The sequence below is a fragment of the Aestuariimicrobium sp. Y1814 genome (assembly GCF_050113895.1).
Lineage (GTDB): Bacteria > Actinomycetota > Actinomycetes > Propionibacteriales > Propionibacteriaceae > Aestuariimicrobium.
The window spans coordinates 55090-97363 of sequence record NZ_JBNJRW010000012.1; the positions used below are offsets into that span (position 1 = coordinate 55090).

Consider the following 42274-nt stretch of genomic DNA (forward strand, 5'->3'; position numbering starts at 1 on the left):
CGGTGGTCACGGCCTACGTCCAGTCGAAACTGCCCCGCTGACCAGGTCGGCACGATGACCCAGCTCCAACGATGAGCAGCCCCGACGATGAGCAGGTTCGGACGATGAGTCGGCGCGCACGAAGCTTCGCCGCACGCCGTCGGCCCCACCGGGAGCGGGGGTTGAGCCAGTCGGTGCAGTGGGCGCTGCTCACACCCCTGGTGGTGCTGCTGATCGTCGGGGTCGTGCAGGCAGCCGCTGTGCTGCAGGCCCGCCAGGTCGCCAACTCGGCGGCGCTGGCCGGCGCCGAGGCCGAGGCCTGGTACCAGGCCCCGGTGGGCTCCGGTGGTGAGGTGGCCCGGCGCTCGGCCACCGGGTCGGGCCTGCGCAATGTCACCGTCACCTCCCGGCGTTCCGGTGGGATGGCCACCGTCACGGTCAGCGGGTCGGCCGACCTGTTCCTCGACTTCGGCCAGGGCCGGGTCACCAGCACCGCCGTGATGCCGCTGGAGGAACCATGACCGCGACGCTGACCAACTCCGGGACCGTGACCAAGTCCCGGACCGTGAGCAACTCCCGGACCGTGACCAACTCCCGGACCGGGGCGGGGTCGGGACCATCTCGGGGCAGCCGCGGCATGAGCCCGGCCGTGGAGGCCGTGGTGATCGTGCCGCTGGTCCTGCTGCTGGTCGGGGTGATGACGGCGGGGTTCCGGCTGTGGCAGGGCCGGGCCGAGGTCACCGACGTGGCCGGGGCGGCGGCGCGCGCCGCCAGCCAGGCCCGGTCGACCGCCGAGGCCAACCGACGCATCCAGGCGGTGGTCGGCTCCAATCCCCTGCCCTGTGACAACCCACGGGTCAGTGCGGACCTTTCCGGGTTCGGCCGGCCTGCCGGCGCCGACGCCCAGGTGGCCGTGACGATCACCTGCCGGGTGGCCTTCGCCGACCTGCTGGTGCCGGGATTACCGGGCGGGCGGCAGGTTTCGGCGACGGGCACCGCCCCGCTCGACCCCTATCGGAAGAGGCAACGATGACTCGCGTGCTCAAGGGCATGCTCGCACTGGTCGCCCTGCTGGCGTTGTGGATCGGCGCGCCGGTGGTGCTGGTGCGCGTCGGACGACTGGACTTCTCGGGGGTGCTGAACCCGCTGTCGCCCGATGACGGCACGTTGCTGATCAGCCTGGTCACCCTCGTCGGCTGGCTGTGCTGGGCACTGGCCACGCTCGAGTCGCTCACCGACCTGGTCGCGGGCCTGTCCCGGGGACGGTGGCGGTGGAGGCCCGCCGTGGGCGCCTGGATCCGCCCCCTGACCTCGGTACTGGTGGCCGCGGTGCTGGCGATGACCCTGGCGAAGGCCGACGGCGGTTCCCCGCCCGTGGGAACCACGGTCGCGGCCAGCAGCGGCGCCCAGTCCGCCGCGAAACCTGACCCGGACGAGGCACAACCGGGGACTGAGAAGAGTCCCCTGACCACCGCGGTCCATGTCGTCCAGCCCGGTGAGGACCTGTGGGCCGTCGCCGCGAGCGTGCTGGGCGACGGGTCGAAGTGGCGCGTGCTGGCCGACCTGAACCCGGGACTGGGCGATGCCATCCTGACCCCGGGCATGGAACTGGTCGTCCCCACCTCGCCGCCGGCCCAGGAGGATGCCGCCGCCGAGGTCGGGACCGGGGACCGCTATGTCACGGTGGCCGCCGGGGACTCGTTGTGGTCACTGGCCGGCCAATGGCTCGGTGACCCGCACCGGTGGCCCGAGATCATGCGGGCCAACCAGCACCTGATCGGCGACCCCGACGAGATCGAGATCGGCTGGGTGCTGAGGATCCCGCCGCTGGTCGCCGAGGTCACCACGACACCACCGACGACGCTGCGCACCCTCGCCGACGAGCGGCCCGGACGAACCGCTGCGACCGACGCCGCCGACGACCCGGAGCGGCCCGGCGTCGACACCCGGGCCTCGGCCCCCGACGCCGCGCCCACCCCGACGGAGGAGAACCCCACCGACGCACCGGTCGCGACCAGCGACCCTCTGCACACCGATGATCCCGTGCGGCTGGTGGCCGGTGGCATCACCGCCGCCCTGGCCGCCGGCATCGGGGTCGGGCTCGCCAATCGTCGACGCCACCAGCTGGCCGGCCGCGCCCCCGGCCTGCGGGTCGCCCACCCCGGCGCCACCTCGACCCGGTTCGCCACCGCCCTGGGCCGGCTGGCCGCCCGCGCCGAACCGCTGTCACCCAGCCCGACCAGTGTGCTGGTCGGTGAGGACGAGGACGGTCGCAGCGTGCTGGTCGACCTCGGTGCCCACCAGGTCACGGCCGTGGTCGCCGAACCCAGCACGGCCGTCGACCTGATGGGTGGGATGGCCACCTCCCTGATGTGCGCCGACTGGTCGTCCGAGGTGCTCGTCACCGTGGTCAGCGAGCCCCTGGCCTGGGCGGTCGCCTTCGACCACCCCGGTCTGGAGGTCAGCGGCAACCCCGAGCAGGCGCTGGCCCGCTGGTCCGAGACCGCCGCGCAACGCCACGCCCGGGCCACCGACGATGACGACAGCCCCAGCGAGGTCTACCTGTTCTGTGAGGAACTGCCGCCCGCAGGGCTGCGACGACTCGTTGCGGCCCGCCACCCCAAGATGCACGCGGTGGTGGCGCAGGCGACCGCCCGCGCCGGGGAGACCATCACGGTGACCGAACGGAGCGGCACGATCAGTTCCACCGGCCAACGTTTCGTCCCCCAACTGCTCGACGAACCCGCCCGCCGGGCGTTGGTCGAACTCCACGACGCCACCACCGCCGCCGACACCCCGGCACCGTGGTGGTACCACCCACCCGAGGGGGTGGACCCACCAACACCGCTGATCAGTCGTGATCGCCCCACCCTGCCCCCCGCAGCCCCGCTGCCCGACGACGAAGGAGTCACAGTGCACCAGACACCCAAGCTGTTGCTGCTGGGCCCGATCCAGCTCGTCGGCGCGCAGGGACCGCAGCCCGCCCGAGCGTCGAAGCAGCTGATCGAGTACTGCGCCTGGATCCTGGAGAACCCGGGGCGCCGCTCCACCCAGATGAGCACTGAGTTGATGGTCGCCGAATCCACCAGGCGCTCGAACATGAGTCGGCTGCGCCGCTGGCTGGGGGCCTCGGCCGACGGCGAGGCCTTCCTGCCGGAGGCCTACACCGGCAGGATCACCCTGCACCCGGAGGTCTCCAGCGACTGGGAGGCGCTGCAGCTGAAGCTGGCCGGCGGGGTGAACCGTGCCCCGAGCCAGGTGCTGGTCGATGCCCTGACGATGGTGCGGGGAGCCCCCCTGGCCGATGCCGCCCCCGGCCAGTGGCACTGGGCCGAAGAGATGCGCAGCGACATGATCTCGACCATCCGTGACATGGCCGTGGTGCTGGGCCACCGGGCCCTGCAGGTCGGCGACCTCGACACCGCCCGCTGGGCAGCCCACCGGGCGCTGCAGGCAGCGCCGGAGGACGAACTGCTGATGGGCATCAAGATCCGCTGCGAACACCTCAGCGGCAACCGACCCGAGGTGGAACGGATGGTGCTGCAGGTCACCCGGCAGGCACGCCTGGTGGGTTCTGACCTGCATGAGGAGACGGTCGCACTGCTGCAGGAGGTCATGGAGGGACGCCCCCGCAGCCAGCGCGCCTGAGACCCAGCTGGGCGCTGGTCCTGACCCGCCCGTAATTGTGAGCCACGTCACTGAGAATTGCGTCGATCAGCGAAATTACAGCGTTTTCGCAGCTATCGTCCCGGCCAAGGTGTCGACGCGCCCTGGTCGGCGCCCGCGGAACGGGCCCAGCGACGCTGTCCTCCAGGCCCCTCCCCCCTCCATGAACAGGGCCGAGTGACAGGGGACGACCATGGCCCAGCACACCGACGAGACCAGCCTCGAGACCGGAACCCCGGACAATCCGTCCAAGATCACCATCTCCAAGGGGTGGGTCCAGGGCGTGGCCCTGGTCCTGGTCTTCGGCTTCCTGGTGATGGGCATCCTCGCCTATCGCACCTACGGGGACTCCATGCCCCAACCCGAGCAGGTGGTCAGCGAGTCCGGTGAGGTCGTCTACACCTCTGCCCAGATCACCAATGGCCAACAGATCTTCCTGCGCCGCGGGCTTCAGCAGTACGGCTCGGTGATGGGCCACGGCGGCTACCTGGGCCCCGACTACACCGCCGAGTACCTTCGCCTGTCGACCCTGCACGTCACCGAGCAACTGCGCAACAGCGGGGTGAGCGACCCCGAGGCCGCCACCGTCGTGATGATGCGCACCAACCGCTACGACGAGGCCTCCGGCACCCTCACCCTGACCAAGGAGCAGGTGGCCGCCTTCGAGCACGTCCGCTCCTACTACGCGACCTTCTTCGGCGAACCGACCACCAAGCACGGGCTGATCCCCGAGGTGATCACCGACCCGGCCCAGATCCACGACCTGACCGCCTTCTTCGCCTGGACGGCATGGGCCTCGGCGGCCGAACGGCCCGGGCACAGCTACTCCTACACCAACAACTGGCCGCCCGAGCCGCGCGTTGACAACCACCCCACCGCCGACATCCTGGTCTGGTCGGGCATGTCACTGGTGGCGCTGCTGGCAGGCCTGGGTGCCCTGTTCGCCCTCTACGGCCGGTGGAGCCGCAAGATCGGCTGGCACGGCAACGAGGCCCCCTCGCTGAAGTTCCTGCAACCCGGCGAGGTGAAGATCACTCCCTCCCAGAAGGTGACCTCCTGGTTCTTCCTGGTGGTGGCGCTGCTGTTCCTGATCCAGGCCACCCTGGGTGCGGCGATCGAGCACTACCGCGCCGACCTGAGCAGCTTCTTCGGCCTCGACCTGGCCAGGCTCCTGCCGTTCAACCTGGCCCGTACCTGGCACGTGCAGTTGTCGCTGCTGTGGACCGCGGCCTCCTTCCTGGCCGCGGGCATCTTCCTGGCCCCGATCATCTCCGGTCGCGAACCCAGGCGTCAGTCGTGGCTGGCCACCGGCCTGCTGGTCGCGCTGGCCCTGGTCGTCGCGGGCACCCTGACCGGCACCGCGCTGAGCACCTTCGGGGTCGAGTGGGCCGCCGGTTCCCCCTTCTTCGACCAGCAATGGGAATACCTCGACCTGCCCCGGGTCTGGCAAACCCTGCTGGTGATCGGGCTGTTCCTGTGGATCGCGATCGTCTTTCGCGCCATCCGCTCGCGGTTGAAGACCGAGAGCAAGTTCAACATGCCCTGGTTGTTCTTCTACTCCGGGCTGGCCATCCCCGGCTTCTACGCCGTGGGCCTGCTGGCCGGCACCCAGACCCACCTGACCGTGGCCGAGTTCTGGCGGTTCTGGGTGGTCCACCTGTGGGTGGAGGACTTCCTGGAACTGTTCACCACCGTGATGGTCGCCTACATCTTCGTGATGCTGGGCGTGGTGCGGCGCAAGATCGCCATCCAGATCATCTTCCTCGACGTCATCCTCTACTCGGTCGGTGGCGTGCTGGGCACCATGCACCACCTGTACTTCTCCGGCACCCCGGTCGAGCACATGGCACTGGGCGCCTTCTTCTCCGCCCTGGAGGTCATTCCGCTGACCTTCCTGACCGTCGAGGCCTGGACCTTCCTGCAACTGGGCTCCCGGCAGGAGTCCCGCAGCACCGCACCCTTCCCGCACCGCTGGGCGGTCATGTTCCTGGTGTCGGTGGGTTTCTGGAACTTCGTGGGGGCCGGAGTCTTCGGGTTCCTGATCAACCTGCCGATCGTCTCCTACTACCAGATCGGTACCGCGCTGACCGCCAACCATGCCCACGGCGCCATGATGGGCGTCTACGGCATGCTCGCGGTGGGCCTGGCCCTGTTCGCGCTGCGCTACATCATTCCCCCGGATCGATGGCCCGACCGGTTGGCGAAGTGGTCGTTCTGGTCGCTCAACATCGGCCTGGCCTGGATGGTCTTCGCCACCCTGTTGCCGCTGGGCGTGCTGCAACTGTGGTCCTCGGTCAACGAGGGCTACTTTGAGGCACGCACCCTGGGCTACATCGCCCAACCCGGCAACGCCATCCTGGAATGGTTGCGGATGCCCGGTGACGTGATCTTCCTGGTCGGCGGCATCCTGCCCTTCCTGTGGATCACCTGGCTGGGGGTGCGCCACGGCATCAAGGCCACCACCCATGAGCTGGAACCCGAGACCCTGTTCGTCGAGGAGCACCCGCAGGCCCGCCACGACCGCACCGGTGTCTCCGCTGACCTGGGGGACTGAACCGTGTTCGACCAGTTCGAGCCCACCACCTGGTTCGCCCTCGGCTATGCCGTGACCCTGCTGCTGGTGGCCCACGGCATCGACAAGATGTCGCGGCGGGCGGCACTCACCGTCGAGCAGAACCAGCGTGGCGGCTTCGTCTACCACGCCGACCACGATGCCTGGGTCTGCCCCGAGGACCAGTGGCTGTGGCCACAGTCCTTCGATCCCGAGAACCGGGTGATGCGCTACCGGAGCACCCCCTCGGTGTGCAATGCCTGCCCGGTGCGCGACTCCTGCACCACCTCCGACAGCGGACGAGAAGTCCAGCGCCAGGTCGACCCGTGGCCGGCGTCAGAATCTGCCCGGTTCCACCGCGGCATCGCCTGCACCGTGGCGGTGCTGGCCTGCGCTTGGCCGGTCGCAGCCGCCCTGTCGGGGCCCTCGTCGGTGGAGGTGGCGGTGCTGTTGGGCACCACCGTCCTGGTGCTGCTGGGCTCGCTGCCGCTGTGGTCGCACCTGCGCCGCAGCCCGGTCGACCCCGCCGGGGTGCTGTTCCGCCCGGCCGATGACAACGAGGCCGACCGACTGGCGCTCGCGCTGAAGGCCCGTGCCCGCCGCACCCGCTACCGCTCCGACCGTCTGGCCGGGCCCCAGGTTGCCCCGCCGCCGGTCGAGGAACCGGTGGTGCTACCCGTGAGGAGTTCACGATGGAAGCCCTGATCATCACCGTCGTCGCCGTCCTGGTCCTGGGGGCGCTGGTCGTCTCCTGCATCAGGATCATCCGGGAGTACGAACGCGGGGTGATCTTCCGTTTCGGACGGCTGCGCGGCCCGCTCGGGCCCGGCCTGGTGCTGCGGATTCCCGGGGTTGACTCCCTGTTGCGGGTCGAACTGCGCACCATCACCTTGACCATTCCCCCGCAGGAGGTGATCACCAGGGACAACGTGACCGCCCGGGTGAACGCGGTCGTCCTGTTCAAGGTGGTCGACCCGGTGCTCTCGGTGATGGCGGTGGAGAACCACGCCGTCGCGACCTCCCAGATCGCCCAGACCACGCTGCGCTCGGTGGTCGGCCGGGCCGACCTGGACACCCTGCTGGCCCACCGCTCCGACCTCAACGAAGACCTGCGCACCTCGATCGCGTTGCAGACCAAGCCCTGGGGCGTCGAGGTCGAGGTGGTCGAGATCAAGGACGTGGAGATTCCAGAAATGATGCAGCGGGCCATGGCCCGCGAGGCCGAGGCGGAGCGGGAACGCCGCGCCAAGGTGATCAGCGCCCACGGCGAACTGCAGGCCGCCGAGGAACTGCGCGATGCCGCGGCCATCCTGGCCCAGGCACCGGGCTCGTTGCAGCTGCGCTACCTGCAGACCCTGCTCGAGTTGGGTGCCGACCAGAACTCGACGGTGGTGTTCCCGCTGCCGATGGACATCGTCAAGCCATTCCTCAACTCGGTCGAGCAGTTCCTTCCCTCGAAAGGCCTGAATCATGACTCCTCACGACAACACTGAGACCGTGGCCGTCCAGCCCTCGCTGCCGAAGCCCGGGCGGCCGGTGGTGCTGGAGCCGCTGGCACCCGGGGTGTGGACACTGATCCTCGGTGCTGCCCTGGCTGTGCTGGCACCCCTGTTCGGGTTCCTGATCGGCACCACCTACGGGCCAGGAGACGGCTCCCGGGCGATCAACCCGATCGAGCTCGGGCTGATCGCCGGGGTGATCGTCGGTGGCATCGGCGTGGCCATCGCCCTGGTCGGCGCCTGGCGCCTGATCCAGCGCAGCCGTGCCGCCCACGGCGAGGCGGCCCGGCAGGAGGCCGCCAACGCCGAGTAGTCACCGCAGTTGCCCGCCACGGCATAGGCTGAACCCCGGCACGTCGTCGGCAGGCAAGGAAAACACATGGGTTGGGTAGAGGCGATCATCCTCGGAATCCTGCAGGGGCTCACCGAGTTCCTGCCGATCTCCTCCAGTGCGCACCTGCTGATCGCGGGGCAGCTGTTCTTCGAGGGGGACGCCGGGTCGGCCTTCACCGCCGTCACCCAGCTCGGCACCGAGACCGCCGTGGTGCTGTACTTCGCCAAGGACATCTGGCGCATCATCAAGCACTGGTGCCTGTCGCTGGTCGGCAAGGTCGACAAGTCCGACCCCGATGCGCGGATGGGGTGGCTGATCATCCTCGGCTCCATCCCGATCGGCGTGCTCGGGCTGCTGCTGCAGGACTACATCGACCACACCTTCCGCAACCTGTGGGTGACCGTGGCCATGCTGGCCGGGGTGGGCCTGGTCATCGGCCTGGCCGACCGGCTCGCGAAGAACGAGAAGACACTCGACCAGCTCACCCTGAAGGACGGCCTGCTCTACGGCCTGGCGCAGGCCGCCGCCCTGATCCCCGGGGTATCGCGCAGCGGCGGCACCATCGCCGCCGGCCTGGCCATGGGCTACAAGCGTGAGGCCGCCGCCCGCTACGCGTTCCTGCTGGCCATCCCCGCGGTGTTCATGTCGGGGCTGTTCAAGCTCAAGGACGTGCCCGGTGACCCGCGACTGGCCTGGGGTCCGCTGATCGTGGCGACCATCATCGCCTTCGCGATCGGGCTCGCGGTCATCCACTGGCTGCTGAAGTACGTCAGCACCCACAGCTTCAAGCCGTTCGTCATCTACCGGTTGATCCTCGCCGCGGTGCTCGCCGTCCTGCTGCTCACCGGCACCCTGGACGCCGTCCCGGCAGCCGCCGGATAGCCCGGTCCCGCCCAGTCCCCGGTCACTGCGCACTGCTGCCCCCACGGGAGCAGTGCGCAGTGCTGTGATCGGACGAGCCGGTGTGCCTCCGCACTGCTGCCCCCACGGGAGCAGTGCGAAGCCCTGCGTCGCAGCTCGCCGGGCTCCTCTTGACTTACCGTCGGGATTCGCCGACCATACTGGCATGACCGACCATTCGGGATCGCCGGACTATGACCTGCCGGAGGCGCTCGACCTGACCGAGCCCCAGCAGTACCGGGCCCTGTTCGAGCCGACCCGTACCGACATCGTCACCCTGCTGCTCGAACGTGCCGCGACCACCTCCGACCTGGCTGAGGCCCTCGGCAAGCCGAAGGGGACGATCGGCCACCACCTGAAGGTGCTCGCCGACGCCGGCCTCGTCCGGGTGGTGCGCACCGAAAAGGTGCGTGCGCTCGAGGCGAAGTACTACGGCCGGACCGCCCGCACGTTCTACTACCAGCGCCTCGGCGAGGCGGTCGGCAATGAACACCGCATCCTCACCCGCGCGGCCGCCGAGGTGGCCGCGGTGCCCGACCACGGCACCGACCAGGTCTTCGGCGCGGGCCTGCGCTACGCCCGCATCCCCGCCGAACGGGCTGCCGAATGGCACCGGCGCCTGGCCGACCTGCTGGTCGAGTTCGCCGCCGAGCCCCGTGGCGGCGAGACCACCTACGGCGCGGTCTTCGCCCTCTACCCCACCGATCGTCCGGCCATGGGCACCACCTCGCACGAACCGGGCGACGCATGACACAGACCACGCCCCAGGCCCCGCCGCGGCTGGGCGGCAACTACGCACGCTTGTTCTCGGCCTCGGCGCTGGCGAACCTGGGCGACGGCCTGATGGCGGTCGCCGTGGTGTGGCTGGCCTCGGCGCTGACCCGCGACCCCACCGCCATCGCCCTGGTCGGGCTGGCCTCGCGGCTGCCGTGGCTGTTGTTCTCCCTGCCGGCCGGGGTGCTCAGCGACCGCTACGACCGACGGCTGCTGGTCGGGGCGATGGACGTGGTGCGCTGCGTGGTCGTCGCCGCCTTCGGGCTGCTGTTGTGGTTCCACCAACACGACCTGCCCACCCCCGAGGCGTTGGCAGCCGGCGCCGCTCCTCCGCCGAACGCGAACCTGCTGCTCGGGGCACTCGTGGGCGGTGCGCTGCTGCTCGGTTGCGCCGAGGTCGTGCGCGACAACACCGCCCAGTCGTTGCTGCCGTCAGTGGTTGACCGCTCACTGCTGGAGAAGGCCAACGGACGCCTGTGGGCCGCCGAAACGACCATGAACCAGTTCGTCGGCCCCCCGCTGGCCGGGGTGCTGGTCGCGGTGTCGGTGGCCTGGCCGTTCATCGGCAACGCGGGCCTGCTGGCTGCCTGTGCGGTGCTGGTGTTCTCGCTGCGGGGGAACTTTCGGCCCGGGGGTGCGGCGTCGGGCCGGATCAACTTCCGCGCCGAGATCAGCGAAGGGTTCCGGTGGCTGTGGGGCCACCACCTGCTGCGGGCGTTGGCGGTGGCCCTGGGCGTGATGAACCTGGCCGGCTCGCTCGCCGGTGTGGTCTTCGTGCTGTTCGCCCAGGAGGTGCTCGGCCTGTTCGACGGCTGGAAGTTCGGCGTGCTGCTCAGTGGTGCGGCGGCCGGTGCCGTGATCGGGTCGGTCCTCGCCGACCGGGTCATCGCACGGCTCGGGGAGGCCCGGGCCCTGCTGGTGTCGATCACCGTGATGGCGGTGACCCTGTTGTTCACCGCCGTGGTGTCGTCGGCCGCCCTGGTGTGGTTGGCGCAGCTGCTGTCCGGCGCCATGGTGGTCGTCTGGAACGTCATCACCGTCTCGCTGCGCCAACGGATCATCCCCGACCACCTGCTGGGCAGGGTGAACTCGGTCTACCGCTTCTTCGGGTGGGGCACGATCTCGATCGGCACCCTGGTCGGAGGCCTGCTGGTGAGCTGGTCACAACCGTGGCTGGGCCGTGAGTGGGCGCTGCGGGCCCCGTTCGTGGTGGGCGGCGCCCTGTACCTGGCGGTGCTGGTCTTCGCCGCCCGCCGGTTCACCCAGGACCGGATCGACCACGCCCGCAGCGCCGCGGAGGCGCCCGTCAGCGGCTGAGCACGTACTCACTGGACGAGAACCAGGGCGTCACTGGATGGATACCGTCTTAGGTGGCGGGTTTTCCTGCTCCCGGGGAGGAAAACCCGCCACTTAAGGCCCGCGCGGCACGGCAGCGATCCCAGCCGCCCACGACCGGCTCGGCACTGCTGCCCCCACGGCAGCAGCACAGGGGAACCCACCAGTCAGGCGGTGGCCCGCTGCCAGGGCCCGGTGACCACGCGCCCGGCACCCACCCCAGCAGCCACCCGAGCGCCGGCTGCCTGCGTGCCAACCTGCTCGGCGACCGCCCAGTCGTCCATGACGCGGACGGGGCCCGGGGCGGTCTTCAGCCCCAGGCGCCACCCGCGCAGGCAGGCGGCCACCCAGGTGGCGGTGCTGCAGTCAGCGGTCAACGTGTGGCTGATCGTCTGGTCGACCCACTTCTGGGCGCGGGCGACCACCTGCAGCACGGCGTCCACCGAAGCCACCTGCCCACCAGCGGGCTGCAGCCCCGGGCTGGTCCCGGCGGGCACCAGCCCCGGGGCGTCCGGGCTGATGCTGAGCAGGGCCGCGTTGCGCAGGCCGCCCGCCACCTTGAGCCGCAGCCGGTCCCAGTCGAGCCGGGCGGCCACCAGGCCGCGGCGCCCCTCGAGCATGTCGAGGGTGTCGATCGGCACGAGTCCCCGGCTCCACCCGGACGAGTGGACCGAGGCGAATGAGCCCCGCTCCCGGGCCAGGTCCGCCGAGGCGTCGATCGCATGCCACGAGATGAACTCGAGCAGCCGGTCGGCCAGCACCCGGGCAGCGGACGAGCCGTAGCCCAGCCCCAGGGCCTCGACCAGGTCACCGAAGCCGGCCACCCCCAGCGCCAACCGCCGGTCGGGATCGGTGACCGGGGCCAGGTCGACGCCCTCGTCCAACCGGCGGACCGCCCGTCGGACCGCCCCGGCCAGTCGGACCCACTCGACACCCACGCCGGGAGCGGCCAGGAACTGGGCCACGTTGAGCACACCGCGCCGCCCGGGTTCGGACCCCGGCACTCCCCCGCCGAGGTCACGGCCGGCGACGGCGTCCTTCCAGACCAGCGCCGTGACCCGCCCGGCGCGCAGCAGGCCCACCAGGTCGGCAAGGTGGTCCCTGGCACCGACGCGCCGGTGGGCCACTCGTCCAGCGCCGGCCAGGGCGACGTACTCCCCGTAGCGTTCAGCGAACGCGGCGCCGTCCAGCTCGGCCAGGTCAGCGGCTCGTCCGGTGTCGAACAGGCACCAGGTGCGGTCGTCGGCCACCCGTTGCATGAACTCGTCGCTGAGTCCGATGGTGCCCGGCGCACCGGGCGCCCGGTCGGTGGCGGGGTGGTGGAGTTGCCAGTCCTCGATGATCATGAATGCTGTCGTCCCTCGTGAAGCAGTCCGGATGCTTCCGCACCACCGGGGACGATCGGGTCTGGCGCCCAACGCCTGCCCACAGGCCGGCGTGACGCACGGATCCCGGGCCCTCCCACGGAGCCGCGGACCCCCACCGACGGTGGGGCGCTGGCAGGTCTTCGGACTCGTGGGCATTCGTGCTTCCTACTGCCCGTCGCTTCCCGGACCGTGTGGTCCAGTGCTTGATGACGGGGTTCGTTCCCACTTACCGCTGCGGGGCAGTCCCGGATTCCCACCGGGTTCCCTGTTGTCTCCCCCACCCGCTTCTCGTGCGATCGGCAGGTGTGGGAACCAGCTGCAGTCCCCACTGTAGCGGGCCACGGACGCGCCGGGGTGGGCGGCCGGCCGCGACGAAGTTTCCCACACTTGGTCGCTTCTCGAATGGCCCGCGTACCGTGGAAGCACAGAGCAGTTTGTCTTGCGAGCGCAGGAGCGGTGAGAGTTGACCAGCACACACCCGGCCCCCGGCACCCTCGAACCCATGACCGAGGCCCGCGGTCACGACACCGGCCCCGACGCCCGTGGTACCGACTGGACCCAGACCGAGGCCGCGGCGGCCCTGTCCCACTTCGAGGTGGACGCCGAGGCCGGGTTGTCCGACGACAAGGCCGCTGCACAACTGGCCAGCCATGGCCCCAACGAACTGGTCAGCGCCCCACCCGAACCGGGTTGGAAGAAGCTGCTGCGCCAGTTCCAGGACCCGCTGATCTACCTGCTGCTGGCCGCCATCGTGATCTCGCTGGCCGCCTGGGTCGCCGAGGGCGCCCACGGGGTGCCCGTCGACGCGATCGTGATCCTGGTCATCGTCATCGCCAACGCGGTGCTCGGTTACGTGCAGGAGTCCAGGGCCGCCGATGCGGTGGCCGCGCTGCAGAAGATGGCCCAGGTCACCAGCACCGTGGTGCGCGGCGGGCAGACCGTGCGCGTCCCGGCCGCAGAACTGGTGCCCGGCGACGTCATGCTGCTGGCCGAGGGTGACTCGGTCGGCGCCGACGCACGCCTGCTCAGCACGGCCTCCCTACAGGTCGCCGAGGCCTCACTGACCGGCGAGTCGACCGCGGTCACCAAGTCACCGGCGGTGATCGAGGGTGAGGTGCCGCTCGGCGACCGCACCAACATGGTCTTCAAGGGCACCGCGATCACCCAAGGCACGGGACGAGCGGTGGTGACGGCCACCGGCATGGACACCGAGATGGGCCACATCGCCACGATGCTCGCCCAGACCGAGCAGGAACCCACCCCGCTCAGCAAGGAAGTCGACTACATCGGCAAGACGCTGGGCATCGCGGTGATCATCATCGCCCTGGTCGTCATGGTCGCGATCTGGCTGACCAGCGGCATCTCGTCACTGCAGGACGCGGTCGACGTGCTGCTGGTCGGCGTGTCGCTGGCGGTGGCGGCGGTGCCGGAAGGGCTGCCGGCGATCCTGTCGGTGGTGCTGTCGATCGGCGTGCAGGCGATGAGCAAGCGCAACGCCATCGTGAAGAACCTGTCCTCGGTCGAGACCCTCGGCTCGGCCTCGGTGATCGCCTCCGACAAGACCGGCACCCTCACCCGCAACGAGATGACCATGGTCAAGGTGCGTTCCCGCTCCGGCGAGACCCAGGTCACCGGCGTCGGGTACGCCCCCGACGGCAAGGTGTTGGTGGACGACACCCCCCTGCTCGAGACCGATCCCGAACTCGACCTGCGTGAGGAGGACATTGTCGTCCTCTCGGGCGGGACGCTGGCCTCCGACGCCGAGATCCAACAGGACGAGGACGGCAACTGGCAGGTCATCGGCGACCCGACCGAGGCGGCCTTCGTGGTCGCCGAGCGGAAGGCCGGCCTGACCGAACGGCGCCAGGAACGCTTCCAGCGGATGGGTGAGGTGCCGTTCACCAGCGAACGCAAGATGATGTCGGTGGTCGTGGACGACTACGACTACCCCCTGCCCGGCCGCGAGGGCACCCCCGTGCTGATCGCCAAGGGCGCACCGGACGTGCTGCTGGCCAAGTGCACCCACTTCCGGGAGGGCCTCGAGGTCCGCCCGCTGACCCAGGAGAACATCGACGGGGTCAACGCCGACGTGGCGTCCATGTCGCAGCAGGCGCTGCGCACGCTGGCGGTGGCCTACCGCGAGCTCGACGCCGAGGAGTACGCCCGCTACACCCTGCCCGACGGAAGCTTCGACTCCGAGGCCGGCCTGGAACTGGAACGCGACCTGATCTTCGTGGGCACCGTCGGCATCATCGACCCGCCCCGTTCGGAGGCCGCCGAGGCGATCGCCGAGGCGCGCCGCGCCGGGATCCGCGTGGTGATGATCACCGGTGACCACCCCGACACCGCGCTGCGGATCGCCCAGGACCTCGGCCTGGCCGGCCCCGACGACCGGACCCTGTCCGGCCCGGAACTGGACAAGCTCAGCCCCGAGCAACTGCGCGCCGAGGTCGAGGAGGTCTCGGTCTTCGCGCGGGTCGCCCCCGAACACAAGCTGCAGATCATCCAGGCCTTCCAGGACAACGGCCAGATCATCTCGATGACCGGTGACGGCGTCAACGACGCCCCGGCGTTGAAGAAGGCCGACATCGGCGTGGCCATGGGCATCACCGGCACCGAGGTCTCCAAGGAGGCCGCGTCGATGATCCTCACCGATGACAACTTCGCCACCATCGTCGCGGCGGTCCGGCAGGGGCGGGTGATCTTCGACAACATCCGCAAGTTCCTGCGCTACCTGCTCTCGTCCAACATGGGTGAGGTCTGCACCATGTTCTTCGGGGTGATCTTCGCCGGTGTGCTCGGGCTGACGGGTCACGGCGAGGCGATGGTGGTGCCGCTGTTGGCCACCCAGATCCTGTGGATCAACCTGGTCACCGACTCGGCCCCGGCGCTGGCGATGGGTGTTGACCCCGATACCGATGACGTGATGGCCAAGAAGCCCCGCAAACCCACCGAGCGGGTGGTCAACGGGCAGATGTGGTCGGGGATCATCCAGATCGGCCTGGTGATGGCGATCGTCACCCTTGCCGCGCTCGACATCTTCCTGCCCGGCGGCCTGGTCGAGGGCAGCGGGACGGTCGAACTGGCCCGCACCGCAGCCTTCACTACCCTGGTGTTCGCCCAGTTGTTCAACGCGTTCAACTCCCGTTCGGAGCACACCTCGGCGTTCCACAAGATGTTCACCAACAAGTGGCTGTGGGCGGCTGTCGCGTTCGGCCTGGTCACCCAGGTGCTGGTGGTGCACGTGCCGTTCCTGCAGTCGGCCTTCGACACCACGGCGCTGTCGCTGGGCCAGTGGCTGACCTGTTTCGCGCTGGCGTCCGGGGTGCTCTGGTACGACGAACTGCGCAAGATCATCATCCGCGCCGGCATGAAGCGCCGCGGCGAACTGGTCTGAGTGCGCGGGCCGGTCGTCCGTTTGGCGGACGAGCTGTCCACCGGCTGGTCGTCCACCGGGGGGCTCGTGCCGCGGTGGTGACCCGCCCGGCTGGGAGGATGGTGGTGTGACCCCTTGCATCGCCCGACTCCCCTTGCGCCGCTGGTTGGCGGTCGTGGTGCCGGCCCCGGTGGCCGCGGTCCTGGTTGCGCTGGGTGTGCGCGCCGAATTGGACACCCGTTTCGTGGAGCCGGGCACCGCCGACCTGGTTGCTGCCCTGGTGGGCGTGCTGCTGCTGGGGGTCGCTGCGTTGATGGTGCGCAGCTGGGTGGTGCGCGCCGAGGTGGACGACCAGGAACTGCGCATCGTCCGCCCGCTGCGCCCGACGCTGCACTTCGGGTTGGCCGACCATCGCTTCGAGATGACCTTCCGCCACGACGATGACGAGAACGACATCTCCTCCTCCGACCTGCACGTGGTCGGCCTGGACGGCAGCCGGCAGGAGTTCATGCTCCACTTCGGCAAGAGTACTGACGGTGACTTCTTCACCGAACTGGTGGCCCGCAAGCGCGCGGTGGACCTGGCGACCTCGCCGCTGGTGTGAGCCCGCCGACCGGGAGCGGGGCGGCTCGCAGGTCGTGTCAGGGGTCGGTGCAAGAATGACCAGCATGACCGACAAGGTGGTCGAGCTGACCGACAAGGAACGCCAGGTTCGTGGCCTGGATGCCCTCGGGCGGGCACTCGCCCCACTGGTCGAGCAGCGGATGAGCGCCTTGCATGGCGCTGACTGGGTGCGCCTCCACGAGGCTGACGAGACCGAGCGCCGTGGCGTGGCCCACCGTTTCGACCCGACCGACCCGCGGGCGCTGCTGCGCCTGCTGCGCCACCAGCGGTTCCACGGGGTGGACGCCGGGGTGAGGGCCCACCTCGACGAACTCATCGAGGCCGGCAACCGGGCCGCCCACACCACCAGCATCAGCCGCGCCGAGGCGGACCGCGCCCTCGAGACGATGCTGCTGGTCGCCGAGGCCCTCGACCTGGTCGAGGTCCGCGACGAGTTGACCGAGCTGCTGGCCGCCGCCACGCCCGGCAACCGTGGCCCCGAGACACCCGCGCCACCGCCGCCACCGCAGGCGCCGGTGGACGAGCAGAGTTCGGTCACCTCGAACCAGGCCGGCGCCGCCGACGGCCTCGCGACGTTGCTGGTCACCACCGGCGACCTGCTCGTCGAGGTCACCCACCTGACCACGATCAACTACGCGCTGGTGCACAACTCGGTCTCCCCCATCCGTTCGGTGACGCTCACCAACACCTCAGGGCGGACGATGGAGTCGGTGCGCCTGGAGTTGGCACTGGACTCACCCCTGCCCGAGCACCCGGTGGGGGCCCCGCTGGTCATCACCGTCAACAGCCTCGGCCCGCGCGAGGTCATCGATGTCGCCTCGAGCCGGCTCGAGTGGCGACTGTCCAGCGCCCCGTTCCTGGCCTTCACCGAGGCCGTGGGCACCACGCTGCACCTGAGGGTCACAACCGAAGGTGCCGACAGTGCCCCGCTCGGTAGCGACAGCGCCGGGGTGCGGCTGCTGGCCTTCGACGAGTGGTTCGCACGGGGCATCCCCGAGCTGGTGGCGGCGTTCGTCCGACCCAACGACCCCGCCATCGCCACCCTGGTCGACAAGGCCTGCGACCTGCTCGACCAGCGCACCGGGTCACCGTCGCTGCAGGGCTACCAGGCCGGGCCCGAGCGGGTGCACCAGATCGCCGAGGCGATCTATGACGCCCTGGCCGGTGTCGGGGTGCGCTACCTGGAGCCGCCGCCGTCATTCGAGACCACCGGGCAGCGGATCCGGTCGCATTCGGTGGTGCTCGGTGAACGGATGGGCACCTGCCTGGACCTGACCTGCCTCTACGCGGCGGCGCTGGAATATGCCGGGCTGCACCCGGTGGTCGTGGTGGTCGAGGGCCATGCGTTCACCGGGTTCCTGACCGACGACAACCAGTTGCCGTTGGTGGCCGTGGACCGCGCCTCGACGATCTCGACCCTGGTCGGCACCCCGCTGTTCGACGCGGTCGAGACCACCGCTGCGACCGCCGGGAACACCGTCAGCTACGACGAGGCCCGTGGGCTGGTGCATCAGTGGTGGTACCCCGCCCCCGACAAGGTGCGATACCTGGTCGATGTGCACCGGGCCCACCGGCTGGTGCGCCCGTTGCCGAACGTGCGCACTGAGGGCGAGGTGACCATCGTCGAGGTGCTGCAGGGTCCGATGACCGCCCCCGAACGGCGGGGGTCGTCGTCCACGCCGTCGACCGAGCCGGGTGGCGCTGCTGAACCCCAGGCCCCGCCGCGGGTGCAGGCCTGGCAGCGTGAACTGCTCGACATGAGCTACAACAACCCGCTGCTGCGGCTGCGCAAGGCCTCCAGCCTGCAGTTGCACGTCCCGGCGGGGTCGCTGGGGGCCTTCGAGGACGAGATCGCCTCCGGGCAGCGGTTCCACCTGATGCCTGAGGACTCCCTCGCCGACCTGCACCAGGCCCAGGGTGCGGCCCATGCCGGTGAGGTCGACCCCGAGGTGCTGCGGCGGGTGCTGCTCGAGGAACAGGTCGTCCATGTCGCTGCGACGACGACCGCCCACCAGAAGCAACTGACCAGCCTGCTGCGCCGGGCCCGGCTCAGCCAGGAAGAGACCGGCGCCAACAACCTCTACCTGACCCTGGGCACCCTGCTGTGGGACGAGCGCGGCAAGGCGGGGCGGGCGCCGCTGCTGCTGGTGCCGGTCAAGCTCACCGCCGGGCGCGGCAACCGCACGTTCAAACTCGACCACGACACCACCCGCGACATGCAGCCGAACTACTGCCTGGTCGAGAAACTGCGACTGATGCGGGGCGTCGACCTGCCGATGCTGGTCACCCCGTTCACCGACGACAGCGGGGTCGACGTCGACGCGGTGCTGGCGCGGTTGCGGATGGAACTGCTGGCCCAGGGGCTCAGCGAGTTCCAGGTCGAAGAGAGCGCCCACCTGAGCCTGGTGCAGTTCTCCACCCTGGAAATGTGGCGTGACCTGCGGCAAAGCTGGCCGGTGTTCATGGAGCGGCCCGTGGTCAAGCACCTGGTCGACACCCCGGGGCTGCCGTTTCTCGACGGCATCGACCCGCCGGCGTACGACCCTGCCGCCGAGGCCACCACCTACCTGCCGATCCCCGCTGACGGTTCCCAGATCGAGGCGGTGCGCTGGGCTGCGGCCGGCAAGTCGTTCATCCTGGAGGGACCGCCGGGCACCGGCAAGTCGCAAACCATCACCAACCTGGTCGCCCACCTGCTCTCGGCGGGCCAGCGGGTGCTGTTCGTCGCCGAGAAGCAGGCCGCGCTCGACGTGGTGAAGCGGCGTCTGGACGAGGTGGGGCTGGGCACGTTCAGCCTTGACCTGCACGGCCGCACCCAGACGGTGGGCGCGGTGCGTGAGCAGCTCAGCAGCGCCTTCGAGGCGGTCGCCCAGCCCTCCCCCACCTGGGAGCCGCTGCGGGCGACCCACCGCAACCGGGTCGAGTCGCTGTCGCACTACCCCGCGCAGTTGCACGAGTTGGGGCCGGTGGACCTGTCGGCCTGGTCGGCGCGGCAGATCCTGCTGGAGCTGACCGAGAGCAGTGACGTGGTGCCGCTGCCGACCCCACGCCAGGTGGTCAGCGGGCAGGTGCCGCTGGCCGAGCTCTACGAGGTCGCGCAGACCCTGGGCGATGCGCTCAGCGCGCTGGGCAGGTCTCCGGCCGCGGTGCCGTGGCGGCTGGCCGGCCCGGTGGACCCGGCCACCCTCGACCGGCCGCGGGTGACGGCGGCCCTGGAGGCCATGTGGCGCGCCGAGGCCGCCGTGACGGACCCGGTGCTGCGTGAGCTGGTGCGGCGTGCGTTCAGCCCGGCCCAGTTCGCTGCGGCCGCCCGCTGGGTCGAGACCGTCCACCGCGGCGGGGCGCATTCACCGCAGGAGGCGCGCCGGCTGGCCGGTGACCAGTGGCTCGCGCGGGCGCAAGCCGACCGTGCGGCAGTTGAGCGGTTCCGCGAGGATCACGCGGCGGCGCTGGGACCGTTCCAGCCCTCGGTGCTCACCCTCGACCTGGGCGGGCTGCAGCACCGCTCGATGCTGGCCGAGGCCAAGTGGTTCGGCAAGAAGAAGGCCCGCCTGGCGATCATCGCCGACCTGGCCGCCCACCTTCGTCCGGGTGCCTCGTTGGAGCACCGTGACCTGGCGCCCGCGCTGCAGCGGCTGGTCGGCCTGCAGGGCAGCGTCGCCCAGGTGCGCGCGCAGGTCTCGCAGTTGCCCGGATTGGCGCTGCACCCCGGCTGGAACCCGTTGGACGACCGGGACACCGCCGACCACCACGCCCAGGTGGGGGCGTGGGTCGCGGCCCGCGACCTGGACCGGGAGCTGGCCGAGGACCCCGAGCTGGACCGGGTCGCCCCACAGTTGTTGCAGTCACCTCCACAGCAACCGGGGACGGCACTCGATGAGTTGGGCTCGGCGTGGGCGCAACTCACCCAGGCCCTGGGCAGCACCCCTGACGACCTACGTTTCTGGGCCTCCGGACGCAGCCGCGAACAGGCGCTGGCCGCCGACGGACCCGCGTGGAAGGCCGATGCCGACCAGGGTTCCTTCATCCAGCTCGGACGCTGGCTGCGGGTGCGCCACAGCTTGGGCCGGATCACTGACTGGGGCCTGGTGGCCATTGACCCGCCGGTCCGCAGCGGTGAACTGCGTGGGCCCGACGTGGCGACCACCGTCCGCATCGGAGTCGCGGCGGCAGCACTCGGGGAACGTCTGGAGTCCACCGGCCTGATCGGTTTCGACCCGCAGGAACGAGCGCGGATGACCGCGGCGTTCCTGGGCTCCGGCAGTGAAACCCGTAGTCGGATGGTGCACGAACTGCCGGCCAGGATCATCGGTGGGCGCAGCTTCGACCCGCTGCAGCGGGTGGGCATGGTCGCCGACCTGCGCCAGCAGTTGGGGCGGCGCCGTGGTGGGATGTCGATCCGCCAGATGATGACGAACTTCGGGGAGGTGATCACCCAGGTCACGCCGTGCTTCCTGATGAGCCCCAGTTCGGTGGCGCGGTTCCTGCCGCCGGACTCGGTCGACTTCGACGTGGTGGTCTTCGACGAGGCCTCCCAGATCAGGGTGCCCGATGCGATCGGGGCGATGGGCCGGGGTCGCAGCGTGATCATCGTGGGTGATTCCCAACAGATGCCACCGTCATCGATGTTTGCGGCCAGCCGCGGCTCCGAGGACGACGAGTTCAGCGAGGACGATGACCTGCCGGTGCCGGCCGACATGGACTCGATCCTCACCGAGGGCGTCGAGTCGCGGCTGCCGAGCCTGCTGCTGAGTTGGCACTACCGGTCCCGCGACGAGTCACTGATCGCCTTCTCCAACCGCACCTACTACCAGAACAGGCTGTCCAGCTTCCCCACCCCACCCGAGGCCGGGTCGGGCTCGGCGGTCTCCCTGCGCAACGTCGGTGGCAGCTGGGAGGGCGGGCGCGCGGGCGCGAACCGCGTCAACCGGGCCGAGGCCGATGCCATCGTCGCCGAGGTGGGCGAACTGCTCGCCGCCGATGCGGGCCGCACGATCGGTGTGGTCACCTTCAACACCCAGCAGCGTGACCTGGTCACTGACCTGCTCGAGGGCCTGGCCGAGTCGGACCCGCTGGTCGCGGCAGCCCTGCAACGTGAGGACGAACCGCTGTTCGTGAAGAACCTCGAGAACGTGCAGGGTGACGAACGTGACGTGATCCTGTTCAGCCTGGCGTTCGCGAAGAACCACCGCGGACGGGTGCCACTGAACTGGGGCCCATTGACGAGGTCGGGCGGTGAGAAGCGACTCAATGTCGCCATCACCCGCGCCAAGCAGCAGGTCATCGTGTTCAGTTCCTTCGAGCCGCACGAGCTGGACCTGAGCGGGTCGACCTCACTCGGCCTGGCCCACCTGAAGGACTACCTGCAGGCCGCCAAGTCGGGCGACGAGACCGCCGCGGTGCAGTCCCGGGCACCGATGCGTGACCGTCACCTGGAGCAGATCGCCGCTCGGCTGCGGGCGGCCGGGCTGCAAGTGCGGGAACGGGTGGGCCTGTCGGACTTCGCGGTCGACCTGGCGGTGCGGCTGGAGGATCGTCCGTGGTTGGCGGTGCTGTTGGACGGCCCGGCGTGGGCCGCGCGGTTGTCCGTCGGTGACCGGGACGGCCTGCCCCGCACGGTGCTGACCGGGTCGATGGGCTGGGCCGAGGTGTTCCGCTTGTGGCTGCCCGCCTGGGTGCGTGACCCGGACCAGGAGGTGGCCCAGATCGTCGAACGGGCGAGCCTGCTCACCCATGAGGCGGTTCCGGACTCGGCTGCGGCTGGGGGTGGGGGCTCGGCGTCGGTGTTCCAACGCCCGGACGCGGGGGCTGCCGGTGGAGTGGGCCCGGTGCTGCCGGACGAGGGGTCTGCTGACGACCGAGGTGCTGAGGGCGGGGCTGCTGTCCTGAGGTCTGTCGCCGACGGGTCCGGGGACGATGCGGCCGCGGGGTTGGCGGCGACCGCCGCGGTGACCGGGGCCGGGATGGTCGGCTCCGGGGAGCCGGGCGGGGTCGCCCCTGGCCAAGCCGGGGGTCCGGCTCCGGCCGGGGCGCCGGCCCGGGCTGCGAACGAATACCGCCCAGCCCACGAGGAGGTGGTCGGCCCGAGCAGCGTGCTGGACCTGCGCTCGCAGCGGGCACGCGACGAGGTGGTCGTCCAACTGGCCGATGTCACCGCAACCGAGGGACCGATCCTGCTCGACCGGTTGCTGAAGGTCGTCAGCCTCCGGTTCGGGTTGGCCCGGTTGGTGGCGACCCGGCGGCAGTCGTTGGCCGGGCTCGTCCCGCATGCCCGCCTCACTGAAGAACCCAACGGTGACGTGGTCGTCTGGCCACCGGAGATCGACCCCAGCACGTACTCGGGGTACCGGGTGCCGGTGTCAGGCTCGCGTGATGTCGACCAGGTGCCCTACCCGGAACTGGCGTCCGCGCTGATGGGCGTCGTCCAGGGCGCCCACGCCGTCCAGGCCGAGGACGCGCTGCGCGAAACACTGCGGGAGTTCGGCGGCACCCGGCTCACCCCGAAGGTCCGTGAGCGCCTCGACGAGGTGCTGCAGTGCCTGCTGCAGCAGGGGCGGCTGGAGGATCGTGACGGGTTGCTCCGCGTGGCCGAGACCCCGGGGTCTCCCTGAGCCGCGCCTGAGCGGGTGGGCTCTAGCGGCGGCGCCCCACGGCCATGTTGGCCAGCCCGGCGATCACGACCAGGGTCGCCGCGACGGTGGGCAGCCACATCGCCACTGCGGAGCCATGGGCCTGCCCGATCGCGCCGGTCACGGCGGAGGCGAGGGACTGCCCCACGATCACCCCGGATCCCAGCATGGTCATGGCGGTGGCCGAGCGTCCCTTGGGGCTGAGTCGTACGCCGATGCCGAACAGGGTGACCAGGGTGGGTCCGACGCCGCAGCCGGCAACCAGCAGGGCGACCACGATCCACGTCAGGTTCAGCCCGGCCAGGGCGTAGCCGATCACGCCGAGCAGCATGACCGCCGCGAAGCTGATCCAGCGGGCAGCCAGGGTGAAGTTGGCCGGCAGCCAGATCACCCCGATCGCGAAGATCGCCGAGCCCAGCCCCATCGCGCCGTAGACGATGCCGGCCGACTCGGACGAGCCGAGGTCACCCATCGCCGAGGTGAGTGAGGTGAGCGTAGCCCCGAAGAACAAGCCCACCCCGAAAGTGCCGAGCACCGCCAGCAACAACCCGGGGGCCAGCAGCTCACGGGCCGGGGCCACTTCGGCGCGCGCTTCGTCGTGGCGGGTACCGGCCGGTGCACTGGGGTGCAGCGCGAAGGCCCCAACGAACACCACCGACAGGACCGCCGCCAGCACCAGCGGAGCGGCGGGGTGGATCAGGGCAGCCACCAGGCCGACCAGCACCGGGCCAATCACGAAGTTGATCTCGTCGGCCATCGACTCATAGGCCATCGCCCCGTTGAGGGCACGCTCCCGGAATTCGCGCGGGGCTCGGGAGAGGATGAGGTTGCCGAGCCGGGTGCGCGACATCGGGCCGACCTGCGGGGAGAAGGCGCCGATCGCCAGTGCCGTGGCCAGGATCGCCACGTCCGGCAGGGGGCTGTAGGCCACCCAGGCCAGCAGTGCCAGCAGGGCTCCGCTGGCGATTGCCGAGGTGATCAGGACGGGACGCTGCCCGAACCGGTCGGCCGCAGCCCCGATCAGCGGCCCGAACAGCGCGGTGCCGATGCCGACGGCGGCGGACGCGGCCCCACCGAGGGCGAGCGAGTCACGCGCGGCCACCACGAGGGTCAGGTTGCCGACGACCATCATCGCGTAGGGCAGCCGGGCCATGAACGCGATGGGGAAGAACGCCCAGCCGATGGCAGAGACCACGCCTGCGCGCGGTGGACGTTCACTGGTCTGGGTCACCGCGACAGACTAGACCACCCATCCCCGCGGATGCGCCAGTTCCTGCCTGGAATCGCCTGCGGCAGGGATGGAACGGGGCAGGAAGTTGCGCATCCGCATGATTTCAGAGGTGTCTCGGAGGACGAATGCCGCCCGGCCGGGCTGCGCCCCGGGTGCCCCCGTCGTCCGGAGTTGTCCACAGATTTCCGGAGCGGCCTTCGGAATGGCCCACCGGCGGGCGAGGATGAACGCATGCGACACCATCCCCTCACGCGCGCCGCTGCCGGCCTGGCAGTGGTGGTGGCGTTGTCCGGCTGCCAGGGCGGCGACGTGGCGAACACCCCTGCGCCATCGATCTCCCCGATCCTGCCGACCGCTGTCACCACAACCCCCACCCCGGACGAGCCGTCTGCGACACCTTCCGTGATGCCGACATCCTCGTCCCCGCTGATAACCAGCCGACCCACCACGTCGGCCGACCTGGAGACCCTCGCCGCCGAAGCCGAACAGCTCTACATCGAGTACAAGACCCTCCGCCTGAAATACGAAGCCGAAGGTGGCATCGATGGCCCCCTCCCCGAAGACCTCAAGAAGTACGTGGCGGGATTCGAGTCGCAGAGCGCCGAGGCCGTCCTGAAGGACGCCCACCAAGCTGGGAGCCATCTCGAACTCACCGAGAACCTGCGCTTCGTCCGTCTGGGAACCTTCATGGACAATCTGGAACCCGAGTCGCTCATCGGCCTCAGGATGTGCGATGACGGCAGCAAGGTCGTCCACGTCTCAGCCGACGGCACGCGACGGCCCGCGGCGATCCTGCGCCACTGGAGCGAGTTCGCTCGTGGCCCTGAAGGCACGCTCCAAGTGATCTACAGCGAGGTCGAGCGGGTGTCATCATGCGACGCCTGATCCTTGTTCTGGCCCTTGTCGGCCTGATGCTCGCCAACAGCGTTGTGCAGGTCGCCCACGCTAAGGGGTCATGTGGTGGCGCCACCCATGACAGCTCGGTCTCGGCGGGGTGCTCCATCGGAGGCAACACCAAGCACATCGACACCGGACAGACACCCACCAGCAAGCCGGTCACCGCGAAGCCCTGCCTGACACCCGGCGGCCAACCGATCCCCTGTTCGTTGCCGTTCACCACGTCCAACCCGGTCACACCGGCACCGACGGTGGACGTCCAGGCTGTTGCCCGGTCCGCGGCCCTGTCCCTGGAGCTGCCATTGCCCACGCCGATCATCGGACCCGACCCCGCTCGCAACCAGTGGAACATGATCCCGGTCGGCTTCCCGCTCTGGGTCTGGACCGAGCACCCCCGTCAGCTCGGCGCGAGCACCACCGAGCAGGGCATCACCATCACCATGACCGCCACGGCAGGGCCCACGTCCGTCAACTTCGGCGACGGCACCACCATCACCTGCCACACGATGACCCGCCGGCCACAGATCCTCAACCCGGCAGCCCAGCACTCGCCCGACTGCGGCCACGTCTACCAGGACAAGTCCCACTACACCATCACGGCCACCACCCCCTGGACCGTGCAGTGGCACGCCCTCGGCCAGACCGGGACCCTCACCCTGACCACCACAGCCAGCACCACGCTCCGGGTCGGCGAACTCACCGCCGTCCTCGTCCCCAACCCCTGATCCGCGACCCCAACCCCCGATCCCCACCGCCAACCCCGCGGATGCGCAAGTTCCTGCCAGGAATACTCGCTGGCAGTGAAGGAACGGGGACGAAACCTGCGCAAACTCGGGGTTGGGGCCACCGAGGGGCGGGGGCGTCCCAGTGGGGCAGCCGGGACCAACCCCCACCACCGGCAGGAAGACCAACCCCCACCGGGCAGGGGGACCAGCCGCTCGGTCGGAGCCGAGCAAAGACAGACTCACCGACCGGCGGGGACCAGTTCCACGACCCGGTCGCAGCGCTCGATCAGGGCCCGGTCGTGGGTGAGCACCAGCACGGCCTTGTCGGCGGTCGCCGCGAACACGTCGTTCACCAGCCGCTCGGCGGTCTCGTGGTCGAGGTGCTCGGTTGGCTCATCGAGGATCAGCAGGTCCCGCTCACCCACGACCACCCGGGCGAAGGCCAGTCGGCGCCGCTCTCCCCCGGACAGCCCGGCACCTCCCTCACCGACCACCCGCGCGGGGTCGAGGTCGAGCCCGGCCCGCGCCAAGGCCTGGCGCACCTCGTCGTCCGAGGCATCCTTGTGGCCGATCTTGACGTTCTCGGCGACCGAGGTGGCGAAGATGTGGGCGTCCTGGGCCAGGTAGCCGACGCGTCCGCCGCGCAGCACCTCACCGGCCAGCGGGGGGATCAGCCCCATCACCGTCGCCGCGACCGTCGTCTTGCCGACCCCCGAGGCCCCGACGAGCGCCACCCGCTCCCCCGGACGAACCGCCAGGTCCAGCCCCGACAGCAGTGCCTCGCCACCGGGCCAGCCCACTGACACACCGGAGAGCACCAGCCCCTCCCCCGCCTCACCAGCGGGTTCGGCGTCACCCGAGCCGACGTCTGCAGCGTCCAGGGTCTCGGCGATCCTCTGCAGCGCCGAGCGTGACCGGGTCCAGGTCTGTGCGGCCTGGGCGAAGGTGTTGAAGACCTCGTGCAGCGCCAGCGGGGTCAACACGAGCACCGCCAGGTAGCGGGCGTCCATCGAGCCGTCGAGCAGTGCGGGGGCACCGATCAGCAGGGCCGCCACCACGGCAATGCCTGCGGCGAGCACCTGCCCGGCGGCGGCGATGCCGCGCACCCACGCCCCACCCGCCTCCTGCCGACGCAGCTGCTCGTCGACCTCCAGGACCCGGTCGAGGGCCCGGTCGGTGGCGCCGTAGGCCACCAGGTCCTGGGCGGTGCGGCTGAACTCGCGCACCTCGTCGGCCAGTCGTCCGCGGGTCGGCGCGGCAGCCTCATCGAGGCGCAGGGTCGCCCGCTGCGCCAGCAGCGGCACGACCACCCCACCCAGCACTGCCGTCACGAACAGCACCAGCGCCGAGGCCGCGTTGAACGTCGCCAGGATGATGGTCGTCGCGGTCACCACCAGCGAGGCCGACAGCGCGGGGATCGCCACCCGGACCACCACGTCCTGGATGGCGGCCACGTCGGCCACCACCCGGGTCAGCAGGTCCCCACGGCGCCGCCCGACCAACGTGGTGCCGGACAGCTTGTCGTAGACCCGCAACCGCAGCGCCGACTGCATCCGCAGCACCAGGTCGTGGCCCACCAACCTCTCGACGTAACGGAACGCCGAACGGGCGATGCCGAAGGCCCGCACCATCACCGCCGCCGCCTGCAGGTACAACACCGGCGGCGCGAGCGCGGCGAAGCTGATCAACCAGGCGGCGGTCCCCATCAGCGCTACCGAGGACATCGACGCGAGGGCCGCCAGCAGGGTGGCCAGCGCGAACCGGCGCCGACCCTTCGGCACCCCGCGCAGCAGTTCGGTGACCAGTCCCCACGCACTCGTCCGGTTCACTGGTCACCCCCGCTACCCAGGATCCCAGCGCCCCCGACACCAGAACCCCCGATGCCAGAGCCATCAACGCCAGCACCCGCCCCCGCAGGTTCAAGCCGGACGACGCGGTCGGCGGCAGCCAGCATCGCGGGCCGGTGGCTGACCACCAGCGCCCCCACCCCGCTGGCGCGGACCGCGTCGATCACGGTGGCCTCGGTGTCGGCGTCGAGCCCCGCGGTGGGTTCGTCGAGCACCAGCAGCCGGGTGCCGCCGGCGGCGATCCGCAGCAGCGCCCGGGCGACCGCCACCCGGCGCCGCTCCCCACCGGAGAGCCCCTCACCGTCATCACCGACCGGCTTGTCGGCGCCGAACTCGGCTCCGGCCGCCCTCAGCGCTTCGGCCACCGCCTGAGGCCCCGCCGACGGGTCACCCAGCAGCACGTTGTCGCCGACGGTGCCGTGCACCATCCCGGGGTCCTGCGCGACCCACGCCACCCGGCTGCGCCACTGCGCCACGTCGGCCTCGGCCAGGTCGAGCCCACCGAGCAGCACCCGGCCGTCGGTGGGCGCCAGGAATCCCATCAGCACCCCCAGCAGGGTCGACTTGCCGCCGCCGGAGGCGCCGGCCAGCGCCACCACCTCACCGGGTTCGAGGCGCAGGGACACCCCGGGCAGCACCAGCGGCCCCGCCTCGCAGTATCCGAACTCGACCCCCTCGAGGATGATCGGCTGGTCAGCCAGGTCACCCACCGGCTGCGTCCCGGCCGGCGCGGCTGCCGCGGCGTCGATGATCTCGAAGGCGCTGTCGGCGGCCGCCACCCCGTCGACCGAGTCGTGGAAATGGGTGCCGACCTGGCGCACCGGCAGGAATGCCTCCGGTGCCAGCACCAGCACGAAGAGGGCCGCCTCGAAGCTGACATTGCCGTAGACCAGCCGGAAGCCGATGGTCACCGCGACGATGGCCACCGACAGGGAGGCCAACAGCTCGAGGGCGAAGGAGCTGAGGAACGACACGTACAGCACCCGCATCGTGGCCGAGCGGTACTTCGTCTCGGTCAGCTCCACCCCCTTGCGCTGGGCGCGGGCCCGGGCGAAGGCCTGCAGGGTGGGCAGCCCCTCGATCAGGTCGGCGAAGTGGTTGGTGAGCCGATCGGCCACCGCGAAGCTGCGGGCGGTCGCCTTCTGCGTCGTCCAGCCGATCAGTGCCATGAAGATCGGGATCAGTGGGATCGTGAACGCCACGATCAGCGCCGAGGGCCAGTCGGTGATCAGCAACGCGGCACCGATGATGAGCGGCACCGTGACCGCCAGCCCCAACTGCGGCAGGTACTTCGAGTAGTACCCGTCGAGCGCGTCCAGCCCGGTGGTGGTGACGTGCAGCAGGGTCGACGAGGACACCTCGTCCGAGGTCGGTCGAGCGGCTCGCGCGGCGAGCACGTCACGCCGCAGCTGCGACTTGACTGCCGCCGCCGAGCGCTGGGCCAGCCACGAGTCGAGCCAGCTGAGCAGGCCGCGGGCGGTGAAGACCGCCACCAGCCCACCGATCACCCAGGCCCACCCGGCCGGCCGGGCCCCCTCGCTGCCGTAGTGGGCGAACACCGAGGTGACCGCCCGGCTGATCAGCAAGGCCTGGATGATCAGCAGGAAGGCGGTGACCACGCCCAACAGCACCGAGGCCACCAGGTACTTCCTGGTGGCCCCGCCGCGTTGGAACAGCCGAGGGTGGATGGGTCCGGCCATGAATCAGGCCGCAACCTCGACGTCGTCGGGAATGTTCTTGGTGCTGATGCGCTTGCTGAAGACCCAGTAGCTCCAGGCCTGGTAGGCGATGACCAGCGGCACGAAGATCAGCGCCGCCACCGACATGATCGTCAGCGTGGTCGGCGAAGAGGCAGCGGTCACCATGTTCAGCCGGTCGGCCACCGCCACCGTCTCATCCTGCGCGAAGCCGATGTTGCCGTACATCTTGAAGAAGATGCCCGCGAACAGCGTCGCGATGGTCACGCCACCCAGGGCGAACGCCCAGCCGTCACGCTGCGCCCGGGTCGCCAGCAGCGACCCGACGCCGGCCACCACGCTCAGGATGCCGAGCACCCAGGTGATGATCGTGAAGTTGCCGAACTCGGAGTTGGCGGGCCAGAAGATGTTCTGGCAGACCACGAACACCGCCAGCAGCCCCACCGTCACCCAGCCGGCCACCTTGATGTAGTTGCGGGCCTTGTCACGCACGATGCCGCGGGTCTTCAGGGTCAGGAAGGTGGCCCCGTGCATCAGGCAGATGGCCACCAGCAGCACGCCGCCGAGCAGGCCGAAGGGCATGAACAGGGCCCAAAAGTTGCCGGTCCACAGCAGGCCGTCATTGGGCAGGCCCACCACGAAGTTCGCGAAGCCGATACCCAGCACCAGCGCCGGCAGGAAGGAGCCGATGATCGCGAACCAGTCGAGCATCTGCCGCCAGCGGCGGTCGTCGTGCTTGGCGCGGTACTCGAAGGCCACCCCGCGCAGGATCAACCCGACCAGCACCAGCAGCAGCGGCAGGTAGAGCCCCGAGAACATCGAGGCGTACCAGCCCGGGAAGGCGGCGAACATGGCGCCACCGGCGGTCAGCAACCACACCTCGTTGCCGTCCCACACCGGGCCGATCGTGTTGATCATGACCCGACGTTCCTTGTTGTTGCGGGCGGTCACCTTGAGGTGCAGCGCGACGCCGAAGTCGAAGCATTCCAGGAAGAAGAAGCCGATCCACAGCACGGCGATCAGCACGAACCAGACCGTCACCAGGACGGGGGCGGTTTCCATGAGCAGCATTTCGTCCATCCCCCTCAGTAGGCGAAGGTCAGCGGGGCGTCGTCATCGATGTCGGCCGGGTCCAATGGTGGTTCCACCTCGGGCAGGCCCATCCTGGTGTACTTCAGGAACAGCCACACCTCGATCACGGCCAGCACGCCGTAGAGCAGCGTGAAGACCACCATCGATGTCACCACTTCGGCGACACTCGCGGTCGGTGAGACCCCCGCGGCGGTCGGCAGCACCCCGGCCACCAGCCACGGCTGGCGTCCCATCTCGGTGAAGATCCACCCGAAGGAGTTGGCGAACAGCGGCAGCAGCGGCAGCGCCACCATCAGCCCGGTCCACAACCTGCCCGGCTTCGGCAGCCGGTCACCGCGGATCAGCCACAGCATCAGCACACCGATCGCCGCGCCGGCCATGCCCAGGGTGATCATCAACCGGAAGGTCCAGTAGGACAGGAAGATGTTGGGCACCGGGTCGAGCCCGGGGTAGTTCGCCTTCAGCTCCGCGGCGTACTCCTGCTGCAGCTTGGTCTGGGTGCCGTCGAACTGGTAGTAGCCCTGGGTGGCGTAGCGCTCACGCAGTTCGTTGATCCCGTCGACGGTCTCGTGGCCCGACAGGAACGACAGCAGGCCGGGGATCTTCAACGCCCAGACTTCTTCGCTGCCGTCGAGGCTGCCGATGGTCAGCACCGAGAAGCTGGCATTGGTCTCGGTGTTGTACAGGCCCTCGGCCGCCGACATCTTCATCGGCTGCGCCTGCACCATCGCCTTCGACTGCAGGTCGCCGGTGATCATGGCCAGCAGCGAGGCGCCGATCAGGATCCAGGCGCCCAAGCGGGCACTGAACTTGAACGCCTTGACGTCCTGCTCGGGGGCCTCGTCGCCGAGGCGGCGCAGGCGCGCCAGGTGCCAACCGCTGACACCGGCGACCAGTGCCCCGCCGACCATCCAGGCGGCGGCCAGCACGTGCGGGAAGGTGACCAGGAAGACCGGGTTGGTCATCACCTCGAGGAAGCCCTGCACGCCGTCGATCTCGGCGCGTCCGTTGTTGAAGGTGGTGCCGACCGGGTTCTGCATCCACGAGTTCGCGGCCAGGATGAACACGGCCGAGAGCATCGTGCCGAAGGCGACCATGTAGATGGCCATCAGGTGCAGCTTCTTGGGCAGCTTGTCCCACCCGAAGATCCACAGGCCCAGGAACGTCGACTCGAGGAAGAAGGCCAGCAGGGCCTCCAACGCCAGCGGTGCACCGAACACGTCGCCGACGAAGCGGGAGTACTCCGACCAGTTCATGCCGAACTGGAACTCCTGGACGATGCCGGTCACCACACCCAGCGCGAAGTTGATCAGAAACAGCTTCCCGAAGAACTTCGTCAGCCTCAAGTACTTCTCGTTGCCGGTGCGCACCCAGAACGTCTGGATGATCGCGGTGATCATCGACAGCGAGATCGTGATCGGCACGAACAGGTAGTGGTAGACGGTGGTGATTCCGAACTGCCACCGAGCCAGGGTCACTGTGTCCATGGCGTGACGCTAACAGGTACCCCCGACAAATCGGGCATTGGGTCCAGCAAAACCTGTAACAACTCTCTGGCCAGCGCTTTCACCCGCGGTTCAGTGATCTTTCCCACACTCGGGCGAGCGGCTCGGCGCCGGTTCAGTCCTCGTCCAGCACCAGCTGGACGAAGTTGTAGAACCCGTGCCGGGTGACCTCGGCACGGTCCTGGTCGAGCCGGGTCACCCGCAGCATCTCACCGGCCACCGGGATCACCATCACCGCCCCGACATCAAGCTGGGCCACCAACCCAGCCGGCAGGTGGTCGGGCGCCGCCGAGACCAGGATCCGGTCGAAGGGGGCCAAATCGGGCAGCCCCAGCACCCCGGAAGTCGCCAGGTGCACCTCGGCCCAGCCGATGCCGGCCACCGCCTTCGCCGCCCCGTCGCGCAACACCGGGACCCGCTCGACCGCCAGCACGCGGCCGGTGGGCCCGACCAGGTGGGCCAGCAGGGCGGTCGTCCACCCCGACCCGGCACCGACATCGAGCACCCGCTGGCCGGGCCGCACCTCGAGCAGTTCGAGCATGTTGGCGACCGTGGTCGGTTGGGAGTTGGTCTGCCCGTGGGCCAGCCGCAGCGGCAGGTCCAGGTCGGCGTGGCGGCGCTGGTCGCGCGGCAGGAATCGTCGGCGCGGCGCTGCCCGGAACGCCTCGGCCAGGCGTGGGGGCAGGTCGTCGCGCATGGCGATCAGGCCTCGTCGGCCAGGCCGTCGGGCACGGCGGCCAGCTTCTCGAAAGTCATGCCTCGAGGCTAGTTCGCCGACCGGCGGACGGGGTCGTCCGCGCTGTGTTGCCCCAATTCACCGGCCCCCCTTCCCCGACCCACACCTCAGGTATAGGCTTGTATATACAAGTTGCCGTCGGCGGTGTTGCCGGCGGACTCGTCGGAGGTGTTGGGAATGTCATCCACAGTCAACTACTCATCGGTCAGCCGGGGACGCAACCTGGTCAACTACACCCTCGCCGGCCTGGGGTTGCCGGTCGCCCGCGGCCAGGAGGACGCCGTCGCCCGCGTGGCCGACACGGTGATCAGCGCCGAGGACGCCGAACTGCTGTCGACCCGCACGAAGGCGATCGGGGTCAGCGACCGGTTCAACGACGTGATCGCCACGTTCAACACCCCGGCCGGCGAGACCCCTGCCGGGTTCCGGATCGAGTCGAACCTGTCGGCTGACGGCCTGCTGGTGGTCGACCTCGTGCGTGACATCGGCTACGACCGCAATGGCGTCAAGCGACCCACGGGCGTGATCTTCTCGGCCGATACGGCCAACCCCTACGAGCTGGAGCCGATCGCTCCCCTGCTGGGCAACCTGACCTGCAACCCGGGCATCGTCTACGACCTGTTCCTGAACAACCCGAAGGCCAACGTCGACGGCAAGTTCAAGAACCTGGAAGAGGTGATGACCCGCATCGGCGAGCTGCTGGGGCCTGGCTGCGACGTCTCGGTCGAGATCGAGAACCCGTTCGACCCCGATTTCGACGCCATCGTCGAGTCGCTGCAGCCCTACCGCGAAATCCTGTCCGACTACCGGCTGGTGGTGAAGGTGCCGCACACCGGGCCGGTCAACAACGACAACGTCGGCCAGCTGCTAAGCGGCGACAAGACCCTGGATGCCTGGCACGCCGCCCCTGCGACCCGCGACGCCTTCGCCGGGCACAACCTGGCGCTGCGGCTGCGCGAAGAGGGCTATCGCATCAACTACACGCTGATGTTCGAGCCCCACCAGACCGCCCTGGCGCTGCAGGCCAAGCCGTACTTCATCAACAGCTTCGTGCGGCACCGCCTGGTGCAGTCGGGGCAGATGTCGGCGCTGGTCGACCAGTTCCACGCGTCCGATGACATGCGCTACCTCGACGACCTCAAGGCGCTGCTGGTCAAGACCGACCACCTCAGCGCCAACGCGTCGGTGCAGTCGCCGACCGAGGTGCTGGAGTACGCCGAGAACCTGCTGCGCTACCGCCACTTCCACGACGCCGAGGGCGCCGACGGGCTCGACGGGCTGCGCCACAACCTGCGCATGCTGAAGCAGTCGAACCTGCCCGACACCCGCCTGATCGTGTGCTCGATGGAGGGCCCGCAGCAGTACCCCGACATCGACAAGGTGCTGGTCGACCCCGAGTTCGCCGACGTGATCGACCGGCTGGTGATCACCGCCGAGCCCGGCTACCTGGCCCGCTTCACCTCGGCCAGCCACGTGGTCAGCTACCAGCGCCGGTTCATGTCAGCAGCGGCGACGGCTCCTGCTCGACAGTAAGCTGCCTCCACCATGAGGATCTGGTCGTTGCACCCTGCCCATCTGGATCGCGCCGCGCTGGTGGCGTGCTGGCGTGAAACCCTGCTGGCCCAGGCCGTGCTGGCCGGGCGCACCAAGGGCTACCGCAACCACCCCCAGCTCGAGCGGTTCAAGGCCTCCCCCGACCCCCTGGTCGCCGTGGCCGGCTACCTCGAGGGTGTCGCCCAGGAGGCGGACCGCCGCGGCTACCGCTTCGACCGGGGGCGGATCACCGCCGCACCCGACCAGATGCTCGTGATGCCGGTGACCACCGGCCAGCTGGAGTTGGAGTGGCAACACCTGGGCGCCAAGCTGCTCGTCCGCAGCCCGGACGATGCCGAGCGCTGGCGCCACGACCAACCGAGGCCGCACACGCTGTTCGAGGTGGTCCCCGGACCGGTGGAGCCCTGGGAGCGGGCGGCCCCGTCCCGGGCCTGAGCCTGCCGACCCGACGCCCAGCCCAGGTCGCTGTGGGCGGCGGGTCGCCTCAGCACACCTGGACGGGTGCCAGTTCCTGCTCGACGCCGGCCAGGACCGTCTGCAGCTTGCGGGCAAACCACTCGTCCGGGTTCGCCGACCGCAGCGCGCCGGGCAGCACCTCGACCGTCCGACGACTGTCCGCAGCCAGGGGCAGGACGAGGTCGACCGCGAATCCTGCGTTCGTCCTGCTGAAGTGGCGCTCAACCAACGCGGTGCGCAGGGCCTCGGACAGGTGGATCGGGGAACGCAAATTTGGTTAGGCTGACCTAACCCAGCGTGGGCGGAGGCGGCCCCGGATGGCGAACTGTCCGCCAGCCGGGCACCGGCTCAGCCGGCGACGACGCAGAACAGGTTTCTCTCGGTATCACTGAGGACCACGAAGTCGGCGTCATCCGGGTAGTCCCACTCGACGCGCTGGGCACCCAGGGCGAGGTGTCGCTGGACCTCCTCATCCAAGGACGACGCCGACGCCGCCCACAGGTCGAGGTGGTTGCGGTCGCCAGCATCGACGTGGATCTCCGGCCCGAGGCCGTCGGGGGGCAGCAGGAAGTCGGGATTGCGCTGGTGTGGGGCGTAACCCAGGGCGCCGGCCCAGAACTCGGCCGCGCGGGTGGCGTCCTGGGCATGCACGACGATGGATCCGATGGTGAGGGCCATGTGCCATTCTGGCCCCGGCCCGGTGCCCTGCGTCGGCTGAATCCCCGAATTTCCACCGCGATTCATGCTTTGGTGGAGGTGACGGCAAAGCGCCGTGGGCGCGGACGCCTCCGCGCCACGACTGAAGGAGTCACCATGCCCACACCGATCAACAGTGCCGCCAGCGCGACCTGGAAGGGTGACCTGTTCAAGGGGTCCGGTGAGGTCCGCCTGGACACCTCCAGCTCCGGCACCTTCCAGACCGGGTGGAAGGCCCGCGCCGAGGAGTCCGGCGGCACCACCACCCCCGAGGAACTGATCGCCGCTGCGCATGCCACCTGCTACGGGATGGCCTTCTCCAATGAACTCAGCGGGGCCGGTTACACCGTCGACCAGCTCGACACCGGCGCGGTGGTGACCTTCGTCGCCGGCGAGGGCATCACGAAGATCGCCCTGTCGGTGACCGGTCAGGTCGGCGGGATCACCGAGGACGAGTTCCTGCGGATTGCCGAGGCGGCGAAGGTCGGCTGCCCGGTCTCCCAGGCCCTGGCCTCGGTGCCCGAGATCACCCTGGACGCGAAGCTGGCCTGAGCCTGGTTGGATTCAGCCCCACTTGGACGGGTGGCTGCGGTTGTGCCGCAGCCACCCGTTCTGTGTGTGCGGGGTCGCGGCCTGTTCGGGGGCTCCGGCCCTCCTTCCGAGGTCGCAACCTGCATTCCTTGCACGGGTGCGGATTCCGCAGGTCATCCCCCGCCTGCCGAGGTGTATTCCTTGCACCCGCGCAAGGAATACATGTTGGACGAGCCGCCAGGCTGGGCCAGCGGGAGCATCCGAGGACCGGGTCAGCCCGCGATGACGCAGAACAGGTTGCCTTCGGTGTCGCTGAGGACGACGAAGTCCGCGTCGTCCGGGTAGTCCCACTGGACACGGGATGCGCCCAGCGCAAGGAGCCGCTCGACCTCGTCCCGCATGGAGGATGCCTCAAGTGGCAGCAGGTCCAGGTGCGAGCGGTCGTCGGTGTCGATGTGCAACTCGGGTCCGTGCCCCTCGGGCGGGACGAGGAAGTCGGGATTGGCCGGATTGGCCCGGTAGTCGAGCGCGGCCGCCCAGAAGGCTGTAGCCCGGGCGGCGTTGCGCGCGTTGAGGACCACGGACCCGATGCGAAGTGCCATGGACCATTATCGGCTGCCGGGCGGTTGGTCGTCGCTACAGCCTGCCTTCGACCACGGCCTCGTCGAGGACGTGGCCGATCCGGCCCCGGGCGTCGATGCACGCGCGGGTGGCGCGTCCGAAGGTGGCGTAACCCAGGCCCGCGAACAGCGGGACGAGGCCGTCCTCCAGGCGGTCAATGCGGCGCAGGGTCACCTTGGCGGCCTCGAGCAGCTCAGGCCCCCTCATGGGTGGCGCGTCCGCCTCGAACTCGACCACCAGGTCGTCGAGCTGCTGCAGGGAAGCAGTGAGTTGCGCAAGGTTGGCCCGGGACTCCCCCTCGTATGGCACGCCCCCGAAGCGCTGGTCGTATTCCCAGTTGTACTCGAAGGTCGGCAGCCGACATGCCTCGGCCGTGGTGCCGCGCAGGGTGGGGATCTCCCGCGGCACGTTGGTGGACGGCGGCAGCCCCAGCTCACGCTCGAGTGCCGCGATGCGCGTCAGGTCGGAACGCTCCGTGACCGGTTGCTGCGGCGACTCACCCAGCGACCGCCCCAGCCTGTACATGCCCACCGCGGCGAGCATCACGGGCCAGCCGACCATCCAACCCCACGAGATGGGTGCCGACAGCGGCGGTGTGGGCTGCTTGCGTGAGCTCGCGTGCCCCGACTGGATGGCCCGGCCGACGACCAGCCACACCAGGACGATGGCGAGGGGGCCGATGAGCTCCATCCGTGCCTTTCACGTGTCGGGGGCACCCAAGAATCTAGCGGCACCCTCCGACACGAGACCCCTGGGGGACGAGCACACGCGGGCTGAGCCTCGTCCGACCGGGGGGGCAACCGTGCAGAAAACGTAACATCCCACACCCAGCCAAGGGGTTCCGCAACCACTGCCCACGGTGTTACGTTATCGGCGAAGTATCGGCCCCGAGAGCCGAGAAGTGAGCCTCAAGGGGTGTGGGATGGCTGATCTGCGCACGCGACTTCAAATGACGCTGGCGGGGGTCATGACGCTGGCAGTGGCGGGGTGTTCCTCTGTCGATGTGGGGGCCATCGATGCCTCGGCCCCGCCCCCAACGACGACGCGCGCCACCACCGCCGCCACGTCGGCGGCACCCTCGTCCGGGTCACTGTTCAACGCTTCGAGCTGCCAGGACTACCTCGCCGTCGAGCAATCGGAACGCACTCGCTGGCTCAGCAGCGTGGCCCAGGAGAACGGCTTCACCGAGCTGTCGGTCGAGGATCTTGAGCGGGCGTGCGCGGAAGAACCGACCCAGACGATCACGATCATGATGAACCGGCACTCGATGCCGGCAGCCCTGACCGACATGCTGACCTGTCACGGCGCGTCCCGGATGAACTCGGCCATCCGCGCTGCGCTCCTGAAGGAGAAGGGCTGGGTGATCGACGAGCAGAAGCTCGCCACCACCTGCACCACCAGCCCCGACCTACTGTTCAACAGTGTGGTCAACGAGATTCGGCTGGTCCCGGTCTTCACCAACGACAGCACCTGCGCCGACTACCTCGCGGCCGACGTGGTGACCCGGGAAAAGGCGCTCTTCGACTGGATTCAGCAGGAGGGCTACCAGCGCGGCGGCTACGACCTGCTGAGCATTTGCGAGAGTGACCAGAACGTCAAGCTGTCGTTCGTGGTGCGCGGCTACACCATGAAGTACACGGTGGCCGACTCGCAGGGCTACACCTTCGACGTCAGCACTGAGCCCACGGTCGAATCCGCCTCGGTGGACGTGGCCGACCAGCCGCCCGGGAAGGCCGCCGTGAGGCTCACCACCAGCGCCAGGTTCGTCGCCACCAACACCACGGAGAATCGAAACCTGCGGACCCACATCGTCCGGGTGTTCCCCGCCTATCCGCGGGAGTCACCGGTGTGCCAGGCGGCGAACTATGAAGGGTTCGAGAGGCTGCGAGTACTGGAGGGTTCCACGCCGGCCGATGCCTACTGCTACCTGCTGCAGGCCACGGAGCTCGAGCGTATGGACCTCGCGCCCAACGAGACCCAGGAAGTCATCGCCGAGAGCGACTCCGGGAGCTATGAGCCGTTCACCGTGCTGGATGAGTCGAAGGTGGATGAGTTCGTCGACGCGCTGAAGAACCCCACGTTCTGGGTGGCATGGGCTGACCCGGACGACCAGTCGCGGGGCATCCTGCCCGACAAGTCGGGCACGTGCATGGGCCCCGGCGGACGGATGGGCCTTGAGCGAGCGGTCGGCGTCAGCGCCGCCGGGGAAACGGTGTGCGCACTGCCGCCACGCTGAGGTCCACGCCGGGGTTCACGGCGGACGAGGGCGCTGGGCTTGGAGTGCGATCGCCGAGCAACCCTCTTAAGTGGTGGATTTTCCTCCTCAAGGGCAGGAAAACCCGCCACTTAAGGGCCGATCAAGCCCACGACCCCGTGGATGCAGCCTCGGAGCGCCTCGAAGAAGTCTTCATCCAGTCGGTGAACGACCTCCCGGGTCGGTCCGGGACCCTCTGGGGCCTCGTTGCGGGAACAAAAAACCTGACTCCCGAAGGAGCCAGGTGGGTTATGGCCCCAAGTTAACCCCATCAGAGGCGCATCATCAAGCTGGGCGTGCTACCACCCCGCAGGCTTGTGGGTGCCTCCAACGGGATCCGGCATCTGTGAGGAGGTGAAGTCCTCCGCCTGTACTGAGCGATTCCAGTGCGTGGTGGTGTCTCGCGACTCCCTGCTCCTCAACGAGGCTGAGATCTTGCCCCCTCGCCCGTTGATTACTCCCACCGGCACCCGACCTCGCGCGAGGCGGATGGGCAGAGCCAGGTCGGAGTCGTTCGAGACGACGACGGCAGCGTCCACCGCACCGCTCAATACATGTCAACGGCGCGTGCCGCCCGCAATACCTTGACCCGGCAGAAGGTCCTGGACGAGGCCCTCGAGCTGGCCGACCGGGAGGGCCTGGCCGCCTTCACCATCCGGGAACTGGCCACGCGGCTCGGCGTGCGTCCGATGTCGATCTACCACTACACGCCCTCGAAGGAGGAACTGCTCGACGCCCTGGTCGACGTGGTCTTCAGTGAGGTCCACCTGCCCTGTCCCACGGGCGAGTGGCGCACCGAACTGCGGCAGCGCTCGGTCTCGATGCGCGACGCCCTGGCCCGGCACCGCTGGGCGTTGCCGGTGATGGAAACCCGCGCCCACCCCGGGCCGGCCACCCTGGCCAACCACGAGGCGGTGTTGGCCGTGCTGCGCGCCTCCGGCTTCTCCTTGCAGGCGGCAGCCCACGCCTACGCGATTCTCGACGCCTTCGTCTACGGGTTCTCGCTGCAGGAGGCGATGCTCGACACCGTCGGCATGACCGACACCCCGGACGAGGTCGCCGCTGCCATGGACCTCGGCCAGTTCCCCCGGGTCGCCGAGCTGGCGGTTGCCCACTCGACGGCCGCGCTGGAACCGTTCGGCGCCTCGTTCGACGTGGGGCTCGAGGCCACCCTGGATGGCATCGCCCGCCTCGCCGACGTCTACTGAGTCGCCGGCTGCCGCACCACCATGGTTCTCAGCCGCGGCGAGCGGCCCCGAGCACCCCGGCGCGGACGAGGTAGTCGACCAGGCCCTCGGTGAGGGGCACGGAGTCGAGTTCGTCCGGGGTGAACCAGCGTGCGTCGGCGGCGTCGTCCCCCGGCACCAGGTGCCCGCCGGTGACCGTGGCAGCGAAGTCGTGGACCTCGTAGACACGTTCGCCGGTGCCGGGCAGGTCGATGACCCACAGTTCGCGGCCGACCGCGATGTGCAGGCCGGATTCCTCGAGCACCTCGCGGGCTGCGGCCATGGCGGGGGTCTCGCCGGGTTCGACCGACCCGCCGGGGACTGACCAGCGTCCCTGCTGCGGGGGTTTGCCGCGCAGGACGAGCAGCACTCGTCCATGGTTGTCGGTGATGACGGCCCCGGCTGCCGCAACACGCTCCACCGGAACCTCAGCTGCCGGCGCTCGCGGTGAGGCGACGGGCGATCGGCGCCGGGTCGGCGCTGTCAAAGGCATCCGGGTGCAGGATCTTCGCCATCGCCTCGATGCCGTCGACGATGCGCGGGCCGGGTCGGGCGAAAGAGGCATTGGCATCGGCTGCCCAGACCGGGATGCCGGGGAACTGGTCGAGCACCGGCTCCGCGAGCGCGGCCGAGGCCTCCAGGTCGTAGCCGCAGGGGACGCTGACCACCACGTCGGGGGCCGCCTCGCGGGCCTGGTCCCAGGTGATCCGGTGGGACTTCTCACCGGTCGTGCCGAGCACGGGGATGCCGCCGGCGCGTTCGACCATCTCGGGCAGCCAGTGGCCGGGGGCGAACGGTGGGTCGGTCCATTCCAGCAGCAGCACACGCGGCTTCGGGCGCCCGGCGACGGCGGTGCTGACCGCGTCCAGCCGCTCGTTCAGGGTGCTGACAAGGGCTTCTGCTGCGGGACGACGGCCGACGCGCTCCCCCACCCGGACGATCGAGTCGATCACCTCGGCAACGGTGAAGGGGTCGACGCTGAGGACGTCGGCGCGGCAGCCGAGGTAGGCCAGCGCGTCGTCGACCACCGACAGGTCGACAGCGCAGACGGCGCACAGGTCCTGGGTGATGACCAGGTCGGCGTCCAGGTCGCTCAGCGCGTCGGCCTGCAGGTGGTACAGGTCTTCCCCGTTGTGGAGGGCCTCGGCGACGTGGCGGTCGATCTCGTGGGGCGCGAGGTTGTCGGGCAGTGCCGAGGTCGACACGATCCGACGGGTGCGGGCCTCGGCCGGGTAGTCACATTCGAAGGTGACGCCGACGACATCGTCCCCCGCCCCCACGGCGAACAGGATCTCGGTGGTCGATGGCAGCAGCGACACGATCTTCATGCAGTGATCGTAGGCGACAGGTCGCCGGCAGCCGCGCGGTCGTGACTGGCGGCTGATCGCCACTTTGCGCGGCCCTCGCTCGTCCGACTACCATGGGACGTCGCGGCGCAGGCCGCACGGGGCTATGGCGCAATTGGTAGCGCACCTGCTTTGCAAGCAGGGGGTTAGGGGTTCGAGTCCCCTTAGCTCCACCCACCCAAAGTGTGAGCAGGCTGGACGCATCCGGGGGAAGGATCCCTCATCACGGGCCCCTGAATCTCCTATGTCTGTCAAGCCCCGGTGAGCTCATTCTGAGCGGCGGTGTTGAGGCGGCGGTAGATGTCGCGGGCGAGGTAGCGCTTGAGGCAGCGACGGATCTCCCGGAGGGTGCGCCCTTCGGCGGTACGGCGCTCGACGTAGGCGCGGGTTCGCGGGTCCATTCGCATGCGGGTGACGACGGCCATGTGGAGTGCTCGGTTGAGGCGCCGGTCGCCACCCCGGTTGATCCGGTGCCGGACGGTGTTGCCCGATGACGCGGGGATGGGGCTGGTTCCAGCGAGGCTGGCGAACGCGGACTCGGATCGAATGCGGCCCAGGTGTGACCACGCGGTCAGCGCGACGGCGGCGGTGACTGGGCCGATGCCGGGCTGGTTGAGCAGGCCACCGGCGGGGCTCTGCCGGACCAGGTCCGTGATCCGCGTGGTGATCTCCTTGAGCTCGCCGTCGAGGACGGCGACGCGTTTGGCGAGCCGGATCGCTTCACCACGGGCGGTGGCCGTGGCGAGCTCTTCGTCGCGGGTGCGCCACGCCGCGGTCGTGGCGATCTGGGTCGCGGTGAGCGGGCGGCGGGCATCGATACCTAGGT

General features: G+C 69.7%; 35 protein-coding genes, 1 tRNA gene and 1 riboswitch (1 of these 37 cut by a window edge). Of the genes, 22 read left to right on the top strand and 14 right to left on the bottom strand.

What is annotated here, in order from left to right; all coding sequences use genetic code 11:
- From ACQE3C_RS13060 to ACQE3C_RS13110, 11 genes are all read left to right on the top strand, one after another.
- Positions 1-41: the 3' end of a hypothetical protein gene (locus tag ACQE3C_RS13060; protein WP_434539619.1), read on the top strand. Its footprint begins 175 nt before the window's first position; only the last 41 of its 216 coding nucleotides appear in the window; its start codon lies off the left edge, out of view; the stop codon is at positions 39-41.
- Positions 42-104: 63 nt separating this feature from the next.
- Positions 105-500, top strand: coding sequence for a TadE/TadG family type IV pilus assembly protein (locus ACQE3C_RS13065; protein ID WP_434539620.1), 396 nt, complete (start codon positions 105-107; stop codon positions 498-500).
- Entirely contained in the window at positions 497-1012 is a 516-nt protein-coding gene (locus tag ACQE3C_RS13070; protein WP_434539621.1) for a TadE/TadG family type IV pilus assembly protein, read from the top strand. Before ACQE3C_RS13065 ends, ACQE3C_RS13070 begins: the two co-directional genes overlap by 4 nt.
- Positions 1009-3627, top strand: coding sequence for a LysM peptidoglycan-binding domain-containing protein (locus ACQE3C_RS13075; RefSeq protein ID WP_434539622.1), 2619 nt, complete (start codon positions 1009-1011; stop codon positions 3625-3627). Before ACQE3C_RS13070 ends, ACQE3C_RS13075 begins: the two co-directional genes overlap by 4 nt.
- 211 nt (positions 3628-3838) lie before the next feature.
- Complete coding sequence (locus tag ACQE3C_RS13080; RefSeq protein WP_434539623.1) at positions 3839-6199, top strand: nitric-oxide reductase large subunit; 2361 nt, start codon at positions 3839-3841, stop codon at positions 6197-6199.
- Positions 6200-6202: 3 nt separating this feature from the next.
- Positions 6203-6901, top strand: a complete 699-nt coding sequence (locus ACQE3C_RS13085; protein WP_434539624.1) for a hypothetical protein — start codon at positions 6203-6205, stop codon at positions 6899-6901.
- Positions 6889-7689 carry an SPFH domain-containing protein gene (locus tag ACQE3C_RS13090; protein WP_434539625.1) on the top strand — a complete coding sequence of 267 codons (801 nt, stop codon included), beginning with the start codon at positions 6889-6891 and terminating at the stop codon, positions 7687-7689. Before ACQE3C_RS13085 ends, ACQE3C_RS13090 begins: the two co-directional genes overlap by 13 nt.
- A complete protein-coding gene (locus ACQE3C_RS13095) occupies positions 7667-8008 on the top strand; it encodes a hypothetical protein (protein WP_434539626.1) in 342 nt (113 codons plus the stop codon). Before ACQE3C_RS13090 ends, ACQE3C_RS13095 begins: the two co-directional genes overlap by 23 nt.
- Positions 8009-8074: 66 nt before the next feature.
- Positions 8075-8911 (top strand): undecaprenyl-diphosphate phosphatase, encoded by an 837-nt coding sequence (locus tag ACQE3C_RS13100; RefSeq protein ID WP_434539627.1) that lies wholly within the window; start codon positions 8075-8077, stop codon positions 8909-8911.
- Positions 8912-9095: 184 nt separating this feature from the next.
- On the top strand, positions 9096-9680 hold the full coding sequence (locus tag ACQE3C_RS13105; protein WP_434539628.1) for an ArsR/SmtB family transcription factor: 585 nt from the start codon (positions 9096-9098) through the stop codon (positions 9678-9680).
- On the top strand, positions 9677-11020 hold the full coding sequence (locus tag ACQE3C_RS13110) for an MFS transporter (RefSeq protein ID WP_434539629.1): 1344 nt from the start codon (positions 9677-9679) through the stop codon (positions 11018-11020). Before ACQE3C_RS13105 ends, ACQE3C_RS13110 begins: the two co-directional genes overlap by 4 nt.
- Before the next feature lie 185 nt (positions 11021-11205).
- On the opposite strand, the gene ACQE3C_RS13115 is transcribed toward ACQE3C_RS13110, so the two are convergent.
- Complete coding sequence (locus ACQE3C_RS13115) at positions 11206-12384, bottom strand: hypothetical protein (protein ID WP_434539630.1); 1179 nt, start codon at positions 12382-12384, stop codon at positions 11206-11208.
- A gap of 135 nt (positions 12385-12519) precedes the next feature.
- A riboswitch (cobalamin riboswitch) is annotated at positions 12520-12737 on the bottom strand.
- Positions 12738-12868: 131 nt separating this feature from the next.
- Between ACQE3C_RS13115 and ACQE3C_RS13120 the strand changes: the two genes are divergently transcribed.
- From ACQE3C_RS13120 to ACQE3C_RS13130, 3 genes are all read left to right on the top strand, one after another.
- Positions 12869-15802, top strand: coding sequence for a cation-translocating P-type ATPase (locus ACQE3C_RS13120; protein ID WP_434539631.1), 2934 nt, complete (start codon positions 12869-12871; stop codon positions 15800-15802).
- Positions 15803-15908: 106 nt separating this feature from the next.
- Positions 15909-16385 (top strand): hypothetical protein, encoded by a 477-nt coding sequence (locus tag ACQE3C_RS13125; protein ID WP_434539632.1) that lies wholly within the window; start codon positions 15909-15911, stop codon positions 16383-16385.
- A 64-nt stretch (positions 16386-16449) separates the two neighbouring features.
- Positions 16450-23016 (top strand): DUF4011 domain-containing protein, encoded by a 6567-nt coding sequence (locus ACQE3C_RS13130; RefSeq protein ID WP_434539633.1) that lies wholly within the window; start codon positions 16450-16452, stop codon positions 23014-23016.
- A 22-nt stretch (positions 23017-23038) separates the two neighbouring features.
- Here the strand turns inward: ACQE3C_RS13130 and ACQE3C_RS13135 are convergent, their stop codons facing one another.
- The gene (locus ACQE3C_RS13135) at positions 23039-24265 is read right to left on the bottom strand and encodes an MFS transporter (protein WP_434539634.1); all 1227 of its coding nucleotides are present in this window, start codon (positions 24263-24265) and stop codon (positions 23039-23041) included.
- Positions 24266-24496: 231 nt separating this feature from the next.
- On the opposite strand from ACQE3C_RS13135, the gene ACQE3C_RS13140 reads away from it, so the two are divergent.
- Entirely contained in the window at positions 24497-25150 is a 654-nt protein-coding gene (locus tag ACQE3C_RS13140; RefSeq protein ID WP_434539635.1) for a hypothetical protein, read from the top strand.
- Positions 25138-25887, top strand: coding sequence for a hypothetical protein (locus tag ACQE3C_RS13145; protein ID WP_434539636.1), 750 nt, complete (start codon positions 25138-25140; stop codon positions 25885-25887). Before ACQE3C_RS13140 ends, ACQE3C_RS13145 begins: the two co-directional genes overlap by 13 nt.
- 239 nt (positions 25888-26126) lie before the next feature.
- Here the strand turns inward: ACQE3C_RS13145 and cydC are convergent, their stop codons facing one another.
- The 5 genes from cydC to ACQE3C_RS13170 all read right to left on the bottom strand — a co-directional run bounded on the left by cydC (position 26127) and on the right by ACQE3C_RS13170 (position 32725).
- The gene (gene cydC, locus ACQE3C_RS13150; protein ID WP_434539637.1) at positions 26127-27716 is read right to left on the bottom strand and encodes a thiol reductant ABC exporter subunit CydC; all 1590 of its coding nucleotides are present in this window, start codon (positions 27714-27716) and stop codon (positions 26127-26129) included.
- The gene (cydD, locus tag ACQE3C_RS13155) at positions 27713-29434 is read right to left on the bottom strand and encodes a thiol reductant ABC exporter subunit CydD (protein ID WP_434539638.1); all 1722 of its coding nucleotides are present in this window, start codon (positions 29432-29434) and stop codon (positions 27713-27715) included. Before cydD ends, cydC begins: the two co-directional genes overlap by 4 nt.
- Before the next feature lie 3 nt (positions 29435-29437).
- Positions 29438-30502, bottom strand: coding sequence for a cytochrome d ubiquinol oxidase subunit II (gene cydB, locus ACQE3C_RS13160; protein ID WP_434539655.1), 1065 nt, complete (start codon positions 30500-30502; stop codon positions 29438-29440).
- Between the two features lie 14 nt (positions 30503-30516).
- Complete coding sequence (locus ACQE3C_RS13165; RefSeq protein ID WP_434539639.1) at positions 30517-32010, bottom strand: cytochrome ubiquinol oxidase subunit I; 1494 nt, start codon at positions 32008-32010, stop codon at positions 30517-30519.
- Positions 32011-32143: 133 nt separating this feature from the next.
- A complete protein-coding gene (locus ACQE3C_RS13170) occupies positions 32144-32725 on the bottom strand; it encodes a protein-L-isoaspartate O-methyltransferase family protein (protein ID WP_434539640.1) in 582 nt (193 codons plus the stop codon).
- 216 nt (positions 32726-32941) lie between these two features.
- On the opposite strand from ACQE3C_RS13170, the gene ACQE3C_RS13175 reads away from it, so the two are divergent.
- Positions 32942-34297 carry a transaldolase family protein gene (locus ACQE3C_RS13175; RefSeq protein ID WP_434539641.1) on the top strand — a complete coding sequence of 452 codons (1356 nt, stop codon included), beginning with the start codon at positions 32942-32944 and terminating at the stop codon, positions 34295-34297.
- Between the two features lie 12 nt (positions 34298-34309).
- The gene (locus ACQE3C_RS13180) at positions 34310-34753 is read left to right on the top strand and encodes a pyrimidine dimer DNA glycosylase/endonuclease V (protein WP_434539642.1); all 444 of its coding nucleotides are present in this window, start codon (positions 34310-34312) and stop codon (positions 34751-34753) included.
- A 49-nt stretch (positions 34754-34802) separates the two neighbouring features.
- On the opposite strand, the gene ACQE3C_RS13185 is transcribed toward ACQE3C_RS13180, so the two are convergent.
- Together ACQE3C_RS13185 and ACQE3C_RS13190 are read right to left on the bottom strand one after the other, a co-directional pair.
- Positions 34803-35045, bottom strand: coding sequence for a hypothetical protein (locus ACQE3C_RS13185; protein WP_434539643.1), 243 nt, complete (start codon positions 35043-35045; stop codon positions 34803-34805).
- A gap of 77 nt (positions 35046-35122) precedes the next feature.
- Positions 35123-35452, bottom strand: coding sequence for a VOC family protein (locus ACQE3C_RS13190; protein WP_434539644.1), 330 nt, complete (start codon positions 35450-35452; stop codon positions 35123-35125).
- A gap of 135 nt (positions 35453-35587) precedes the next feature.
- On the opposite strand from ACQE3C_RS13190, the gene ACQE3C_RS13195 reads away from it, so the two are divergent.
- Positions 35588-36022: an OsmC family peroxiredoxin gene (locus ACQE3C_RS13195; RefSeq protein ID WP_434539645.1), complete on the top strand. Its 435-nt coding sequence runs from the start codon at positions 35588-35590 to the stop codon at positions 36020-36022.
- 251 nt (positions 36023-36273) lie between these two features.
- Here the strand turns inward: ACQE3C_RS13195 and ACQE3C_RS13200 are convergent, their stop codons facing one another.
- Both ACQE3C_RS13200 and ACQE3C_RS13205 read right to left on the bottom strand, forming a co-directional pair.
- A complete protein-coding gene (locus tag ACQE3C_RS13200) occupies positions 36274-36603 on the bottom strand; it encodes a VOC family protein (RefSeq protein ID WP_434539646.1) in 330 nt (109 codons plus the stop codon).
- Between the two features lie 34 nt (positions 36604-36637).
- Entirely contained in the window at positions 36638-37312 is a 675-nt protein-coding gene (locus tag ACQE3C_RS13205) for a hypothetical protein (RefSeq protein ID WP_434539647.1), read from the bottom strand.
- A 232-nt stretch (positions 37313-37544) separates the two neighbouring features.
- Here ACQE3C_RS13205 and ACQE3C_RS13210 point away from each other — a divergent pair, with 232 nt between their 5' ends.
- Both ACQE3C_RS13210 and ACQE3C_RS13215 read left to right on the top strand, forming a co-directional pair.
- Positions 37545-38858, top strand: coding sequence for a hypothetical protein (locus tag ACQE3C_RS13210; RefSeq protein WP_434539648.1), 1314 nt, complete (start codon positions 37545-37547; stop codon positions 38856-38858).
- Between the two features lie 572 nt (positions 38859-39430).
- Positions 39431-40084 (top strand): TetR/AcrR family transcriptional regulator C-terminal domain-containing protein, encoded by a 654-nt coding sequence (locus ACQE3C_RS13215; RefSeq protein ID WP_434539649.1) that lies wholly within the window; start codon positions 39431-39433, stop codon positions 40082-40084.
- Between the two features lie 28 nt (positions 40085-40112).
- Here the strand turns inward: ACQE3C_RS13215 and ACQE3C_RS13220 are convergent, their stop codons facing one another.
- Together ACQE3C_RS13220 and ACQE3C_RS13225 are read right to left on the bottom strand one after the other, a co-directional pair.
- Complete coding sequence (locus tag ACQE3C_RS13220; protein WP_434539650.1) at positions 40113-40523, bottom strand: NUDIX hydrolase; 411 nt, start codon at positions 40521-40523, stop codon at positions 40113-40115.
- A 7-nt stretch (positions 40524-40530) separates the two neighbouring features.
- On the bottom strand, positions 40531-41430 hold the full coding sequence (locus tag ACQE3C_RS13225) for a cobalamin-binding protein (RefSeq protein WP_434539651.1): 900 nt from the start codon (positions 41428-41430) through the stop codon (positions 40531-40533).
- A gap of 118 nt (positions 41431-41548) precedes the next feature.
- On the opposite strand from ACQE3C_RS13225, the gene ACQE3C_RS13230 reads away from it, so the two are divergent.
- Positions 41549-41621: transfer RNA gene (locus tag ACQE3C_RS13230), tRNA-Ala, on the top strand.
- Positions 41622-41699: 78 nt separating this feature from the next.
- On the opposite strand, the gene ACQE3C_RS13235 is transcribed toward ACQE3C_RS13230, so the two are convergent.
- Positions 41700-42274 (bottom strand): transposase (locus tag ACQE3C_RS13235; RefSeq protein ID WP_434539652.1); only part of this gene is annotated, 575 nt, incomplete at its 5' end.

Excerpts from the sequence above, each read along its gene's own strand:
- ACQE3C_RS13065 (WP_434539620.1), top strand. The coding sequence starts at position 105 with ATGAGTCGGCGCGCACGAAGCTTCGCCGCACGCCGTCGGCCCCACCGG.
- ACQE3C_RS13070 (WP_434539621.1), top strand. The coding sequence starts at position 497 with ATGACCGCGACGCTGACCAACTCCGGGACCGTGACCAAGTCCCGGACC.
- ACQE3C_RS13075 (WP_434539622.1), top strand. The coding sequence starts at position 1,009 with ATGACTCGCGTGCTCAAGGGCATGCTCGCACTGGTCGCCCTGCTGGCG.
- ACQE3C_RS13080 (WP_434539623.1), top strand. The coding sequence starts at position 3,839 with ATGGCCCAGCACACCGACGAGACCAGCCTCGAGACCGGAACCCCGGAC.
- ACQE3C_RS13090 (WP_434539625.1), top strand. The coding sequence starts at position 6,889 with ATGGAAGCCCTGATCATCACCGTCGTCGCCGTCCTGGTCCTGGGGGCG.
- ACQE3C_RS13095 (WP_434539626.1), top strand. The coding sequence starts at position 7,667 with ATGACTCCTCACGACAACACTGAGACCGTGGCCGTCCAGCCCTCGCTG.
- ACQE3C_RS13100 (WP_434539627.1), top strand. The coding sequence starts at position 8,075 with ATGGGTTGGGTAGAGGCGATCATCCTCGGAATCCTGCAGGGGCTCACC.
- ACQE3C_RS13105 (WP_434539628.1), top strand. The coding sequence starts at position 9,096 with ATGACCGACCATTCGGGATCGCCGGACTATGACCTGCCGGAGGCGCTC.
- ACQE3C_RS13110 (WP_434539629.1), top strand. The coding sequence starts at position 9,677 with ATGACACAGACCACGCCCCAGGCCCCGCCGCGGCTGGGCGGCAACTAC.
- ACQE3C_RS13115 (WP_434539630.1), bottom strand. The coding sequence starts at position 12,384 with ATGATCATCGAGGACTGGCAACTCCACCACCCCGCCACCGACCGGGCG.
- ACQE3C_RS13130 (WP_434539633.1), top strand. The coding sequence starts at position 16,450 with ATGACCGACAAGGTGGTCGAGCTGACCGACAAGGAACGCCAGGTTCGT.
- ACQE3C_RS13140 (WP_434539635.1), top strand. The coding sequence starts at position 24,497 with ATGCGACACCATCCCCTCACGCGCGCCGCTGCCGGCCTGGCAGTGGTG.
- ACQE3C_RS13145 (WP_434539636.1), top strand. The coding sequence starts at position 25,138 with ATGCGACGCCTGATCCTTGTTCTGGCCCTTGTCGGCCTGATGCTCGCC.
- cydD (WP_434539638.1), bottom strand. The coding sequence starts at position 29,434 with ATGGCCGGACCCATCCACCCTCGGCTGTTCCAACGCGGCGGGGCCACC.
- cydB (WP_434539655.1), bottom strand. The coding sequence starts at position 30,502 with ATGCTGCTCATGGAAACCGCCCCCGTCCTGGTGACGGTCTGGTTCGTG.
- ACQE3C_RS13165 (WP_434539639.1), bottom strand. The coding sequence starts at position 32,010 with ATGGACACAGTGACCCTGGCTCGGTGGCAGTTCGGAATCACCACCGTC.
- ACQE3C_RS13170 (WP_434539640.1), bottom strand. The coding sequence starts at position 32,725 with ATGCGCGACGACCTGCCCCCACGCCTGGCCGAGGCGTTCCGGGCAGCG.
- ACQE3C_RS13175 (WP_434539641.1), top strand. The coding sequence starts at position 32,942 with ATGTCATCCACAGTCAACTACTCATCGGTCAGCCGGGGACGCAACCTG.
- ACQE3C_RS13180 (WP_434539642.1), top strand. The coding sequence starts at position 34,310 with ATGAGGATCTGGTCGTTGCACCCTGCCCATCTGGATCGCGCCGCGCTG.
- ACQE3C_RS13190 (WP_434539644.1), bottom strand. The coding sequence starts at position 35,452 with ATGGCCCTCACCATCGGATCCATCGTCGTGCATGCCCAGGACGCCACC.
- ACQE3C_RS13195 (WP_434539645.1), top strand. The coding sequence starts at position 35,588 with ATGCCCACACCGATCAACAGTGCCGCCAGCGCGACCTGGAAGGGTGAC.
- ACQE3C_RS13200 (WP_434539646.1), bottom strand. The coding sequence starts at position 36,603 with ATGGCACTTCGCATCGGGTCCGTGGTCCTCAACGCGCGCAACGCCGCC.
- ACQE3C_RS13205 (WP_434539647.1), bottom strand. The coding sequence starts at position 37,312 with ATGGAGCTCATCGGCCCCCTCGCCATCGTCCTGGTGTGGCTGGTCGTC.
- ACQE3C_RS13210 (WP_434539648.1), top strand. The coding sequence starts at position 37,545 with ATGGCTGATCTGCGCACGCGACTTCAAATGACGCTGGCGGGGGTCATG.
- ACQE3C_RS13215 (WP_434539649.1), top strand. The coding sequence starts at position 39,431 with ATGTCAACGGCGCGTGCCGCCCGCAATACCTTGACCCGGCAGAAGGTC.
- ACQE3C_RS13225 (WP_434539651.1), bottom strand. The coding sequence starts at position 41,430 with ATGAAGATCGTGTCGCTGCTGCCATCGACCACCGAGATCCTGTTCGCC.